This is a genomic window from Nocardioides furvisabuli, from assembly GCF_021083185.1.
Taxonomy (GTDB): Bacteria; Actinomycetota; Actinomycetes; order Propionibacteriales; family Nocardioidaceae; genus Nocardioides; species Nocardioides furvisabuli.
Window position 1 is genome coordinate 55,808 of record NZ_JAIGQB010000009.1, and the last position, 55,967, is coordinate 111,774.

The following is a 55,967-nucleotide window of genomic DNA, read 5'->3' on the forward strand; positions in this document are numbered from 1 at the left end:
ACGGCTCAGCCCTGGAAGGCGTCGCGGAGCCGGCCGAACATCCCCCTGGTCGGGGCCTCGTTCTGACCGTCCGGCGACTCCTCGCCGCGGATGGCGGCGAGCTCGCGCAGGAGCTCCTCCTGGCGCGGGTCGAGCCGCGTCGGGGTGTCGACCTTGATGCTGACCACGAGGTCGCCGCGGCCACCGCGCAGGCTCGGCACGCCGAAGCCGCGGATCACCTGCTCGCTCCCCGACTGGGTGCCGGGGCGGACGTCGAGGTCGTACGTCGTGACCGGCTTCTCCTCGTCGGGGGTCTCCGCCGTCGACGTCAGGTCGGCCTCGAGCAGCGGCAGCGTGAGATGCGTGCCGAGCGCGGCGGCCGTCATCGGGAGCGAGATCGTGGTGTGGAGGTCGTTGCCGTGACGGGTGAAGGTCTTGTGCGGCTCGACGTGGATCTCGACGTAGAGGTCGCCGGCGGGACCGCCGCCGGGGCCGACCTCCCCCTGGCCGGTGAGCTGGACGCGGGTGCCGTGGTCGACGCCGGCGGGGATCTTCACCGTCAGCGTGCGGCGCGAGCGGACCCGACCGTCGCCGGAGCACTCGCGGCACGGGTCGGGGATGACCGAGCCGAAGCCGCGGCACGCCGCGCAGGGACGCAGCGTCCGGATCTCGCCGAGGAAGGAGCGCTGCACGACCGCGACCTCTCCCTGGCCGTGGCAGGTCTCGCAGGCGACGGGCTTCGTGCCGGGCGCAGTGCCCTCGCCGTCGCAGGTCTCGCACGTGAGGGCCGTGTCGACCTTGAGGTCGCGGGTGACGCCGAAGGCGGCCTCGGCGAGCGTGACGTCGAGGCGGATGAGGGCGTCCTGGCCGCGGCGGGCACGCGAGCGAGGGCCGCGCGACTGACCGCCGCCGGGCGCGCCGCCACCGAAGAACGCGTCCATGATGTCGGTGAAGCTGAAGCCCTGGCCGGCACCGCCGAAGCCCTGGCTGAAGGCGTCGCCGCCACGGTCGTAGGCCTGCCGCTTGCCGGGGTCGCTCAGCACCTCGTAGGCGCGCGAGACGTCCTTGAACCGCTCCTGCGTCTCCGGGTCGGGGTTGACGTCGGGGTGCAGCTGGCGGGCCAGCCTGCGGTAGGCCTTCTTGATCTCGTCGGCGCTGGCGTCACGCGAGACGCCGAGGATCTCGTAGGGGTCCTGGGTCACTGGTTTCCTTCATCGAGGATCCGCGAGACGTAGCGCGCGACCGCGCGCACGGCTGCCATGGATCCGGGGTAGTCCATCCGGGTGGGTCCGACCACGCCGAGGGAGCCGAGGTGGAACTCCTGCGGTCCGTAGCCGGTGGCCACGACGCTGGTCGCGGCGAGCTCTGAGTAGGGGCCTTCGTGCCCGATGCGCACGGTGAGGGCGTCGACGCCCGACTCCCCCAGCAGCTTGAGCAGCACAACGTGCTCCTCGAGCGCCTCGAGCAGGGGGCGTACGGCGGTGTCGAAGTCGCCGTAGCGGGCGAGGTTGGCGGTGCCGCTGACCGCGACGCGCTCGTCGCTGCGGTGGTCGGACATCGCCTCCGCCAGCACGCCGACGACGGCGCGCGCGGTGTCGACCTGCTCGGGGCGCACGGCCTCGGGCAGCTCGCCCAGCGCGGCGGCGGCCGCCGCGATCTGCACGCCGGCAGACGCCTGGTTGACCGCGACTCGCAGCTCGGCCAGGTCGGTGTCGACGACCGGTGCGTCGAGCTCGACGAGGCGCTGCTCGACCCGGCCGGTGCTGAGGATCAGGATCACCATCACCCGGGTCGGGGTGAGCGCGACGAGCTCGACGTGGCGCACGGTCGAGCGGGAGAGCGTGGGGTACTGGACGATGGCGACCTGGCGGGTCAGCTGGCTCAGCAGCCGCACCGACTTCTGCACCACGTCGTCGAGGTCGACCGCGCCGTCGAGCAGCGTGGAGATGGCGCGGCGCTCGGCCACGCTCATCGGCTTGAGGGTGGCGAGCCTGTCGACGAAGAGCCGGTAGCCCTTGTCGGTGGGAACCCGGCCCGCGCTCGTGTGGGGCTGGTGGATGTAGCCCTCGTCCTCCAGCGCTGCCATGTCGTTGCGCACCGTGGCCGGCGAGACGCCCAGTCCGTGGCGCTCGACGAGGGCCTTGGAACCCACCGGCTCCTCGGTCGCGACGTAGTCCTCCACGATGGCGCGCAGCACGTCGAGCTTGCGGTCGTCGACCACGTCCGCCCTCCTCGCTGGCACTCGTCAAACCGGAGTGCCAACTCTACTAGCAGCCCGTAGTGTCGCGGACATGCCCGACGACACCCCGCGGTTCGAGGAAGTGGCGCCCCGCGTGTGGGTGGCGCACTACGACTGGATGCACGTCAACATCACGCTCGTCGGCGGCTCGGACGGCCTGGTGATGGTCGACTCCCACGGGTCCGCCGCACAGGCGCGGATCGTGGCCGACGACGTACGCCGCCTCGGCGCCGGCCCGCTCACCGCGCTGGTCAACACCCACGAGCACTGGGACCACCACTTCGGCAACGCGACCATGGTCGAGCAGTTCGGCGAGATGCCGGTCCACGCCACCGAGTGGGCCCGCGACCACGTCGAGGAGTCCGCGCAGCGCACGTTCGAGGACTTCGAGCAGCGCGTCGACGACCCGCGGCGCGAGGAGGTCCTCGCCACCACGCTCCACCTGCCCGACCGCACCTTCTCGTCCGCCGTCCAGCTCGACCTCGGCGACCGGGCCGTCGAGCTGATCCACCCCGGCCGGGGTCACACCGCCGGGGACCTCGTGGTCCGTGTGCCGGACGCCGACGTCATCGTCGGCGGCGACCTGGTCGAGGAGTCCGACCCGCCCTTCATCGGCGACGACTCCTGGCCACTCGAGTGGCCAGGGACCCTCGACCTCGTCGTCGGGCTGATGACCGACGACACCATCGTGGTGCCCGGCCACGGCAAGGTGGTGGACAAGGACTTCGTCCAGGACCAGCGCATCGAGCTCGGGATCATCGCCGAGACGATCCGCGACCTCGCCTCGCGCGGCGTGCCCGAGTCGCAGGCCCTCGACGTCGGCGAGTGGCCGTGGGAGCGTGAGCGGCTCGTGAGCGCCGTGCGTCTGGGCTACGCGCACCTGCCGCGCGGGCAGAAGCGCCTCCCGATGGCGTGAGCCCACCCTCCGGGGGCTGGTCCCGCGGCTCGGGGGCCAGTAGGACTGACGGCATGAGCGACCACAGCGAGACCCCGACCGACCCCACCGCCTCCACCGAGAGCCCCACCGCCGGCAGCGGCACCAGCCCGGCCGACTCCGACCACGAGGGCGCCACGGCGTCCCCCGACGACGCGACCCTGGGCGGAATCTCCGACGACCAGCTGCCCGAGGACCTCCAGCCGGGCGAGGACAACCCTCTCGCCGAGCCGCTGGACCCGGACGCGGAGGAGACCAAGAGCCGCGAGGAGCTGGAGATGGACGCCACGCAGGACGAGGACGAAGCCATCGCCGGCGGCGACGAGGGCGGCGAAGGGTCCCAGGGCGCCGGCATCTCGCAGGGCTGACTCCCCGGCGCTGCCGTCTTCTGCTCTGCACGGCGTGGCCTCCCCCGATGCGGGCCCTAGGTCCATAACGTGGTCCGGTGCCTCTCGATCGCTACGGAACCGACGTCCTGTCCACCGACTGGCGCGCCCCGAAGAACGGCCGCGCCGTCGAGGTCCCGACCGAGCTGGGCATGGTCGTCGAGGAGGTCACCACCGACTGGTGCGGCGAGGTGGTCGCCGTCGACCGCGACATCGACACCCTCACGCTGGAGGACCGGCGCGGCAAGCGGCGTACGTTCCCCCTGGGTCCGGGCTTCCTGCTCGAGGGCAGGCCGGTGATCCTCACCCGGCCCGTCCGCGGCAGCGCCCCCGCCGCCCCGACCCGTACGGCGTCCGGGTCCGTCGCGGTCCACGGCGCCAAGGCCCGGGTCGCACGCGCCAGCCGCATCTTCGTCGAGGGCCGCCACGACGCCGAGCTGGTCGAGAAGGTGTGGGGTGACGACCTGCGCATCGAGGGCGTCGTGGTCGAGTACCTCGGCGGAGTCGACGACCTCGCCGACCACCTGCGCGACTTCGGGCCGGGGCCGCAGCGACGGGTCGGCGTGCTCGTGGACCACCTCGTCCCGGGCTCGAAGGAAGCCCGGATCGCGCAGGGCATCGCGAGGTCGCCCGTCGGCAAGCACGTCCTGGTGGTCGGCCACCCGTTCATCGACGTCTGGCAGGCGGTCAAGCCCGAGCGCCTCGGCATCCCGCGCTGGCCCGCCGTACCCAAGGGCATCGACTGGAAGACCGGCACGTGCCAGCAGCTCGGCTGGCCGCACCGCAACCAGGCCGACATCGCGCGGGCGTGGAAGCACATCCTGGGCCGCGTGACGTCGTACGCCGACCTCGAGCCCGCGCTCCTCGGGCGGGTCGAGGAGCTCATCGACTTCACGACGCAGCCCTGAGGGTCCGAGGTTCCATATCGAAGCTGGAGCCTCACCCCCGATGCTTCGGGGTGGAGGCTCCACTTTCCCCGGGTACCCGGGGAAAGCAACCGATGGGGCGAGCCACCAGGACGACGAGCGCCGATGGGCCTCAGTCGACGAGGTCGCGCACCACGGCGTCGGCGAGGAGCCGGCCACGGGCGGTCAGCACGAGCCGCTCGGTGGCGAGCTCGACGAGGCCGTCCGCCACGAGGCGGGCGACCTGGGCACGCCCGGTGGCCTCGAGCGCGGTGACCGGGAGGCCGTCCACGAGACGGATCTCGAGCAGCACGCGCTCCACCCGCTGGTCGCGGTAGCCGAGCACCTCGCGCGCGAGCGCCGGTGAGACGCCGCGCGCCAGGCGATCGGCGTACGCCGTGGGGTGCTTGACGTTCCACCAGCGGGTGCCGCCGACGTGGGAGTGCGCACCGGGGCCGACGCCCCACCAGTGCCCGCCAGTCCAGTAGAGCATGTTGTGCCGGCAGCGGTGCTGGGGCGACGTGGCCCAGTTGGACACCTCGTACCACGCGAGCCCGGCGGCGCCGAAGCGCTCGTCGGCGAGCTGGTACTTGTCGGCGAGGTCGTCCTCGTCGGGCATCGGCAGCTCGCCGCGCTTGACCTGCCTGGCCAGCGCGGTGCCGTCCTCGACGATGAGCGAGTAGGCCGAGACGTGGTCCGGCTCGCACGCCAGCGCCGCCTCGACGGACGTCTCCCAGTCCGCGAGCGACTCCCCCGGCGTGCCGTAGATGAGGTCGAGGCTGATGTCGTCGAAGCCCGCCTGCCGCGCCCAGTCGACGGCCGCCGGCACCCGCATCGGGTCGTGGGTGCGGTCGAGGGTGCGCAGGACGTGGTCGACGGCCGACTGCATGCCGAAGCTGATGCGGTTGAAGCCCGCGGTCCGCAGCTCCTCGAGGTCCCACGCGGCGACGCTGTCGGGGTTGGCCTCGGTGGTGATCTCCACACCGTCGGCCAGACCGAACTCGGCGGCCGCGCTGGCCACGATCGCGCCGAGGTCGGCGGGCTTCAGCAGCGTCGGCGTGCCGCCGCCGAAGAAGATCGTCTCGATCTCGACGTCGCGGTGGCCCAGCACCTGGCGGGCGAAGCGGATCTCGCGGATGGCCGCCTCCGCGTACGACGACCGGCTGGCGCCGACCTCGTCACCGAGCTCGTGGGCGGTGTAGGTGTTGAAGTCGCAGTAGCCGCAGCGCACGCTGCAGAACGGGACGTGGACGTAGAGGCCGAAGGGCTTGCGGCCGAGCTCGGCCCATGCCTCGTCGGGCAGCAGGCCGTCCTCGGGTGCGACGTCGCCGTCGGGTTGCGCGGGGGGCACGCCGGTATCCAACCACGCCACAGACGCCGAACGGGTGCCAGTGGTCTCCCACCGGCACCCGTTCGCGGACGACGTGTCAGGCGTACATCTCGTCGATGAGTGCCTGGTGGTTGACCTGGACGACGTTGCGCTTGACCTTCATCGAGGGGGTCAGCTCGCCCGACTCGACCGAGAGGTCGTGGTCGAGGAGCTTCCACTTCTTGATGGTCTCCCACCGGTTGAGGTGGCTGTTGAGCTCGTCGACGTAGCCGGCGACCATCGCGTGGACGGCCTCGGACTGGACGATCTCCGTGTAGGACGCACCGCTCATGCCGTTGGCCTCGGCCCAGCCCGTCATCGCGTCGGGGTCGAGGGTCACGAGGGCGACGCAGTAGTTGCGGTCCTCGCCGAACACCATGAACTGGCTGGCGTAGGGGCACACGGCCTTGAACTTCGACTCGATCGCCGGGGGGGCGATGTACTTGCCGCCGGAGGTCTTGAAGAGCTCCTTGATCCGGCCGGTGATGACCAGGTGGCCGTCCTCGTCCAGCGCACCCTTGTCACCGGTGTGCAGCCAGCCGTCGCTGGTGAGCGTCCGCGACGTCTCCTCGGGGAGGTTGTGGTAGCCGTCCATGACGCCGGGGCCCTTGATCATGACCTCGTCGTTGTCGCCGAGCTTCACCTCGCTGCCCGGGAAGACCGGCCCGACCGTGCCGAACTTGTTGCGGTCGGGGTGGTTCACGAACGATCCGGCCGAGGTCTCGGTCAGGCCGTAGCCCTCGAGGATGGTGATGCCGGCCGCCCCGAACCACTCGGCGATGTCGCGGTTGAGCGCAGCGGCACCGGAGATGAAGAAGCGGACGCGTCCGCCGAACCGGTCGCGGACCTTGCTGAAGACGAGCTTGTCGAACAGGCCGTGCTTGACCTTGAGCCCGATCGGCACGGCCTTGCCCTCGCGCTTGAGGCGCTCGACCTCGAGGCCGGTGGCGAAGGCGGCCTTGAAGAGCTTCTCCTTCGCACCGCCCTCGGCGGCCTGCATGGTGACGATGCGGCCGTGGGCCTTCTCGAAGATGCGAGGCGCAGCACCCATGAACGTGGGCTTCACGACGCCCAGGTTGTCGACGATCTTGTCGACCCGGCCGTCGATCGCGGCGGCGAAGCCGCACGCCATCTGCGTCGACATGAGCACCTTGCCGAACGAGTGGGCCATCGGCAGCCAGCGGAACTCCAGGTCGGTCTCGGACAGGATCCCCTGCGCGCGGATGGCCTCTCCCTCGTAGACCCACGACGAGTGGCGCAGGCGCACGCCCTTGGGGCGACCGGTCGTGCCGGAGGTGTAGATGAGGGTCGCGAGCTGGTCGGGAGCGATCGAGGCCGACGTCGTACGCACGATGTCGGGCTGCTCGGCGAGCTTCTGCGCGCCCATCGCGGCCAGGTCGTCGAGCGAGATCACCCAGTCCCCGTCGGCCTTGCCCTCGAAGGTGACGACCTTGCTGACGTGGGGCAGCTCGGCGCGGTGCGCGACGAGCTTGGCGAGCTGCTCGTCGTCCTCGGCGAACACGACGCGGCTCTCGGAGTCGCCGAGGATGTAGACGGTGTCCTCGGCGTTGGTGGTCGGGTAGACCGTCGTGGTGGCACCGGCGGCACACATGATGGCCAGGTCGGCGAGGATCCACTCGTAGCGGGTGCCGGAGGCGATGCCGACACGCTGCTCGGGCTGGACACCCAGCGCGATCAGGCCCGCGGCGAGAGCCTCGACCTTGTCTCCTGCCTGCTTCCAGGTGACCGACTCCCACGCCTCGCCGCGCGGGAACCGGAAGGCCTCCGCGTCGGGGGTCGCGGTGACGCGGTCGAAGAACTGGACGGCCACGTTGGGCGGCATCGTGTCGAGGAAGGTCGTGTCGATCGTGGTCGGCATCTGTTACCTACTCATTCGTCTGTGCGTGACGCGGCAGCGTCACGCAGCGGGGCGTGCTGGGCTGACTTGGCTGTAACCTAGATCACTGTGTTTACCGAGCGGTAGCAAACACCCGCAATTGTCCGGACCTTGGCCACCGATTGCGACCTCCGACCTCTCCGTCAGGTCCCGGGGGTCAGTCCTGGACGGCCTTGGTGACCGCGACGCACCGCGTGATCCACTCCTGCTCGTCGCCGGTGAGCCGGCGGTCGGCCCGTCGGGCGTCCTGCACCGTCCACCCCGCGTTGAGCACCATCCGCACCACCACCCAGTCCCGGGCCCGGTCCTCGTCGAGGCCGCCAGCGTCGACCACTGCGTGGAAGCGACGCCGCAGGCCGTCGCGCACCGAGCCGACGGCGCCCGGCCCGCTCAGCTCCTCCATCCGGTTCCAGAGCATGGGCGCCGGCTCGTAGTGCGGGTCGCCCGCCATCGGCTTGGGGTCGATGGCCACCCACTCGCCCGCCGCGTCTGCCATGACGTTGGCGTAGTGGAGGTCGCCGTGCACGACGACCGGGGCCGGAGCGTCCGCCAGCAGCGCCGGTCCGAGGGCCAGGGCCTGCTCGACGTAGCGCCGCGGGACCGGCGCGTCGCGCCCGAGCCCGTCGAGGTCGCGCAACCACCGCTCGACGTACGACTCCACGCGCGCCAGCTGCGGCAGGGCCGGGATGTGGAGGAGGCCGTAGAGGTCGCCGACCACCTCGCACGCCTCGACGTCCCACGTGTCGGCCAGGTCGGGGCCGGGCAGCCACGCGAGGAGCAGGGCGCGCCGCCGCGGGTCGGCGCGCAGGAGGCGTACGGCGCCCCGTCCGCCCCAGTGCTGCAGCGCCAGTGCCTCATGGCACGACTCGTCGTCGCCGTCGAAGGTGATCTTGAGTGCTCCTGCGATGCCGTCGGTGTCGGTGACCGGCAGCACCAGGGAGCAGTAGCCGTGCAGCGGCGCGGCGCTCGGCGTGAGCCGCCACTGCGCCACGAGCTCCTCGGCCAGGCGCGGCAGCCGGTCCAGCCAGCGCGCCCAGTCCTCCCCCCGCTCCCGCTGGGACAGCAGTCCTGCGGGAACGGGGAGAGGCATGCGGTGAGCCTAGGCAGGTGCCCCGCTACTTCACCCGCTGGATCTCGCCGCTGGCGATCTTGGCGCGGTACTGGGCGAGCTCCTTCCTCAGGACCCGGGCCAGGATGTAGAGGCCGATGACGTTGGGCACCGACATCAAGAAGATGGCGGCGTCGGAGAAGCCCAGCACGGAGTCGAGAGCCGTCACCGCGCCCAGCACGGTGAAGATGCAGAAGACAACCTTGTAGACGTTCTCCGCGACCTGGTTGTCACCGAAGAGGTAGCCGGTCGCCTTCATGCCGTAGTAGGACCACGAGATCATCGTGGAGAACGCGAACAGGATGACCGCGATCGCCAGGACGTTGGGGAACCACGGCACGACCGTCTCGAAGGCCGACGAGGTCAGCGCGACGCCCTCGACGCCCTCCCCGTCCTCCCACACGCCGCTGATGACGATCGTGAGCGCCGTCATCGTGCAGATCACGATGGTGTCGATGAACGGCTCGAGCAGCGCCACGTGGCCCTCGGTCGAGGGCTCGTTGGTCTTGACGGCCGAGTGGGCGATCGAGGCGGACCCGATGCCGGCCTCGTTCGAGAAGGCGGCACGCTGGAACCCGCCGATGAGCACGCCGACGACGCCGCCGGTGATGCCCTCGGGGCTGAAGGCCCCCGAGACGATGTCCCCGAACGCGCCGGGCACCTTCTCGAGGTTGCCCAGGATCACCACGAGGCACGCCAGCAGGTAGAGGGCGGCCATGAACGGCACGACCTTCTCGGTCACCCGGGCGATGGACTTGATGCCGCCGATGATGACGAGACCGACGGCCAGCGCGAACGCGATGCCGATGACCCAGGTCAGGGTGGTGTTGCCCTCGTTGTCGGTCACCGACAGGATCTGCGCGGTCGCCTGGTTGGCCTGGAACATGTTGCCGCCGCCCAGGGAGCCGAAGATGCAGAACACCGCGAACGCGGCCGCGAGGACCTTGCCGAGACCGGCCAGACCGAGACCGGCCAGACCATCTCGCAGGTAGTACATCGGACCGCCCGAGACCGTGCCGTCGGCGTGCTCCTTGCGGTACTTCACACCGAGCGTGCACTCGGCCAGCTTGGTGCTCATGCCGAGGAAGCCCGCCAGGATCATCCAGAAGGTCGCGCCGGGACCGCCCAGCGTGATCGCCACCGCGACACCGGCGATGTTGCCGAGCCCGACGGTTCCCGACACCGCGGTCGCGAGGGCCTGGAAGTGTGACACCTCCCCCGCGTCCTCCGGCTTGGAGTAGCGCCCGCGCACCAGGTTGATCGCATGCGCGAAACCTCGGATGTTGAGGAAGCCGAGGTAGAAGGTGAAGAACACCGCGGCCACGATCAGCCACACGACGATCGGCAGGATGTCGACGCCGCCGATGTTGATCGGGTAGAAGACGATCTCGGTGATCTTGTTGAGGATCCGGTCGAAGAAGGGCTCGTCCTCCATCACGGCACCACCGTCACGGGGATGGTGCTCTCGTGCACGAGGTGGCCGGGGATCGAGCCGAACAGGGCGCGCTTCACGCGACTGTCGCCGGTCCGGCCGACGATGATCGCCGTGGCGTCGAAGTCCCGGGCCAGCTCCACCAGCGTGTCGACCGGGTCACCGTGCCGGACGAGGGGGGTCACCTTGCAGGGGGAGGACGAGGCGGCGGCGACCGCAGGCTCGATGATCTGCGAGGTGGCCGCCTTGATCTCCGCCTTCTTCTGCTCCCCTCGCGACTCGTTCTCGGAGGGGGTGTTGAAGGAGTAGGGCGACCACGGGATGACGTGGACCACCACCAGGTCCACCTTCTGCACCTGGGCCAGGCTGACGGCGTAGTCGACCGCCCTCTTGCTCGGATCACTGCCGTCGATGCCGACGATCACTGTTGTGGCCATTTCGTCGCTCTCTTCCACCGCTCGCGGGTCGGGGACGCTGTGCACGTGACCCGTGCACCGTATCGCCATGTGTGACCTGGCGCACATGGCGTGTGCGAGGCTTGTCCCCATGAGCGAGCGCCAGCAGCCCTGGTCCGACGAGGCCGCCGCGCACGGTCGGGTCCTGGTCCTGAGCGACAACCCCATCTCCCGCGCCATCACCTCGATCGCGACCGCCGTGGGGCGCGAGGTGCACGTCGAGCCTGCCGACGACGGCGGACCCGGACTGCACCCGCAGGCCGGTGACGCCGTGGTCCTCTGCGACCACGACGCCCCCGACGCACCGAGCGTGCTGCGAGCCGCACTGGCCTCACCGGCGGCGTACGTCGCGATGATGGCGAGCCGGCAGCGCGCCGTGTCCCTCCTCGACGAGCTCGTGGAGGAGGGCGTCGACGTGGCTGCCCTGCACGTCCCGGCGGGGCACGACCTCGGCGGCAAGGGCCCGGGTGAGATCGCCCTGTCCGTGGTGGCGGAGATCGTGGCCGAGTCCTACGGCCGTCCCGGCGGACCGATGCGCGACTGAGCGTGGCCGACACGTGGGAGGAGCTGGCCTCCGCGACCCTCGCGCGCCAGTTCCCCGGCCCCGGCCCGACCACCGGCGTCGCGGAGCAGCTGGCCCGGATCGGGCCCGTCCAGTCGCAGACCGCCCGCTCCCCCTATCTCGCGCTCGCCGCCCGGTTCCCGGGCACCAGCCGCGCCGAGGTCACCGAGGCCTACGAGTCCGGTGCCGTGGTGCGTGGGAGCACCATCCGCGGCACCGTGCACACGACCACCCCGCAGGCGTACGCGGTCCTCGGAGCGGCCACCCGGGTCGGACAGCGCACCTCGTGGCAGCGGATGCTGCGGCTCGAGCACGGGACGGTCGAGGGTCTGTGGCAGGCCACCGAGGACTTCGCGTCGACGTGGCGAAGCCCCGACGACCTGCGCGACCACCTGCACCGGTGGCTGGTCGAGCACGAGGGCCGTGACGTCGTCACCGGCGGGCCGGGTGGTCGCTACCTCGCCTTCGGCCACGGCGGCCTCGTACGCCGTCCGCTGAACGGCGACTGGGCGGGCCAGGGCGCGCCGGAGTACCGCACCCTCTCGGGCAGCACGGACGCGTCGGTCGGCGACGTGGTCGAGCTCCACCTGCGCAGCCACGGACCCGCTTCGCGCCACGACCTCGCGTGGTGGTCGGGGATGGGGCTGCGGGTGGTCGACGAGCTCGTCGCCGACCTCGACGCCCGGGTGGGGCTGGGCCGGGTCGAGGGTCCGGACGGACGCACCTACCTCGACGTGCCGGACCCGCCCACGCCGCGCGCACTGGACGGCGTACGCCTGCTGCCGGAGTTCGACGCGCTGATGTGCGCCTACGAGCCGGCGGGACGAGAGCGGTTCGCCGAGCCCGCGCACCTCAGGCGCCTCTGGAGCGCGTCCAACGGCCTCGTGCTGCCACCCCTGCTCGTGGACGGCCGGATCACCGGCTGGTGGCGAGCGTCCGGATCGGCGAGGCATCGTCCCTTGGAGGTGGTGTGGTTCGCCGGGACCCGGCGGCCCCGGACGGCGGAGCTCGACGAGCCGGTGGCCGCGCTCGAGGCGGCACTCGGCATCACCATCACGGACCTCTCGCTCACCCGCGAGACGGTGTGACGGCACCTGGCTGGTCGCGCAGGAACTCCCCGGGCGTCATCCCGGTCACCGTGCGGAAGTCGTGCGTGAAGTGCGCCTGGTCGGTGTAGCCGAGCGTGGCGGCCATGTCGGCCAGGCCGGTCGTCCGCGCCTTCAGCGCCTCGACCGCGTCGTGCAGCCGACGGCGCTGGACCAGCCACTTCGGGCTCAGGCCGAGTCGCTGCTCGACCAGGCGCTGGAGGCTCCGCTCGGTCAGCCCGACCTCGCGTGCCACGTCGGACACCCGCGTCGCGTCCGGGTGGTCGCGCAACCAGGTGACGAGCTCGTTGACCCGCATGCCCTGCTCGTCGACCGGCAGGTGCGTCGCCAACCACTGCTCGGTGACCTCGATCGCGGCGGCGTGTGCGTCGGGATCGTCCGGGTCCGACGCCATCGCCGTCCTCACCCGGCCGACGAGGTCGGCGTGGTCGGGCGCGAGCACTGTGTCGAGGTCGACCCAGCGGTCGGTCACGGTGGCGACCGACCGCCCCAGCAGGAGACGCCCCGCGCCAGGGGTGAGCATGGTGCCGACCGCCCAGCCGTCACCCTCGAGCGTCACGCTCGAGCGTCCCCGCGCGACGCCGTAGAAACGGGCATAGGTGTTGCTGACGACCACGAGGCACACGGGGTGCTGGAGGGTGCTCTGGGTGGACGGCTCGGCCAGCGACCAGACCGGGATCCAGAAACGGTCCACCAGGTCCGTGAGATGGCTGCTCGGGGCGTAGCGGTGGATGGGCGGCGAGGGGCGGCTCACACCCGTGAGATGGGCCCGGTCCACGGGATCGACCCTCCGGGCCCCACGCGTGTTCGGCATGTGTCGGATTATCACAAGAGGCACCGACGCCGTTGCTGCGAACGTGGCCCCATGACCGACACCGCACACCACTTCGTCCAGCGGGCCGACGCCTTCGCCACGATCATCGACCGGGCCCGGCCCGCGTGGGACGCACCCACCCCGTGCGCGGGGTGGACCGTGCGCGACGTCGTCGACCACGTCATCGACACCGAGCGTGAGTTCCTCGAGCGGCACGACCTCGGCCCCGACCCCTCCCCCGACCGGGACGACCCGGCCGCTGCGTGGCGCGGGCATGCCGCCGCCGTCGCAGAAGTCCTCGGCCGCGACGGTGTCGCCGAGCTCGAGTACGACGGCTACTTCGGCCGCACCACGATCGCTGCGACCATGGCTGACTTCTACGGCTGGGACCTGGTCGTCCACGGCTCCGACATCGCCCGCGCCACGGGTCGGGAGTGGTCGGTCAGCGACGAGGAGGCGGCACGCCTCCATGCCACGGCCGACGGCTGGGGTGATGCCCTCTACTCCGAGGGGGTGTGCGCCGAGGCCGTCGAGGTGGCCGACGACGCCTCGGCGTCCGACCGCCTGCTGGCCCGGCTGGGCCGGGACCCGGCCTGGCGCCCCTAGCCCAGGAGCGCGCCGCGGATCTCGGTCGCGACCATCGCCATCGTGGTGCGTGCGCGGACCGGGTCCTCGGTCAGGAAGTAGTGGTCGACGCCCGGCGTGATGTCGTGCACCACGCGCACCCCCGAGGCACGCAACCGATGGGCGTAGGCGTCGCCCTCCGCACGGAGGACGTCGTGCTCGGCGGTGAGCACCACGGCCGGGGGCAGCCCGGTCAGGTCCCGGGCCAGCAGGGGCGAGGCGTACGGCTCGCGCCGCGTCGCGGGGTCGGGGAGGTAGACGCGCCGCACCAGTCGCCGCAGCTCCGGCGAGATCATCCCGGGGTCACCGTCGCGCGGCTCCGCGGACAGGTCGAGGGCGGGGATGCCGAGCACCTGGAGCGTCGGGTCGAACGAGCCCGCGTCGCGTGCCTGCAGGGCCACCGAGGCGGCGAGGCCGCCACCGGAGCTGAAGCCGCCGACGGACACCGGTGTGCCGTCGGCGGCGAGCGCTGCGGCGACGTCGTGGGCCCGGTGCTGGGCCACGGGGTAGGCGACCCGCGGCGCGACCTCGAAGTCGACGTTGGCCACCACCACCCCCGCGACTGCGGCGACGTAGCGGCACCACCAGTCGTCCATCGCGGGATGGCGCATGAGGAAGGCCCCGCCGTGCAGGTGCACGTGGACCGGGAGCGGACCGGGTGCCGGGCGGTAGAGGTGCACCGGCACCTTGCCGTGCCGGGTCTGGATCCGCACCCGCTGCGGTGCGGGCAGGTCGCGGCCGGCGAACCTCAGGTCGTCGCCGTACGACACCGTCCACCGCGCCGTGGCGCGCATCATCTCGACCCTGAGCCGGTCACCGAGTCTCATCACGGCACCTTCGGAGCCGCGGCCCCTGCCGGATGGGTCAGGGGCGCTGGAGCGTGACGACCGCGACCGTGCAGCGGCCCCGGACCTCGCCCGGTCCGACGACGACGTCCGGGGACTCCGTCCGCGTGAGGACGTGGGCCACCTGGTCGCCCGCCAGCGGCAGGACCGAGGACCGGCCCAGCTCGAGCACGGTGACGAACGGCTCCACCGGGTCGTCGACGACCACGTCGAGCACGCGCGCCGGTCCCTCGGGGACCGACGCCACGACCACGGCGTCAGCAGGCACCGCGAACGGCCGGTGCTGCTCGAGCACGTGCGTCGCCCCCTCGACGTCGATGCCGAGGACCGGGCCGTCCACCACCGTCAGCAGGCGGCGTACGCCCGGGCGCGACGGCAGCGGCCCGTCGGCGCCGACGTCGACGAGGCAGACCACCCACGACCCGTCGTCGGCCCCGGCCAGCTCGCGCACGGCCACTACTTCTTGCCGGTCTTCTCCGTCGGCTGCGTGGTGGACAGCGCGGCGATGAAGGCCTCCGGCGGGACCTCGACGGTGCCGATGTTCTTCATCCGCTTCTTGCCGGCCTTCTGCTTCTCGAGCAGCTTGCGCTTGCGGCTGATGTCGCCGCCGTAGCACTTGGCGAGGACGTCCTTGCGGATCGCGCGGATGTTCTCGCGGGCGATCACGCGCGCACCGATGGCGGCCTGGATCGGCACCTCGAACTGCTGGCGCGGGATGAGGTCCTTGAGCTTGCCGGCCATCATCACGCCGTAGCTGTAGGCCGCGTCCTTGTGCACGATCGCCGAGAACGCGTCGACCGGCTCGCCCTGGAGCAGGATGTCGACCTTGACCAGGTCAGCGGCCTGCTCGCCGGAGCGCTCGTAGTCGAGGGAGGCATAGCCCTTGGTCCGCGACTTCAGCTGGTCGAAGAAGTCGAAGACGATCTCGCCCATCGGGAGCGTGTAGCGCATCTCGACGCGGTCCTCGGAGAGGTAGTCCATCCCCTGCAGGTTGCCGCGCTTGGTCTGGCACAGCTCCATGATCGTGCCGATGAAGTCGCTCGGGCTGAGGATGGTCGCCTTCACCACGGGCTCGCGGACCTCGGCGATCTTGCCCTCCGGGTACTCGCTCGGGTTGGTCACCGTGACGTCGGTGCCGTCCTCCATCACCACCTCGTAGACCACGTTGGGCGCGGTGGAGATGAGGTCGAGGTCGAACTCGCGCTCGAGCCGGTCGCGGGTGATCTCCATGTGGAGCAGGCCGAGGAAGCCGATGCGGAAGCCGAAGCCCAGGGCGCCGGAGGTCTCGGGCTCGAAGGTCAGCGCCGCGTCGTTGAGCTGCAGCCGCTCCAGCGCGTCGCGCAGCGTCGGGTAGTCGTCGCCGTCGATCGGGTAGAGGCCGGAGTAGACCATCGGGTTGGGGTGCTTGTAGCCCCCCAGCGCCTCGGTGGCCCCGTGGTGCTGGCTGGTGACGGTGTCGCCGACGCGCGACTGGCGTACGTCCTTCACCCCGGTGATGAGGTAGCCCACCTCGCCGACGCCGAGGTCGGCGGCCTTGACGGGCTCGGGGCTGATCACGCCGACCTCGAGCATCTCGTGCACGGCGCCGGTCGACATCATCTTGATGCGGTCGCGGTGGGTGAGCTTGCCGTCGACCACGCGGACGTAGGTGACCACGCCGCGGTAGGTGTCGTAGACGGAGTCGAAGATCAGCGCCCGCGGCGGCGCGTCGGCGTCGCCGACCGGGTGCGGGGTCTGCTTGACGATCTCGTTGAGCAGACCCGCGACGCCGACGCCGGTCTTGGCACTGACGCGCAGCACGTCCTCGGGCTCGCAGCCGACGAGGCCGGCCAGCTCGGCGGCGTACTTGTCGACCATCGCGCCGGGCAGGTCGATCTTGTTGAGCACCGGGATGATGTGGAGGTCGGCGCCCATGGCGAGGTAGAGGTTGGCCAGCGTCTGGGCCTCGATGCCCTGCGCGGCGTCGACGAGCAGGACTGCGGCCTCGCACGCCTCGAGCGAGCGGGACACCTCATAGGTGAAGTCGACGTGGCCGGGGGTGTCGATCATGTTGAGGACGTAGGTGCCGGGCTCAGCGCCCTCCTCGTTGTCGCCCGGCACGGTCCACGGCATGCGCACGGCCTGCGACTTGATCGTGATGCCGCGCTCGCGCTCGATGTCCATGCGGTCGAGGTACTGCGCCCGCGCCGCCCGCTCGTTTACCACGCCGGTGAGCTGCAGCATGCGGTCGGCCAGCGTGGACTTGCCGTGGTCGATGTGCGCGATGATGCAGAAGTTGCGGATGATCGACGGGTCGGTCGAGCCAGGCTTGGGCGCGTTCTTGAGGCTCACGGACTGCTTTCAGGGGTACGACGGCGGGGTCGGGTCATTCTTCCACGCGCTGCGAGCCTCACCGAACCGGCGCGTTAGCGTGCGCGGGTGACCTCTCGGACCGGATCGGCGCACCTGCCACTGGTGCCCGCCGCCGCGTTCGTGCTCGTGTGGTCCTCGGGCTACGTCTCCGGGCCGGCGGCGGTCGACGCCGCCGCGCCCTTCACGGTGCTGGGCTGGCGCTTCGTGCTCGCGGCGGTCCTGGCCGCAGCCCTGTCCCTGGCGCTGCGCCGGCCGACCCGGATGGACCGCGCCACCCTCGCCCGCGTCGCGGCGGTCGGGCTGGTGATGAACGCCGTGCAGTTCGGCCTGATGTACGTCGCCTTCGACCTCGGCCTCGGCGCCACTCTCGCCTCGCTCTTCCACGCCCTCAGCCCGGTCCTCACCGCGCTGCTCGCCGCCGGGCTGCTCGGGGAGCGCGTGTCGCCGCTGCAGGTCGTCGGCTTCGTCGTCGGGGTGCTCGGCGTGCTGCTGGTGCTCGGCGGTGACCTCAGCCACGCGGGCGGCGTGGCCGCGGTGCTGATCGGCTGCCTGAGCATGCTCACCCTCAGCCTCGGCACCCTCGGCCAGCGGTGGATCGGGGCCCAGCCCGACCTGCTGTGGTCGGCCACCGTCCAGTTCGCGGTGTCCGCTCCTCCGATGCTGGTGCTGGGATGGACGACCGAGGGGGCGTGGCCGGTCACCGACGCCCGCCAGGCCTTGGTGGCGGTGGTCTTCCTGGCCGTCGTCAACTCGATCGTCGGCCTGGTGCTGTTGTCGCTGCTGGTGCTGCGCGGGGGCTCGGGGGCGGCGGCGAGCCTGTTCTTCCTCAGCCCGCCGGTCACCGCCGTGCTCGCCTGGCTGGTCCTCGACGAGACCCTCTCGGCCCTCCAGCTCGTCGGCCTGGTCGTCGCGGTCGTCGGCGTGGCCGTCGCGACCCGCACCCGCCGTACGCCGGACCTCGCGCCCTCGCCCTCCCCGCCGGCGTAGTCCACCGGGAAGTGGTCGTCGGGCCGGTGTAGTCCACCGGGAAACGGTCGTCGGGCCGGCGTAGTCCACCGGGAAACGGTCGTCGGGCGACCCTCCGGGCAACCACATCCCGGTGGACTACCGCGTGGTCGGCACCCAGTAGCGCCGCTTCACCCCGCGTACGTCCTCCAGCTCGCCGCCGGCCGCCTCGATCACCCGGACGGAGCCCACGTTGTCGTCGTCACAGGTGACCAGGGCCGGGTCGATGCCCAGCTCGAGCGCCCACGGCAGGGCCGCGCGCAGCATGGCGGTGGCGTGGCCCTCACGCCGGCGCGTGGGGCGTACGTCGTAGCCGATGTGGCCACCGACGTCGAGCAGGAAGTCGTTGAGCCGGTGGCGGATCGCCAGCCGGCCGAGGTAGTGACCACCGTCCACCCACCACAGCGTCGTGCACGGCACGTGCCACTCCGGACGCGGGCTCTCCTCCAGCGCGTCGGCGCGGACCGCCTCGACGAAGGCGGCGAAGGTCTGCGGGTCGCGCCAGCCCGGAGCGTTGTGGTCGATCCACGCAGCCGTCTGACTGCGCTCCGCGCCCTCGGCGACGAACTCGTCCATGGCCTCCAGGAAGGACGCGCGGACGGAGGTGGTGGGCAGGACGAGCTCGGGCATGGGCGCCATCCTTCCCCGACGCCGGTGCGCGACGCACACGGGTTTCGTCGGTCAGGCGGCCGGGTGGGCGGATATCGGTTCGTCCTCGACAGGTCGGTGGGAGAGGATTCCGCACATGTCCCGCACCGCACCCGTCACGCCCTACCCCGTCCCGCACGACCGGACGGCCCGGCGCCTCGAGTGGCCCTTCCTCCCGCCCCACCTCCGGGCCTACATCGAGCGCAAGTGCGGCTCCCCCGTCGTCACCGCGACCTCCCAGACCAGCGGCTTCACCCCGGGCTTCGCCTCCGTGCTCGTCTGCGAGGACGGCTCGCGCCACTTCGTGAAGGCCGCGTCCGTCAAGGCGCAGCGCATGTTCGCCGACTCCTACCGCGAGGAGGCGCGCAAGCTCGCCGCACTGCCCACCGGCGTCCCGGCGCCGCGCCTGCTCTGGCACCTCGACGACGACTGGGTGGTGCTCGGCATCGAGCACGTCGCCGCACGGACCCCGCACCGCCCCTGGCGCGCGGGCGACCTCGACGCGCTCCTCGACTCCCTCGAGGTCGTCGCCGACGTGCTGACCCCAGCCCCCGCCGGCCTCGCCCTCGACACGGCCGAGGCCGACTTCGCCCCGCTGCTGGACGGCTGGGAGTCGATCCACCGCACCCGCACCGACCTGGACCCGACGCACCTCGCCGAGGCGGAGGCGCTGGCACGCCGCTACGCCGAGGTCGTCGGCGGCGACACGCTCGTCCACACCGACGTCCGCTCCGACAACGTCCTCATCGACGCCGACGGCCGCGCGCTCCTGTGCGACTGGAACTGGCCGGTGCGCGGCGCGGCGTGGTTCGACTCGCTCGCGGCGCTCATCGCTCCGCGCGGCGAGGGCATCGACGTCGACGCGGTGATCGCCGAGCGACGTCTCCTGCGCGACCTCGACGCCGAGACGCTGGACATCAACCTCGCGCTCTACGTCGGCTACTTCCTCTCCCAGTGCGAGCTGCCGGTCCCGCCGACCTCGCCGCACATCCGCGACCACCAGCGCTGGCAGGGCGAGGTGTGCTGGGACTGGCTGGCCGAGCGCCGGGGCTGGGCGTGAGCGCACCCCGCGCGGTCGGCGTACGCCTGCCGTACGCCGCCGTGCCCGCCGCGGTGCGCGCGTGGGTCGAGCACGAGCTGGGCTCCCCCGTCGTCGGCACCGCCGAGCAGGTCGGCGGCATGTCGCCGGGCTGTGCGACGCGGCTGACCTGCGCCGACGGGACCCGCGCCTTCGTCAAGACGGTCGGCTCCGAGCTCAACCCCGACACCCCCGGCCTGTTCCGCCGCGAGGTCGCGGTGCTCGAGCACCTCGGCGAGCACCCGCTGTGGGCGACCCTGCGGGCGGCGTACGACGACGGAGCCTGGGTCGCGCTGCTGATCGAGGACGTCGAGGGACGCCACCCCGACTTCAGCGACGACGCGGAGCTGCGAGCGGTCCTCGACGGGACCGACCGGCTCTCCGAGGTCCTGCAGGAGCGGGAGGTCCCGCAGTCGGTGGACCTGGCGGACATCGGCGAGCGGTTCCGGACCTGGGCGGACACGCTCGCGACCCTCGCCGACGCACCGGACTCGACACCGGTGCCCGACTGGCTGCGCACCGACCCGCACGGCTGGGCGGAGGTCCTGCGCGAGCTGGCGGCACGCCCGATGCGGCACCTCACCCACTGGGACATCCGGATCGACAACATGCTGCGCCGCCCGGGCGGCGAGATCGTCTTCCTCGACTGGGGGATGGCGGCCCGCGGCCCTGCGTGGGCCGACCCGCTGCTCGCCCGGCTCGAGCGGATGGACGCCCCGTGGTTCGACACCTCGCTCGCCACCTCCCCCGCCCTGGCCCGAGCAGGCGACGAAGCCGTCACCGCGTTCCTCGCGGGCATGGGGGCCCACCTGGCCGTACGCTCCGGGGTGGCCGTCGACGTCAACCTCCCGACGCTCAACGATTTCCGGATCCGCGAGTCGCGGCGCATGCTGGAGGCCGTCGCTCGTCGCACCGGCCGCAGGAGCGGCCGCGGCGCACGACGGATTTGGGCGCGCACGAGGCCTGACGGTAGAGTTTCTCCCTGCGTGTCCGGCGCCCGCCCCTGACCGGGGTTGCCAGGCAGCCGACAGCACCAGACTTCCATTCCAGACCAGCTCGAGCATCCGAGGATCCACACGTGGCGAACATCAAGTCCCAGATCAAGCGCAACAAGCAGAACGAGAAGGCGCGCCAGCGCAACCAGGCCGTGAAGTCGCGCCTGAAGACTGCCGTTCGCAAGTTCCGCGAGCTGTCCGAGGCTGGCGACAAGGACGCCGCCGTGGCTGCCAGCCGCGACGCCATGAAGGCCCTCGACAAGGCCGCCTCGAAGGGTGTCATCCACTCCAACCAGGCCGCCAACCGCAAGTCGTCGATCGCCAAGAAGGCCGCCTCGCTCTGAGTCGTCCCTCCACCGCAAGCACCCGCCCCCGTGGCGGGTGTTTCGCATTTCGGGCCGGTCGCGACCCTCAGCGGCTCTCGCGCAGCCCGGCCACGGTGAGGACCAGCCGCTCGAGCGTGTAGGACGCGTCGTGCGCCTGGCCCTTGATGTCGGCGTCGGCGACCGCGACCGCGCGTACGGCCGCAGCGATGCCCTCCGGCGTCCAGGCGCGCGACTGCTCGCGCACGGTCCGCACCTTCCACGGCGGCACGCCGAGGTCGCGGGCGAGGTCGGCGTCGCGCGCCCCACGGGAGGCTCCGAGGTAGCGCGCCAGGCCGCGGGCCGAAGCCGCCATCGCGGACGTCACGAGCACCCCCGGGGTCCCGGTGTCGAGCGCCCACCGCAGCTCCTCGAGCGCCAGCGCACGCTTGCCGGAGAAGGCGGCGTCGGCGACGGTGAAGGACTTGGCCTCCGCGCGACCACCGAAGTATCGCTGGACCTTCTCGACCGTCAGCTGCTCGCCGGGGTAGTCGTTGGTGAGCTGGTCGGCCGCAGCCGCCAACGAGCGCAGGTCGTGGCCGATGGCCTGCACCAGGAAGGTCGCGGCGTCCGAGGCGATCTTCGCGCCGTGCGAGGCGACCTCGGAGGTCACGAAGCCGGGCATCTCGCTGGCCTTGATCTCCTCGGACTTCACCTCGGTCACGGCAGCCAGCTTGCGCAGCTTGGTGAGCACGCCGCTGCCCTTCTGCCCGCCGGAGTGCACCAGCACGAGCGCGACGTCGTCGGCCGGGGCGGCGCAGTAGGACAGGAGGCCGTCGACGGACTCGTCGGGAAGGTCCTCCAGGCCGCGGACGACCACGCAGCGGATCGAGGAGAAGAGCGACGGCGCGGACATCTCGCCCAGCGAGGCGAGGGTGAGCTCGGAGGCCGCCGACTCGGCGAGCTCGGCCTCCGCGTCGTGGGCCCGGACGGCCTCGCGGACCGAGCCGACCGTGCGCGCGGAGAGGTATTCCTCCTTGCCCGTCACGAGGACGACGCGGCCGAGGACCTGAGCGGCGGAGGGAGTGCGAGCCATGGTGGGACCAGCCTAGTCGCGGGTGACGACACCGACCTCGCCCCGTCGCACGACCACCACGACGTCGCCGGCGAGGTCCGTACGCCACACCTCCGCACCCGCCGCCTCCAGGGCGGCGAGGACGTCGGGCGCAGGGTGCCCGTAGTCGTTGTCCTCCCCCACCGACACCAACGCCACCCGCGCCCGGAGCGAGGTCAGCCAGTCGAGGTCCTGGTGCCGGCTGCCGTGGTGGGGGACCTTGAGGACGTCGACCTCCAGGCCCGCCACGTCGCGCGCCAGCGCCGCCTGCGCCGACGGCTCGACGTCGCCGGTCAGCAGGACCAGCAGGCCACCGACCTCGGCCAGGACCACGACGCTGGCGTTGTTGGGGGCGCTCTCGCTGGGGTCCGTGCGGCCGGCCCCCGGGGGCGGCCAGACCGCCTGCAGGGTGACGTCGCCGAACCTGCGCGTGCCGCCGTACGCCGCCACGTCCGGGTCGCGCCCCGCCGCCGTCTCCACCACCTCCACCCCGGCGACCGGATCGAGCAGCCCGGTGCCCTCGACCACCCCGACCTCGCGCCCCTCGATGACCCCCGCCACCCCGTCGACGTGGTCGGCGTGGAAGTGGGTGAGCAGCAGCAGCGGCACCTGCTCGACCTCGAGCCGGTCGAGGCAGGCGTCCATCAGGGCCGGGTCGGGACCCGCGTCGACCACCACGGCGGCGCGCTCCCCCGCCCGCAGCACCAGGCCGTCACCCTGCCCCACGTCGCATGCGGCCAGCACCCACCCCGCGGGCGGCCAGCCCGGCGTCGGGGGCCGCACGAGCATGACCACCACGAGCAGCCCGGTGCACGCCAGCGTCGACGCCGGGTTGCCGAGCAGCCTCGGCGCCACCGGTACGGACACCAGGCACGCGAGGGTCAGGACGAGGAGCGCGACCGGTCCGGTGCCCCAGTCGATCGCGGCGGTCGGGACCGCCGCGCCCCAGCGGGCGACCGTGATGATCCACCCCGCCGACCACGCCGCGGGCGCGCCCACCACCACTCCGAGCGGCGCCCAGACCAGCCCGAGCAGCCCGCCGCCGAGGCCGAGGACGGTGGCCGGGGCGACGGCCGGGGCGGCCAGCAGGTTGGCGCCGACCGCGACAAGGCTGACCTGACCGGACAGCGCTGCGACGACGGGGGTGCACGCCACCTGCGCGGCCAGCGGCACCGAGACGGCCTCCGCCACCCACCGCGGCGTCCAACGGCGCAGGGCGTCGCGCCACACCGGCGCGAGCAGCAGGATCCCGGCCGTGGCGAGCACGGAGAGCGCGAAGCCGGCCGTCACCGCCAGGCGCGGCCAGAGCAGGAGGAGGCCGAGCACCGCCACCCCGAGCCCGCGCGTCCCGCGTGAGCGACCGTTGCTGCCCATCCCGACGAGCGCGACGGTCCCCATCGCGGCCGCACGTACGACGCTGGGCTCGGCGCGCGCGGTCAGCACGAAGCCGGCGATGCCCACCGCGGCCAGCACGTGCAGCCACCGACCGCGCACGCCGAGCCAGCGGCCCAGGATCAGCAGGGCGCCGACCACGAGAGTGAGGTTGGTGCCGCTCACCGCGAGCAGGTGGGTGAGCCCGGTGGTGCGGAAGTCGTCGGCGAGGCCGGGGTCGAGGCCACCGTCGTCGCCCACCACCAGGGCCGGCACCAGCTCGCGCGCGTCGGCGTCCCGGCCGGTGACCGCGGCGCGCACCGAGCGGCGTACCGCTGCTGCGGCGTCCCACCACACGTCGGGACCGGCGACCACGCGGGGCTCCCCCGTCGGGCGCACCAGCGCTGCCTCCTCGCCGTCGCCGGGCACCAGCCGGGCGGTGGTCTCCAGGGTCGTGCCGAGCGGCAGGCGCGGCCAGTCGGCGCCCGCCATCACCACCACCGGCGCGGTCAGCGCCCAAGCCGTGCCCCGGCCCTCGACCCGCGACACCGTGGCCTGCACGACCTGGAGCTCGCCGTAGCGTCCCGCCACGACACGGACGTCGGAGGTGAGCTCGAGGCGGACGTCGACGACCGCCGACTCCTCGGCGAGCGTGGTGAGCGGCGAGGTCGCGACCAGCGTGAGCTGCAGGGTGGCCACTCCTGCGACTGCTGCGAGCGCGGCCACCGGCCCCAGCCAGGCTGCCGCGAGGGTCCCGCGGACCGCGAGGACGAGCGCTCCCACGACCACGCCCACGACGGTTGCCAGCGCCCCCCGTCCCGGCAGGAGCAGCACGAGCAGCGCCCCCACCCACGCGCCGGCACCGAGCGCGACCGCGCGCAGGTCGGGCACGGGTCAGAGGGTGACGAGCGGCGCGAGGTCCTCGAGGGTCGCCTCCCCGATGCCGTCCACCTCGAGCAGCTCCTCGACCGAGGTGAACCCGCCGTTGTCCTCCCGCCACGACACGATCGCCTCGGCCGTCACCGGACCCACCCCCGGCAGCGTGTCGAGCGCGGCGAGGTCGGCGGAGTTGAGGTTGACCAGCGACCCTCCGGCCGGGGCGGGGGACGTCAGGGTGCCGGCCACACCGGGCGCGGGCGCCACGCCGACCAGCACCTGCTCGCCATCGACGAGCGGGCGGGCGAGGTTGAGCCCGGTGAGGTCGACCCCGCGCCGGGCTCCCCCGGCCGCCTCCAGCGCATCGACGACCCGCGACCCCACCGGCAGCACCGCGATGCCCGGCCGGCGGACCTTGCCGGCCACGTCGACCACCACCTCCCCCACCTCCCCCGCCTCCCCCGCCCCGTCCCCGGTCGCCTCGGCACCGGCGGCCGCACCTGCGTCGGCCCCCGCGGCGTCGGGGCTCAGCGACGTCAGCGGCGCCGGCGCAGTGGCGTCGACCCGCACCGGGACCGCCTCGGCCTGGTCCCGCACGGCCCACCAGGCGGCCAGCCCGACCGCCACCGCCGCGACCACGGCCACCACCGCGAGGTGCACCGGACCGAGCTGCAGCCCGCCGATCCGCACCCGCCGCGACGCGTGGCGTCCCGGGACCGCCAGCGTCACGGGCGCCGCGACCGGCGCCGCCACGGGCCCGACGTCGCCGCTGCGGTCGCGCACCCGGGTGTGGGGCCAGGGCTCACCGGACGCGGGCTCCCCCGCGTGCGGCTCCCCACGGACCGCCGCGAGCTCGGCACTGAGCGAGGCGAGCCGCCGCGACACCGCCTCGGCGTGCTCGGCGGACGACTGGTTTCGGCGCATGCCTTCACGCTAGAAAGACCGACGCCCCCGCCGACAGGGGCGCAGGACGATCTGTGGACAGCCGTCAGGAGGTCGGGCGCGGCGAGACGCAGACCGCGACCATGCCGGGACCGACGTGGGCGCCGAGCACCGCGCCGAGCTCGCCGCACATCACCTCGCGCCCCTCGAGGCCGGCGGCCAGCCGCTCGGTGAGCGCCGCGGCCAGCTCCTCGGCACGGTCGGCGTTGGCGAGGTGGGAGACGCAGACGTCGACCTGCGCGTCACCGGCCGCCTCCACCGCGAGGTCCGCGAGCCGGGCGAGGGCGCGCGAGGCGGTACGCACCCGCTCGCGTGGCACGACCCTGCCGCCCGCGATCTCGAGCAGGGGCTTGACCGACAGGGCGCTGCCGAAGATCGCGGCCGCGGCTCCGATCCGGCCGCCGCGGCGCAGGTACTCCAGGGTGTCGACGTAGAACAGCGAGGTCGCGCCGCGACCCCGCGCCCGTGCCGCCTCGGCCGCCGCCTCACCGCTGCCGCCGGTGTCGCGCACGTCGGCGGCGCTGAGCGCGGCGTAGCCGGTCGCGATGCCGACCTGCCCGGAGTCCACCACGTGCACGGGCACGTCGACCTCGAGGGCGGCGAGCTGGGCGGACTCGAAGGTGCCGCTCATCTCGCGCGAGAGGTGCACCGAGACGATCTCGTCCGCGCCGCCGGCCGCGAGGTCACGGTAGAGCTCGGCGAGGAGGGCGGGCGAGGGCCTGGAGGTGCTGACCGGCACGAAGTCGCGCAGCGCCTCCGCGACCACGTCCGGCGTCGCGCCGTCGGGTCCCTCGTCGAGCACCCGGGCACCGATCACGACCTGCAGCGGCACCACCCGGATGTCGCGCTCGAGCGCGACCTCTGCGGGCAGGCTCGCGGTCGAGTCGGTGACGATGACGGTGCCGGACACACCCCGAAGGCTAGTGGCTGGCACCACCCGGCAGCGCGACCCGTCCGCCTTGCCGCGGCTTGGCGGCCTCCGCTTGGATGTCCAGATGCCCGACAGGCTCGACAGCTTCGCCGATGCGCTCCGGCTGGCCATCGACGCACGCGGGCTGAGCCTCGAGCGGATCACCGACCACCTCGCCGGGCGCGGGGTCAGCGTCAGCGCCGCCTCCCTCAGCTACTGGCGGTCCGGGCGCAGCGTTCCAGGCCGCAAGTCCTCGCTGGCGGCCCTCCCGCACCTCGAGGCGGTGCTGGGGCTGTGCCCGGGCGCCCTGACCCGGACCCTGCCCGACACCCGCGAGCGCGTCCCGCGCCACGCCGTACGCGGTCTCGAGACGCTGTGGCCCGAGCAGCCGCACGCTGCGGTGCTCGGGCGCCTGGACACCAGCTGGGACACCCACCTGGCGCGGGTGTCGGTCCACGACGTGCTCCGCATCGGCCCGGACCGCCGCCAGGTCAGCCTGACGGTGCGCCAGGCGATGCGTGCCCGTGTCGACGGCCCCGACCGCCGGGTGGTGATGCACGCGCAGGACGACACCGACGTGGCGCTCCCCCGGATCCGACCGGTGCGCGGTTGCTCGCTCGGCGCCGTCGAGCACGACCGCAGCGGCGGCGTCGTCGGCGCGGAGCTGCTCTTCTTCCGCCCGCTGCGACGCGGCGAGACGGTGATCGTGACGTACGACGTCGTGTCCGCCTCGCCCGGCCCGCAGGAGTGCGAGTACACCCGGCGCCTGCGCCTGCCGATGCGCGAGTACCTCCTCGAGGTCGAGTTCGACCCCCGCGCGCTGCCCGCCGGCGTGGTGTCGTTCGCGGACGGTCTCGAGCAGCCGATCGCGCTCGACGACGACCACCGCGCGCACCTGGTGCACTCCGACACGGCGCCGGGCACGACCGGCATCCGCTGGACCTGGCCTGCTTCCTGACCCGTGCCGGGCGGGGCCGGCCCGGGCCTGAGTTAAGTGTTAAGGAACGGTCAAGCCTTGTCGCGGGGCCGCCCGCCCGGTCAGGGTCTGCTCGTCCATCTTTCTCGGGAAGGAACCCCTTGATGAACCCTGTCCACCCCCGCCTGGCCGCCGGCCTCGCGGTCACCCTGGCCGGCGCCACCCTCGCGCTGACGCCCACCACCTCCCAGGCCGTCACCCACGCAGCCGGGGAGAAGCCGCGGGAGGCTCCCGCGGCGTCCGTCGCCGACGACGGCCCGGCCCCGGTCATCGGCACGTCGGCCGACGACCGCTACATCGTCGTGCTCGACAAGGAGGCCCCGGGCAAGAGCCTGCGCGCCGCCAAGGCCGAGGCCCGCGCGGACGGCGCGACCGTCACCCACAGCTACAGCACGGTGCTCGACGGCTTCGCCGCCAAGCTCAACAGCAAGGCCCTGGCCGCGCTGCGCAACAACCCCCACGTCGCCTACATCGAGGCCGATCGTCCGGTGCAGCTCGCCGCGACCCAGTCGCCGGCGACCTGGGGCCTGGACCGGATCGACCAGCGCGACCTGCCGCTGAACAACTCCTACACCTACGACGCCACCGGCGCGGGGGTGACGGCGTACGTCATCGACACCGGCATCCTGACCACCCACACCCAGTTCGGCGGCCGCGCGGTCTCCGGCTACACCGCGATCAACGACGGCCGCGGCACCACCGACTGCAACGGCCACGGCACGCACGTCGCCGGCACCGTCGGCGGCTCGACCTACGGCGTGGCCAAGGGCGTACGCCTCGTGGCCGTCCGCGTCCTCGACTGCGCCGGCAGCGGCTCCAACTCTGGTGTCATCGCCGGCGTCGACTGGGTGACGCAGAACCACACCGCCGGCTCGCCCGCGGTCGCCAACATGAGCCTCGGCGGCGGCATCTCGAGCGCGCTCGACACCGCGGTGAACAACTCGATCGCCGACGGCGTGACCTACGCGCTGGCCGCGGGCAACGACTCCGGCGCCAACGCCTGCAACGGCTCGCCCTCCCGCGTGGCGGCCGGCCTCACGATCGGCTCCACCACCAACACCGACGCGCGCTCGAGCTTCAGCAACATCGGCTCCTGCCTCGACATGTTCGCCCCGGGCTCCAACATCACCTCGGCGTGGCACACCGGCACCTCGGCGACCAACACCATCAGCGGCACGTCGATGGCCACGCCGCACGTCGCGGGCGCGGCCGCGCTCTACCTCCAGGGCAACCCGTCGGCCTCGCCGGCCACCGTCGGCAACGCGCTGATCTCGGCCTCGACGCCCAACAAGGTCACCAACGCGGGCACCGGCTCACCGAACCGCCTCCTCCACATCGGCACCGGCGGCACCACGCCGACCCCGGACCCGACGCCGACCACGTGCAGCGCCATGCCGGAGACCGAGCCCGGCTCGCTCACCTCCGGTGGTGTGTCCTACCACCCCGGCACGAACGACTACTACAACTCCGGCGCCGGCACCCACGTCGGCTGCGTGTCGGGCCCGGCGGGCACCGACTTCGACCTCTACCTCGAGAAGTGGAACGGCTCCACGTGGGTGGTGGTCGCGCAGGGCGTGACCAGCACCTCGGAGGAGAAGATCACCTACACCGGCACCGCGGGCTACTACTCGTGGCGTGTGCAGTCCTACTCCGGCTCGGGCAGCTACACGTTCGGTCTCGACCGTCCGTGACGCTCCCCCGCTGAACGACGAACGGCCCCGCGGCTCACGCCGCGGGGCCGTTCGTGCGTCCGGTCTCAGACGACGATGTTCACGAGCTTCGGCGCCCGGACGATGACCTTGCGCACGGTCGCCCCCTCCAGCGCCCGCTGCACGTTCGCGTCGGCCAGTGCCGCCGCCTCGAGGTCGGCCTCGGAGACGTCCGGGGCGACCTCCAGTCGTGCGCGGACCTTGCCCCTGACCTGCACGACCGCGGTGACGGCGTCCTCGACCAGCAGCGCCTCGTCGACCTCGGGCCACCCGACACGTACGACGGTGGGCTCGTGGCCCAGCCGCTCCCACATCTCCTCGGCCGTGTAGGGCGCGACCAGCGACAGCAGGATCGCCACCGCCTCGGTCGCCTCGCGCACGGCCGGGTCCGCCGGTCCGCAGCCGGAGTCGATGGCCTTGCGGGTGGCGTTGACCAGCTCCATCACCTTAGCGACCATCACGTTGAAGCGGTAGGCCTCGACCAGCGTGGCCGCGTCGTGCACGGTCCGCGCCGTGGTGCGCCGCAGCGCCAGGTCGCCGGTGGTGACGTCGGCACCGGGGTCCGAGGTGACGTCGCCGGACAGCCGCCAGGCGCGCTGCAGGAAGCGCAGCGACCCGTCGGGCGACATGTTGGCCCAGTCGATGTCGTCCTCGGGCGGACCGGCGAACACCAGCGTGAGGCGTACGGCGTCGACGCCGAAGACGGTCAGCTGCTCGCCCAGGTTCACGCCGTTGCCCAGCGACTTGCTCATCTTCTTGCCCTGGTTGATCACGAAGCCCTGGTTGAGCTGGGCCGACCACGGCTCGCGGAAACCGACCAGGCCCATGTCGTTGAGGACCTTGGTGAAGAACCGACCGTAGAGCAGGTGCAGCACGGCGTGCTCGACGCCGCCGACGTAGAGGTTGACGGGCATCCAGGCGTTGACCTTGTCGGGGTCGAACGGCCGCTCGTCCTCGTGGGGCGAGCAGTAGCGGAACATGTACCACGACGAGTCGACGAAGGTGTCCATCGTGTCGGTGTCGCGGGTGGCCGGGCCACCGCACGTCGGGCAGGCGACGTCGACCCAGTCGGTGGCCCCGCCCAGCGGGGACGTGCCCTTGGGCTTCAGGTCGGCGCCCTTGAGCATCGGCAGCGTGACGGGAAGCTGGTCCTCCGGGACCGGGACCTCGCCGTCGACCGGGCAGTGGACGATCGGGATGGGTGGGCCCCAGTAGCGCTGGCGGCTGATCAGCCAGTCGCGCAGGCGGAAGTTAACCGCCCCGGACCCGCGTCCGTCGGCCTCGAGCTCGTCGATGATGGTGCGGATGCCCGACGCCTTGTCGTGCAAGCCGTCCAGCTCGCCCGAGTTGACGTAGGCACCGTCGCCCGAGGTCGCGACCCCGGTCTCCTCCGGGTTGTCCTCCCCGGTGTCGATGACCCGTCGGACCGGCAGGCCCATGGCCCTCGCGAAGTCGAGGTCGCGCTGGTCGTGCGCCGGCACGGCCATGATCGCCCCGGTGCCGTAGTCGGCCAGGACGTAGTCGCTGGCCCACACCGGCACCTCCTCACCCGAGACGGGGTTGGTGGCGGTGATGCCCAGGTCGACGCCGGTCTTCGGGCGGTCGGTGGCCAGCCGGTCGATGTCGGAGGCCTTGCGCACCTCGACCAGGTAGTCCTCCAGCGCCTGCGCGCGGTCGGGGTGCACGATCTCCGCCGCCAGCGCGGCATCGGCCGCGACCACCATGAACGTCGCGCCGTACAGGGTGTCCGGTCGGGTGGTGTAGACGTCGATGTCGTGCCCGGTGGACAGGGTGAACGTGACGTGGGCGCCCTCGGAGCGACCGATCCAGTTGCGCTGCGCGGTGACCACCCGGTCGGGCCAGGTGCCCTCCAGCTCGTCGAGGCCGTTTAGCAGCTCCTGGGCGTAGTCGGTGATCTTGAAGTACCACTGGGTGAGCTCCTTCTTGGTCACCTCCGCCCCGCACCGCTCGCAGGCGCCCGCGACGACCTGCTCGTTGGCCAGCACCGTCTGGTCCTGCGGGCACCAGTTCACGGCGCTGTTCTTGCGGTAGGCCAGGCCACGCTTGAAGAACTCCAGGAACAGCCACTGCGTCCAGCGGTAGTAGTCCGGGTCGGAGGTGTTGAAGGTGCGCGACCAGTCGAAGGAGACGGCGTACTTCTTGCACGACTCGATCGACTTCGCGATGTTGGCGCGCGTGTAGGTGTCGGGGTGCTCGTCGTTGCGGATCGCCGCGTTCTCCGCGGGCAGCCCGAAGGAGTCGAAGCCCATCGGGTTCAGCACCTCGTAGCCACGCTGCCACCAGTAGCGCGCCACCACGTCGTGCAGTGCGAACACCTCGGCGTGACCCATGTGCAGGTCGCCGCTGGGATAGGGGAACATCGTCAGCGCGTAGCGCTTCTCGCGCGGGCTGTCGTCGTCGGCCCGGAAGGGGTCCAGCTCCTCCCACACCCGCTGCCACTTCGTCTCGGTGGCTGCGATGTCGTACGTCGCGCGCTCGGCCGTCTCCTGCGGAGCGGCGGTGTCTCCCGTGTCCTGGCTGGTCATGGCGTGTCCTCTTGTGGCGTGCTGCGGGGTGCTGGCATGAAAAAACCCCTCACATGGAGGGGTGGCCGCGTGTCCGTCCTGGTGGGACGTGATCAGCGCGGCCGAGGAAGAAGGAGGTACTGGTGCACACCGGGATCATACTCGCTCCCACCGCTGCCGACCTGGGCAGGTGGAGTCGCGGCCGCCCGGGTCGGACCCTGAGGTCCGGGCCCGAGCGGCGTTCGCGTGGCAGGACGAGGTCCTGCGGCGGCTCAGCCGACGGTGCTCACTTCACGGTGCTCACTTCACGAAGGACGGCGTCAGCGGCGGGTTCCACCACTCGCCGTTGTAGGCCTTGACCGCACCGATCACGTGCAGGACGCCTGCGACCACCAGCGGCACCAGGAAGACCGGGAGCAGGACCACGAAGCCGATGCCGAGGGTCAGGACCCCGAGGACGACGTAGACGACCGTGGCGACCACGAGCCAGATGAACATCGAGATCTGGATGTTGATCGAGTTGGCGGCGTGCGCCCGCACGAACGGTCCGCGGTCCTTATGGATCACGTAGACGGCGATCGAGGCGATGAAGCCCAGGAAGCCGGCCGAGCCGATCATCGCGACGACGGCGCCGGCGTGGCTGATCGCGCCCCACGTGCGCTCGTCCTGCGGCGACATCGTGGCCGGCGGCGTGCGGTAGGCCTGCTCTTGCCGCGGCTGCTGACCGTAGCCGGCCGGCTGGCCCGGGCCCTGCGGGTCGTGGGGCTGTTGGGGGTACTGCGGGTACTGGTCTGACATCTCACTCACTCCTCGGGGCGGGGCTGCCCTGCCTCTGGGTCAAGCCAAGCACGTCCGACACCCGGTTTCACCCCCTCCCGGGGTCGAGTCAGGGTGTGATCGGGGTGGGGTGCGGGGGCTCCTCGGGCGGACCGCGCGCTCGCTCGTCGGGGTAGTCCACCGGGAAATGGCGGGTAGTCCACCGGGAAACGGCTGTTTTGCCCGCCCCCGGACGACCACATCCCGGTGGACTACCCCGACGATGACCGCCCAACAACTGTTTGACAGTCCATCGTCGCTCGGGCACACTCACTCCCCAAGAACTCTTGGAGGGGTACGCCGTGGTGGACGAGACCGAGCCCGAGACCGACGGACAGGCGGTGGCCCGCCTGCGCGCGACCGCGCACCCGGTGCGACTGCGCATCATGTCGCTGCTGACCGCGCAGGCGATGAGCGCCGCGGAGGTCGCCCGCGCGCTCGAGCTGACGCACGCCAACGCGTCGTACCACCTGCGGGTGCTCCACGACATCGGCGAGCTGGTGGTCGAGAGCGAGGAGAAGATCCGCGGCGGGACGGCCAAGCGCTACCGCTACGACGCGTCCCGCGAGCTCGCCGACCGCACCAGCGGCATCGACGACCGGATCGCCTACGCGCGCGCCAACGCCGTCGAGGTCGAGCGCCGCCTGCGCGACGCGGCGAAGGGCGCCGCATCCTCCAGCGACCTGGAGGCCTGGGTACCCGTGGAGGTCTGGCACCGCGCCCTCGACCTGCTCCACGAGGCCTCGCACCTGCTGCACGCCGAGGCCCGACCCGCCAGTACGCCCGACACCGTCCACGTCAGCGCCACCACCAACGCGTTCACCATGACCGGCGGGCTCGACGGCGAGGCCGTGCGCTGGATCCCGGCGAGGGAGGAGCGATGACCTGGACGGCCGCGCTCGCACCCCTGCGCAACCGGGACTTCGCGTGGTACTTCGCCTCCCGCTTCGTGAACACGCTCGGCAACATGATGGCGAGCATCGCGCTCGCGTTCGCGGTGCTGGACATCACCGACTCCCCCGCCGCGCTCGGCCAGGTGCTGGCCGCCCACACGATCCCGATGATCGCGCTGCTGCTCTACGGGGGCGTCATCGCCGACCGGTTCCCGCGCACGCTGGTGCTGCAGTTCTCCAACCTCGCCTCCGCGGTCAGCCAGGGCGCCATCGCCCTGCTGGTGCTGGCGGGAGAGGCCGAGATCTGGATGCTCGTGGTGCTCTCGATCGTCCACGGCATCGTCTCGGGCATCGGGTTCCCCGCGATGGCCAGCGTCCTGCCCCAGCTCGTGGAGCGCTCGGCGCTGCAGCCGGCCAACGCCCTCGTCTCGCTGACCCGCAACGGCATGATGGTGCTCGGACCGACGATCGGCGCGCTCCTGGTCGTCACGGTCGGGTCGGGCTGGGCCCTCGCCGTCGACGCGACCACCTGGCTGCTCGCCGCGCTGCTGCTCGTCCCCGTGCGCCTGCCCGCCCGGCAGCCCCGGGCGGAGGCGCCCGACACGTTGCGCGAGCTGCGGGAGGGCTGGTCCTTCTTCTGGGCGACCCCGTGGCTGTGGATCGTCGTCATCGGCTTCGGCGTGCTCAACGCCATCCACGCCGGCGCCTGGTTCACGCTCGGACCGGCGGTCGCCGACGACACCATCGGCCGCCAGGCCTGGGGCATCGTGCTGTCCGCGGAGGCCGCGGGCCTGCTCCTCACCACGGTCGTCCTGCTGCGCGTACGCCTGGAGCGACCGCTGCTGCTCGGCATGCTCGGCGTGGCGATGATGGCGCCGCCGATGCTCCTGCTCGGCGTCTCCCCCACCCTCGTCGGGCTCGTCACCACCGCCTTCCTGGCCGGCGCCGGGACCGAGGTCTTCGGCATGGGGTGGAACCTGGCGATGCAGGAGAACATCGAGGACGGCATGCTGTCGCGCGCCTACTCCTACGACGCGCTCGGCTCGTTCGTCGCCATGCCGGTCGGCCAGCTCGCCTACGGACCGCTCGCCCTGGCCTTCGGCTTCCGGCCGGTGCTGGTCGCCTCCGCGCTGGCGTACGTCGCGGTCGTCGCGCTGGTGCTGTGCTCCCGCTCGGTGCGCACGCTGCCCCGGGCGCCGGTGACCCCGGAGGCTGCGGTGACGACCACCACGTCCTAGGGTCTCGCCATGGGAGTCATGGAGATGTTCCGCCTCGACGGCAAGGTCGTCATCGTCACCGGCGCCTCGAGCGGGCTGGGGGTCGCGTTCGCCCACTGCTTCGCCGAGGCCGGCGCCGACGTGGTGCTCGGTGCACGCCGCGTCGAGAAGCTGGAGCGGGTGGCCGAGTCCGTCCGCTCGACCGGTCGACGCGTGCACACGGTCGCCACCGACGTGGCCGACCCCGAGCAGTGCCAGCGGCTGGTGGACGAGGCGATGGCGAAGTTCGGGCGGATCGACGTGCTCGTCAACAACGCCGGCGTCGGCACCGCCGTCCCGGCGACCCGCGAGACGCCGGAGCAATTCCGCTCGGTCATCGACGTCAACCTCAACGGGTGCTACTGGATGGCCCAGGCGTGCGGCCGGGTGATGGAGCCCGGGTCGAGCATCATCAACATCTCCTCCATCCTCGGCATCACCACCGGCGGCCTGCCGCAGGCGGCGTACTCCGCCTCGAAGGCCGGCCTCGGCGGGCTCACCCGCGACCTCGCCCAGCAGTGGACGGGCCGCAAGGGCATCCGGGTCAACGCCCTCGCGCCGGGCTTCTTCACCTCCGAGATGACCGAGACCTACCCCGACGGCTACCTCGACCTCGCCCTCCAGCGGGTCCCTGCCGGCCGCAAGGGCGACCCGCACGAGCTCGCCGCCACCGCCGTGTGGCTGGCGTCCGACGCCGCGGGCTACGTCACCGGCCAGATGATCCCGGTCGACGGCGGCCTGACGATCGCCTGATGTCCCACGGGGACTACAAGGCGTTCTTCGCCGCTGCCTGCGCGGGCGACGTCGACCTCGTCGAGCACCACCTGACGGCCGGCGTCGACGTCGACTTCGTGCACCCCGAGCTGCAGTCCACGGCGCTGGTCGCGGCGATCGAGGAGGGCCGCACCGACGTGGCGCTCCTCCTGCTCGACCGTGGCGCCTCGACGACCCTGCGCTCGCCGCTGGAGGGGACGACGCCGCTCGAGGCAGCTCGCGCCGCCGGGCTCGACCGGGTCGTGGACCGGCTGGCCTAGAGCCAGGGCTCCCCGCGGACCACGCCGTCCGTGCGCCGTCCTGCGGCTGCGTCGTCCAGCCACCGCTCCTGCTCGCCCTCGGCGAAGCGCCCGCTGCTCGACCGTCCGTTGAAGTGCCGCACCACCGACCGGTCGCCGTCGCGGACGACGTACACCCCTCCGCTGAGGACGAGCGCGAACGCGTCGTCGAGGCTGGCGACCTGCTCGGCGACGGACGGCTCCCCGATCGTCGGCTGCCGCTCCAGCACCTCGACGGGGTCACCGACGCCGACCACTGCGACGCCGTGGTGGTCGAGCGGGTGCCAACACGTCACCACAGTGACGGGTTGCGTCCCGTCCGGTCCGTCGAGCCGCACCGACCTGACGACGTCGATCCCGACACCGTCGTCGGCCCAGACGACGTCGACGTCCCGCGCGGTGCCGAGCCCCGCGTCGACGACGGACTCGACCCACGCCTGCGCGCGCTCGACGGCCGACGCCGCACCGGCCGAGGGTTGCAGGACCGAGGCAGCCAGGCTCCGCCGATCGGGCCAGGCGAGGACCGCGACACCATCGAGGGCGAGGTGGGACAGGTCACCGGACGCGGTCCTGAGGGTGAGCGTCGCCACCGGCTCGTCGTCCTGCTCCCAGGACATCGACCAGGCGCTTCGTCCGACCGGCTCGCCGGCCGGTAGGAGCGTGACCCGCACATCCGCGGCGTCGAGGAAGACGCGCCGCGGCCAGTGCGTGCTCGGCTCCAGGCCCAGTGCGAGCAGGAGGTCGGCCACCCGCTCGGGGTCCGGCGGCGCCAGGGCGACGTGCTCGACGACCGGGCCGTCGGCGGGCCCGGGAGCCATCGGCGACGTCCACTGGATCAGGAACGGCAGCGAGCCGTCGTACGGCCCCGGACCGACGTCGCACATCCGCCAGGTGACCACCTCGCCGGCAGGTGTCGTGCGCGACCCGTCGCGGACCGGACCGGGCTCGAACCCCGCACCGAGGAGCGCCGCGTGGGCCACGTCGACGTCGTCGACCGCCACCGCCCACGAGATCGGTCCGCGGGCCGCACGCACGCGGTCCTGCCATGGGTTGGACTCGTCGGAGCCAGCAGCGATCAGCTCGACGTACGCCGCCTGCGGACCGCGCACGAGCACGTTCACCGTGCCGACGGGGTGCACTCCCCCGTGCTCGGCCGCGAGGCCCGCGGCACGCCAGCGGGCGGCGGCCCCGTCCAGGTCGTCGACGGCGACGACGAGGTGGTCGAACCGGGCGCCCACCGGGGAGCTCAGCCGGCGGCGAGGATCTCGGTGACGGCGGAGACCAGCATCGCGATGTCGGCGTCGCTCGCCACGAGGGGCGGGGCGAAGCGGACCGTCGAGCCGTGGGTGTCCTTGGCCAGGATGCCGCGGGCCATGAGCGCCTCGGACATCTGGCGACCGGTCATCAGCGCCGGGTCGATGTCGATCCCGGCCCAGGCGCCGCGCACGCGCACGTCGACGAGGCCGCGACACACGAGCGGGCGGAAGCCGGCCTCGATCTGGGTGCCGATCTCGGCGGCGCGGGCCTGGAAGGTGCCCTCCTCGAGCATCGCGACGACCTCGGTGCCGATGGCCGCGGCGAGCGGGTTGCCGCCGAAGGTGGAGCCGTGCGAGCCGGGGGTGATGACGTCCATGACCTCGTGGTCGGCCGCGATCGCGGAGACGGGGTAGATGCCGCCGCCGAGCGCCTTGCCCATGATGTAGATGTCGGGCACGACGTCCTCGTGGTCGCACGCGAACGTCCGGCCCGAGCGCGCGAGGCCGGACTGGATCTCGTCGGCCACCATCAGCACGTTGCGCTCGGTGCAGAGCGCCCGGAGGTCGCGCAGGAAGCCCTCGGGAGGCATCACGACGCCGCCCTCGCCCTGGATGGGCTCGAAGAGCACCGCGACGGTGGTGTCATCGATCGCCGCGGCGACCGAGGCGATGTCGCCGTAGGCCGCGCGGCGGAAGCCGGAGGTGAAGGGCGCGTAGCCGGAGGTGGCGACCTCGTCGTCGGAGAAGCTGACGATCGTGGTGGTGCGGCCGTGGAAGTTGCCCTCCATGGTGACGATCGAGGCCTGGCCGGCGGGGACGCCCTTGACCTCGTAGCCCCACTTGCGGCTGACCTTGATCGCGGTCTCGACGGCCTCGGCGCCGGAGTTCATCGGAAGGATCATGTCCTTGCCGGTCAGGCGCGCCAGCGACTCGGCGAAGGTGCTCAGCCGGTCGTTGAAGAACGCGCGGCTGGTCAGCGTGAGGCGGCCCAGCTGCTCGCGCGCGACCGCGACCAGGCGCTCGTTGGAGTGACCGAAGTTCAGCGCGCTGTAGCCCGCCAGGCAGTCGAGGAAACGACGTCCGTCGACGTCGACGACCCATGCGCCCTCGCCCTGCGCGAGCACCACCGGAAGGGGGTGGTAGTTGTGCGCGGCGTAGCGCTCGGTAGTCGCGATGTGAGCCTCCGTGAGCTCGGAGACGGTGCTGGTGGAGAGGTCGGTCGCGGTCATGTGCCCATGGTGCCACTGCCCTCTTCCGAACGCCGACTCGGCGAGGACCGGAATGCGCGAAGAGGCCGGACCCTGCGGTCCGGCCTCTTCGTGTCGGTGGAGCTGAGGGGACTCGAACCCCTGACCCTCTGCATGCCATGCAGATGCGCTACCAGCTGCGCCACAGCCCCAACATCGTCCTCCCGTGGAGCCGGGAGGACAACGACGAGAACACTAGCCGACGGCCTCGCCGAGGTGAAATCGGGGTCCCAGGTCAGGTGACCAGCCGCCACAGGAGCCAGATCCCGAGCACCGTCACGACCAGTCCGGCGACGATCGGGACCACCATCAGGGCCACGGCGCCGACCACGTACGCCGGGGTCGGGGGCTCGCGCAGCGGCTCGCGCTCGACCTCGCGGAGCAGCAGCCGGAGGTTCTTGCGGTTGGCGCGGTGGGCGATGTCGATGAGGTCACCGACGCCCGGCACCAGACCGAGCAACGCGTCCAGGACGAGGTTGAACCCCATCCGGGCGAGCACCACCATCGGCACGCGGGCGCGCACCGCGTCGCGCACGATGATGCTGGACAGCGCGCTGCCGAGAGCGTCGCCGATGCCGGGCACCAGCCCGATGACAGCGTCGAGGCCGACGCCGATCTGCGTGCCGGGCACGGTCACCGCGTCGTCCATGACGCGTGCGAGCCGCCGGCTCGAGGTCACGTCGACCTCGCGGGCGCGCTCGCTCACGGGGTGACCACGCGGTTCCAGGCCGTCAGCCGCCAGCGCTCGACCCCGCCGGTCCAGGTCGACGCCGAGTGCTCGAGGACGACCCAGCCGCAGTTGGCCAGCACCCCGAGGCTCTCACCCGGGTCGCCCTGCCAGCCCAGGAAGGCCGGCACGGCGACACGCAGGGCCGCTCCGTGGGAGACGACCAGCGCGGTCTCCCCCTCGTCCAGCGCGTCGGCGTACGCCCCGAGGGCCGGCAGGAAGCGCCGCAGCACGTCGTCGCGGGTCTCGCGGCCGGGAATGGCGTCGAGGTCGCCGGCCAGCAGCGCGGCGTACTCCTCGGGGTGGGCGGCGGCGTACTGCTCCGCGGTCAGACCCTGCCGGTTCGGACCGACGTCGAACTCGCGCAGCCGTGGGTCGAGCACCGGCTCGAGCCCGCACTCGGCGGCCACGGCGGTCGCCGTCCCGGCCGCTCGGGCCAGGTCGGAGGACCACACTGCGACGGGCCGCAGCGAGGCGAGGACGGGGGCGACGGCCTTGGCCTGGGCGGCGCCGACCTCGTCGAGCGGGACGTCCGCGTGGCCCTGGGCCCGTCCGGAGTCGTTCCACTCCGTGCGACCGTGGCGCAGGAGGACCAGGCGCCTCACGTCAGGGTCAGCGGGATCACCGGGCAGTCGCTCCACAGGCGCTCGAGGGCGTAGAACATCCGCTCCTCCTCGTGCTGGACGTGCACGACGATCTCGCCGTAGTCGAGCAGGACCCAGCGGCCCTCCTTGTGGCCCTCGCGGCGGATCGGCTTGGTGCCCGCCTCGCGGAGCTTCTCCTCGACCTCGTCGACGATGGCGCCGACGGCGCGCTCGTTGCCGGCGCTGGCGATGACGAACGCGTCGGTGATGGCGAGCTGCTCGCTCACGTCGAAGGCCAGCACCTGGTCGGCCTTCTTGTCGTGCGCGGCCTGGGCGGCGATGGCGACGAGCTCGAGGGCGTGGTCGGTGGCTGTCATGCGGAGTCCTTGCTGTGGGTGGTGCGGGAGGTGGGGGCGTAGAGGTCGTGCTTGGAGATGTACTGCACGACGCCGTCGGGCACGAGGTACCACACGGGCTCGCCGCGGCGGGTGCGCTCGCGGCAGTCGGTCGAGGAGATGGCCAGCGCGGGGATCTCGACGATCGTGACCTTGTCGGAGGGGATCTTGTCGAGCGTCTCCCGCTCCATGTCGTAGCCGGGGCGGGTGCACCCGACGAAGTTGGCGAGCTCGAACAGCTCCTCGGCGTCGCGCCAGGTGAAGATGTCGGCCAGGGCATCCGCGCCGGTGATGAAGAACAGCTCCGCGTCGGGCAGCTCGGCCTTGAGGTCGCGCAACGTGTCGATGGTGTACGTCGGGCCGTCCCGGTCGATGTCCACGCGTGAGACGTTGAAGCGCGGGTTGGCAGCCGTCGCCACCACCGTCATGAGGTAGCGGTGCTCGGCCTCGGTGACGTCGCGGTCGCTCTTCTGCCACGGGTCGCCGGTGGGCACGAAGAGGACCTCGTCGAGGTCGAACCACGCCTGGACCTCGGAGGCCGCGACCAGGTGGCCGTGGTGGATGGGGTCGAAGGTGCCGCCCATCACGCCGACGCGTCGGCGGGTCGCCGGGACCGTCACGGAGGTCGCCGACCTCAGCTGTGCTCTCGCCCGCCGCCGAAGGACACCACGGCCAGGAGGAGCACCATCAGCAGGACCAGCGTGACGGCGCCGATGACGTAGGGGCTGACGACGGGGTCGCCGTGCTCGGCCTCGGAGGCGAGGACAGTCAGGGAGTTCAGCATGGCGTGATCCTATCGTCCGCGCCGCGGCGGCTCAGCGCACGTGCCCGTCCCCGACCACGACGTACTTGCTGGACGTCATCTCCGCCAGTCCCATCGGCCCGCGCGCGTGCAGCTTCTGGGTGGAGATGCCGATCTCCGCACCGAAGCCGAACTCGCCGCCGTCGGTGAAGCGGGTCGAGGCGTTGACCACGACCGCGGCGGAGTCGACGGCCGCGACGAAGCGACGGATCGTGGCCTGGTCGCGGGCCAGGATGGCCTCGGTGTGCCCCGACGAGAAACGGCGGATGTGCTCGATCGCACCCTCCACGTCGCTCACCACGGCCGCGGAGATCTCGAGGCCGAGGAACTCGGCCGCATGGTCGTCGTCGGTCACCGGCACGACGTCGTCGTACTCGGCGAAGGCGGCGTCGCCGTGCACGAGCACCCCGGCAGCCTGGAGCGCCTCGACCACGATCGGCAGGAACTCGTCCGCGACGTCCTCGTGCACGAGCAGGGACTCCGCGGCGTTGCACACGCTGGTGCGCTGGGTCTTGGCGTTGAGCACGATCGCGAGCGCCTGCTCGAGGTCGGCGGACGCGTCGACGTAGACGTGGCAGTTGCCGACGCCGGTCTCGATCACCGGCACCGTCGACTCCTCCACGACGCTGCGGATCAGGCCGGCGCCCCCGCGCGGGACGAGCACGTCCACGAGCCCGCGCGCACGCATCAGCGCCTTGACGCTGTCGTGCGTCTCCCCCGGCACCAGCTGTACGACGTCCTCAGGCAGGCCGCTGGCAGCCAGCGCGTCACGCATCGCTGCGACGATCGCAGCGTTGCTCGACCGGGCGCTCGACGAGCCGCGCAGCAGCACTGCGTTGCCGGCCTTGAGGCAGATGCCGGCGGCGTCGGCGGTGACGTTGGGTCGGGCCTCGTAGATCATCCCGACGACTCCGAACGGCACCCGCACCTGCCGCAGCTCGAGGCCGTTGGCCAGCGTGCTGCCGCGCAGCACCTCACCGACGGGGTCGGGCAGGCCGGCGACGTCGCGCAAGCCCTGGGCCATCGCGGCGAGGCGCTCGTCGTCGAGGCGCAGCCGGTCCACGATGTTGGCAGGGGTCCCAGCGGCCTCGGCACGCGCCACGTCCTCGGCGTTGGCCGCGAGCACCTGTGGCCCCGCGTCGTGCAGCGCGTCGGCCATCGCATGCAGCGCGGCGTCCTTCACCGCGCGGGTGGCGGTGGCGAGCTCGTGGCTGGCGGCCCGTGCGCGTGCGGCGACCTCACGCACGTCCTCCTCGCTGCTCATGACCGAGAGCGTAGGCCGGTCCGCGGCCGGTCGGAGGGGCGTCTCGCATCACGGGGCACCCGCCCGTGGACGACGGACGCCCCCGACCAGGAGGTCCTGTTCGGCTTTACAAGTGGGTACACGGGGCAAATCGGTACATCCCCGGAGCTCTTGCTCCGCCCCAGAACGCGCCTCGGCTTCGGCCGGGGCGCGTTCTTCGCTGCCGCGAGCATGTCGCCTCGTCAGCAGCACCCAGCGGATGTGTTGAGCGTTCGGCGGTTTGTTCGACTGGGCATGTGTGGTCGCCGCGGCGTAGGGCGCGCCCCGACCGCTCTTGGAACCGGCGGCGGCGTTGGCGCGTCAATTCCGGTATGTCCTCGCGTTCGCTGCCTGCTGCCGGCTGCCTGATGTTCCTGCTGGCTCTCACCGCCTGCGACGGGTCCACCCCGGAGGAGGACGCGCCGTCAGGAACCAGTCGACAGCCCAGCGCGTCCTCAGCCCCCAAAAACGACACCGGAGTCGTCTTCTCTCGGGCTGGCCTGACGGTGCGGCTGCCGGATGGATGTCGGCCGAAGAACGTCGTGCCCGCCCAATGCCAAGGGCTCCAAGCGCTCCGGGTCGCAGAGGTCGGTCCGTCGCTAGACCTGATGCGACCCGGCGTCCGCCAGGGACGTACAGGGACGTGGGTCGGTCTCCGGCTCGTTGACGAGTCCTACGTGTTCGCCGAAGCGAGCAACGCCGAAGTCATCTACGAGCTGTTCGCGTCTGCCTCCGCGACGACGCAGTAGACGCTGCGCGGCACCAGCAGCTCAGGCGCGCGGCAGGTACGGGTTGGGGTTCACCCGACCTCCGGGTCGAGCCCGCCTCGGCTCGACGATGACCCGCGGAGCGGATCGTCGAGCGTGGAGTTCCGCGGCCTGCTCCCGCCACGTGGTCCAGGTACGCAGCTCGTCGTAGGCCGGGTCGGTGGTCGCACGCTCGAGGGCACGCTTCGCGACATCTTCGACGGCCGTCGGGGAACCGGCCTCCGCCAAGTTCCGGCACACCATCAGCGCGAGGTGCGGGTCGTGTTCCTCGAGCCTGAGCGACGTGGCCTTGTCTAGGAAGGTCGCCGGGCTTGTCTCCTGTCCCTCGGCCCACGTGGCGACGAGCCAGGTCATGTGGGCGGCGATCGCCGGGCGTCCCTGCGACCAGGCGTTGACGCGCTTGCGCGGGTCGCTGCCGAAGAGCATGTTCTTGACCCGCTTCCGGGTAAGCGTGGGGTCTTCGCCGTGGGTGAGGAGGTTCGCGACCGCCTTGTAGAGGGTGTCGCGGGCGCAGCCGTTGCCCTCCCAGCAGTCCGGGCACCGCAGCTTCCCTGCGCACGGCGCGCTGGCCTTCAGGTCGGGCAGGAGCGCCCGCCACCAGAAGAAGACCCGCTTGCCCGGCAGCACCAGCGTCGTGGCGGGCGGATCCGCACGAGCCGTCCCGCCCATCAGGAGCTCGGCGAGCGCCCCGAGCAGCGTCCCGGGCTGACCGGGCTCGGTCGCGCCTGTCATGAGCGCCGTCATCGGGGCGAGCAGCGCGTGCGCGTTCTCGGCCGCGGCGAGCCGGGCTTCGACGCGTAGGTGCTCGCAACGCAGCTGGACGCAGGCTCCGGCGAGCTCGAGCCACGCGGCCACTTCGGCGTCGTCGCCTCGGTGGGTCAGCGGGGCGGCATGGCGGGCGAGGTGTGCGGCCGGTACGGAGGGGGCTGCGTTGCGGCTGCTGATGTGCAGGGCGAGCCGCGGTGTGCGGGTGGTGCCGCGGTCGTGGTCCGCGAGCAGAGCCTCGATGCCGTCGTACGACATCGACGCTGCGGCGTGAACCAGCAGCTGGATGAGCGCGTCGGCGGTGGCCCGGGCGTCGGCCTTGGCGTCGTGCGCCGCGCGGTTGGCCACGCCGGTGGCCGCGCACAGCGCGGCCAGGCTCACGCTCGTGCTGGTGCCGGCGACGGGGTGGCGCAGCAGCCGCGGGAGCGTGGAGGTGTCCACGATCGGCAGGTCGGGGAGGTCGTCGAACCCCACGGCGTTGCCGCCCGCCTGGTCGAGCCGTTCCAGTTCGCCGCGCAGGACTCCGATGTCGGCGCCGGTGTGGCCGACCAGCACGGCGTCCTCGACGTCGAGGGCGCGCAGCACCGCGGGTGCGTAGTGGGGAAACCGGCGCTTGCGGGCGACGTAGGCGTCGGTGAAGCCGTGAACGGCCGCGGTGGCCTCGTCGATCGGTACGCAGGGATTCATCTCGATGTACAGCTCGCCGTTGTTGGTCCGCTTGCCCCGCACGACCGGGGTGAGGCCGAGGGAGATCAGGCGGGGCAGGCCGCCGTCGGGGTCGGTGCAGTACTCGGTGTCGAGCACGAGGAAGGTGCGCTCGGTGAGCCGCTCGAACAGCTCGAACTGGGCCGCCGTGAGCGTTGTCATCGCGCACCGGCGGGGTCTGTGCTGGATGGGAGACGGTCGCCGGCAAGCACCTCGACGAGGTGGGCGTTGAACAGCGAGGCGTACCGAGCCGGTAGGTCGCCGGTCTTGGGCTTGGGCGGCTGGGGGTCCGCCAGCGTCCGGGGCTGCGGCGCCCACCCTCCGGCGGCCTCGTTGTCGTCGTGGATGAGCTTCGCGACGTCCTCGAGGTCGGTGAACGCACCCTGCTGACGAGCCACGGCCAGGTCGAGGAGGAAGTTCAGCCGCGCGAGGTTGCGGTACATCTGCTTGCGGTTGGTCAGGAACGGCTCGAGCAGGTGGCGGATGCGGTTCTCCACCGCGGCGTTCGATGCGGGCAGGTGCGGTTGGGCGGTGAGCAACGGCATCGCCTTCGCGACGCGCGGCTCGTACAGGCGGCGGCGGTCGGTCATGCCGGCCACCGGGACGCCGAGGCGGGCTGCGTGGTGCTCGAGGTCGTCCCACCATCGTGCCCAGTCCGCGGGCGTGAGCGCGGCCAGGTCGTCGCGGTGGAGGAGGTCGAGGTGCTTGGCGAGCGGCTCGACCAGCGTCTTGCGGCCTTGGACGATCGTGGTGGCGGCCTTCGTGTCCAGCAGCGCCTCGCGCAGGTTGCGGCGCATGTGGAACATGCTCGGCACGAAGCCGACGACGCCAGGGCCGAAGTGGAGGTCGACGGCGTTGCCGATGGCGCTGGCATGGTCGGCGACGACGAAGTCGGGGCGCACGCCCACCTCGTCGAACATCAGACGCCAAGCGGTGTGGTTCGGGCGCGGGTAGGCGCGCATGAGGCGCAGCCGGTACTCGCGCTGCGGGAAGCTCATCGGGTCCATCGGGTCGTGCCAGCGGACCTCGACCAGGACCAGCACCGACCAGTAGCGGCGGACGCGCTTCCCGGCGGAGTTCTTCGCCCACACCACGACCGGCTGCTCGTCCAGCAGCCAGGTAAGCGGTTGGGCGAGGCCGGCGGTCGGGTTCGCCTCGAGCAGTTGGTCGTTGCGCGTGCGGAGCTTGCGGTCGCGTTCCTGCATCCGGGCGTTGACGCTGCGCCAGATGAGCGGGGCGTACTGCTCGACCAGGTCGGCGGCCAGGTGCCACGCTCCGGCGGCCTCGCGGCGGATGTAGGAGGAGCCGGTGCCAGTCGCTCCGGGTCCGAGTGGGATGGCGGCGAGCTCTTCGCCGTGGTCCTCGAGCAGGTGTCGACGCGCACGGTCGCGGTAGCGGCGCATCATCATCGACGTCGCCGCCTAGCTGGCGCCCATCGAGAGCTCGTTGAGGGCGCGGGCGAACAGCGGCCCGGTCCACGGGGTGTGCCGGGCGCCGGTGGCAGCGCCGCTGTGGGGCCCGAGGAGTTCGTGGCAGGTGGTGCACTCGTCGTGCCCGACTTCGACGACCTCGCGGGTCAGGGGCGGGCTGAACCCGTGCGTGAGTTCCGGCTGCCCGTGCGGCACGCACCGGTACCGCTGCCGTCGGCGCGGGCCCTTGCCGTTCGTGCCGTTTCGGGTGATGTGAGCGCCGGGGTGCTCAGGGCACGCCGGCGGGATGTGGATCGAGGTGAGCGCGGTGTTCGCCGCGCGCAGCAGGACCTGGAACTGGTGCTGCTCGCCGTTGGGACGGACGCAGCGGTACCGCTGCCGGCCTTGTTCGTACGCGTGCCGCGCGACTGCAGCTTCCCGTCCGCGTGCCTCGGCTCGGGGCAGTGCACCGCTGGCCGCCGAGGACTCTCCGCGGCGGGCCGGTCGGCTGGTCGCAGGAAGAAGTGCGGCGCGGCATCGGCCGGGCGGCACTCCCAGCGCTGCTGCGCGCCTGCTGCGGTGTGGCGGACGCCGCGTCGGCGGAGCCTGCTGCCGGGGTGGGTCGCGCAGGCCTCGGACGAGGCGGAGCCGTCGTCCTCAGGCCCGCCTGCGGTCGCTTCCACGACCTACCTCCGTGCAACGAGAAGCGCCGGCCTTCCCTGGCCGACCAGATGGTCGAGCCTACGGGAAAGCCGGCGCTTGTGCCCCCAAAACCACTTGTAAAGCCGAACAGGACCAGGAGGTCGGGGGCGTCCGTGGGGCGAGGGACTCAGCCCTTGCGCTCCTTGACCTTGTCGGTCGCTGCGGGCAGGACCGTGTGGAGGTCACCCACGACGCCGAAGTCGACGAGCTCGAAGATCGGGGCCTCGGGGTCCTTGTTGACCGCGACGATGGTCTTCGACGTCTGCATGCCGGCACGGTGCTGGATCGCACCCGAGATGCCGTTGGCGACGTAGAGCTGCGGCGAGACCGTCTTGCCGGTCTGCCCGACCTGGAACGCGTGGGGCATCCAGCCGGAGTCGACGGCCGCACGCGACGCGCCCACGGCCGCACCGAGGGAATCGGCGAAGCCCTCGACGGACTCGAAGTTGCCGCCGGTGCCACGACCGCCGGAGACCACGATCGCGGCCTCGGTCAGCTCGGGGCGACCGGTCGCCTGGCGCGGCTGCGTGGCCACGATCTGCGCCGTCTTCGCCGCGTCCGACACCGTCGCGGTGAACGCCTCGACGGCGCCCGCGCCCGCGGCCTCCTCGGGGGCGGCCGAGTTGGGCTTCACCGTGATGATCGGCGTGCCCTGCGTGACCTTGGCCTGCACGGTGTAGTTGCCGGCGAACACGCTCTGCGTGGTCACGCCACCCTCGGCGACGTCGACGGCGTCGGTGATCAGGCCCGAGCCCAGCTTGATCGCCAGGCGACCGGCGACCTCCTTGTTCTCGAACGTCGACGGCAGCAGGATCGCGGCCAATCCCCCGGCTGCGCTGCTCTTCTCCGCCAGCTGCTGCAGCGCCTCGGCCTTCGGCGCGACGAGATAGCCCTTGATCTGGGCGTCGTCGACGACGTAGACCTTCTCGGCGCCGTACTTCTTGACCTTCTCGGCCACGGCGTCGCCCTGGTCGGGCGAGCCGAAGAACACCGCGGACGGCTCGCCGAGGCGGCGCGCGATCGTGAGGAGCTCGTAGGTGGGCTTCTTGACCTCGCCGTCGGCGTGGTCGATGACTACCAGGACTTCAGACATGGTGGCTCTCCTGTCCTGCTCAGATGAACTTCTTGGACGCGAGGAAGCCGACCAGCGCGTCAGCGCCCGAGCCGTCCTCGTCGGTGACGATCTCGCCGGCGGTGCGCGGCGGGCGCTCGGTGGTGTCCTCGACCTGCGACCAGGCCACCGAGAGGCCGACCTGGCCGGCGTCGACGCCGAGGTCGGACAGCGAGAAGGTGTCCAGCGGCTTCTTCTTCGCGGCCATGATGCCCTTGAAGGAGGGGTAGCGCGCCTCGCCCGACTGGTCGGTGACCGACAGCACGATCGGCAGCGTCGCGCCGATGACCTCGGTCGAGCCCTCGTTGTCACGCTTGATGCGGACCTGGTCGCCCTGCGACTCGATCACCGAGGCGAGCGTGACCTGCGGCATGCCCAGACGCTCGGCCAGCATCGCCGGCACCACGGAGCCGGAGGCGTCCGTGGAGGCCATGCCGCAGACCACGAGGTCCGCGCCGACCTTCTCGATCGCCTTGGCCAGCACCAGCGAGGTGGCGATGTAGTCGGAGCCCGCGATCGCGTCGTCGACGACGTGGACGCCCTTGTCGGCACCCATCTGCAGCGCCTTGCGCACCGCGTCGACGGCCTTCTCGGGGCCGACGGTCAACGCGGTGATCTCGATGTCCTCACCCTCGCGCTTCTCGCGGAACTGCAGGGCCTGCTCGACGGCGTACTCGTCGAGCTCGGACAGCAGCCCGTCGACGCCGACGCGGTCGACGGTGTAGTCGTCCTCGAACTTGCGGTCGGCCGTGGCGTCCGGCACGTACTTCACACAGACAACAATGTTCATGGTGGTGTGGCCTCGCGGCCCCTCCTGTGCACTCGGATGTGCTGGTGAGGTTACTTGCCGCCACGTCGCCGGGGAATGGCGATCCGGGTGGGGTCGCTCACAGTGACACTGTCACGGTCGTGTGCGGTGTCCCGGATCACCTGCGCGGGACGCGGAACCGCCCGACCACCCGCGTACGCCGGTGCTGGCTGTCCCCGACGTAGGTCACCTCCACGCGGTAGCCGCCGGCGCGCAGGCGCCCGAGGCGTGCCACCGCGGCACCGCCGGCGTCGAGCCGCACCCCCACCCGCGCGACGCGGCCCACGCCGGCCCGGCGGAGGCCGACCCGCACCCGGCCGGCGGGACGGGTGCCGTAGTCCCCGTCGACACGGAGACGCACCGACGTCGCGACGCGCGTGCGCCTGCCTGCCACCTGCACCTGCAGGTGCGAGCGCGCCGGCGCGACGACCCATTCCTCGGTCGACGAGGAGCTGCCGGACTGCGCGGCCGGGAGCTGGGGGACGTAGGTCGCGGCCACCGCGTGGGTGCCCACCAGCAGCCGCGGCAGCACGATCGTGGCGGCTCCGCCGGCGCCGAGGTTGGCCTTGATGCGGAGGTCGTCGACGGCGAAGACGACGTCACCCTGCGGCTGCCCCCCGTCACTCACGACCCGCGCGGACGCGGTCACCGACTGCCCGTACGCCGACTCGGTGGCGCTGAGCACGAGGGCCGTGCTGGACGGCGCCCCGGACGCCGCCACAGGACCCGCCGGGACGACTGCCAGGGCCAGCACGGCCGCCGACGCCGTGGCGAGCGACCGGGACATGGGCGACATCGTGGAACCCTGCGTCGAGGTCAGGGCTTCACGACGCGGTCGAGGATGCGACCCACGACCAGCCAGGCGATCGCACCGAGACCCCAGTTGAAGAGCGCGTTCTTGACCTCGGCACCCTCCCCGCCGAACTGCTTGATGCCCTCCTTGCGCGAGAAGACGTCGAGGTCGACGACCGTGGCGGCCTGCAGGACCGCGTCGACGAGCGCGTTGGAGGTGTTGGCGTCCAGCGCGACCAGCAGCGCGCCGACGGCGAGCACCAGGGCGCACAGCACGCAGGCCAGCCACAGGACGTGGGCCAGCGCAGCCCGGATCTTCGTTGCCACAGTGCATGTCTCCTTGTCGGGGCCGGGGTCGGCCCGTGGTGAGCGGGGGTGGGACCAGGTCAGCGGCCGACGAACGTGGCCTTGCCCGGTCCGTTCTCAACGAACGAGGTGATGCCACGGGTACGGTCCTCGGTGGCGAAGACCCCGGCGAACTGCTGCCGCTCGATCTCCAGGCCGGTGTCGAGGTCGACCTCGCTCCCCCGGTCGATGCACTCCTTCGCGGCGCGGATCGCCAGCGCGGCCGCCCCGCTGAACTGCGCGGCCCAGGCGACCGACTCCTCCAGCACCTTGTCGGCGGGGACGACGCGGTCCACCATGCCGATGCGCAGGGCCTCGTCGGCCCTGACGAAGCGTCCGGTGAAGATGATGTCCTTGGCCTTCGCCGTTCCGACCAGTCGAGCGAGCCGCTGGGTGCCGCCCGCGCCGGGGATGATGCCCAGCAGGACCTCGGGCTGGCCGAAGACGGCGTCCTCGGCGGCGAAGCGCAGGTCGGCCGAGAGCGCGAGCTCGCAGCCCCCGCCGAGGGCGTAGCCGTTCACCGCGGCGACGACGGGCTTCGGGATCCGGGCGATCGCGGTGGTGGCGGTGCTGACGGACGTCGAGACCTTGACCATGTCGGCGTACGACATGTCCGCCATCTCCTTGACGTCGTTGCCGGCGGCGAAGACCCGCTCGCCGCCCCACAGCACCACGGCGCGTACGTCGTCGCGCTCGGTGAGCTCGGCGGCCGCCTCGCGGAGGTCGGCCTGCACCTGCACGCTGATCGCGTTCATCTTGGGCCGGTCCAGCCGCAGGACCGCGACCTGGTCGGTCACGTCGATCGAGACGAACTCCATGGTTGCTCCCCTTCATCTGTGCGCCGGTGCGCCGGCGCCCGCGTGCACCACTGCGTGGGCGCATTCTGCCGTGCCCGCCGGCAAGCACCACAATGGCTCGCGTGACACCGCCCCCCGACCAAGCATCAGTCTGGAACCACGACGGCGAGACGCGAGAGGTCTGGCCGGGTCGCAACTACCCCCTCGGGGCGACCTGGTCCCACGACGCGACCAACTTCGCGGTCTACTCACCCAACGCCGAGCGGCTCTGGGTGTGCCTCTTCGACGACGACGACGTCGAGACGCGCCACCTGCTCACCGAGCACTCCCTCGGCGTGTGGCACGGGGCGGTGCCCGGCGTCGCGCCCGGAACCCGCTACGGCTACCGCGCCCACGGCCCGTGGGACCCCGACGCCGGCCTGCGGTTCAACGCCGCCAAGCTGCTGCTCGACCCCTACGCCAAGGCGGTCTCGGGTGACCTGGTGGTCGACGAGGCGATCTTCGGCTACGTGCCGGGTGAGCCCGACACCATCAGCGACCTCGACTCCGCGGCGTACGTGCCGCGCAGCGTGGTCGTCTACGACGACTTCCAGTGGGGCGCCGACACCTCGCCGCGTCGGCGCTGGCGCGACACGGTCATCTACGAGATGCACGTCAAGGGCATGACCGCGCTGCACGACCGGGTGCCCGAGGAGCTGCGCGGGACCTACGCCGGGCTCGCCACGCCGGCGGTCACCGACTACCTCCGCGACCTCGGCGTCACGGCCGTCGAGCTGCTGCCGGTGCACCAGTTCTTCTCCGAGCCGGCGCTGGCCGAACGCGGCCTGGTGAACTACTGGGGCTACAACTCCCTCGGCTTCTTCGCCCCGCACAACGCCTACTCTCACGCCGGCGACCGCGGCCAGCAGGTCACCGAGTTCAAGCAGATGGTGAGGGCCTTCCACGAGGCGGGCCTCGAGGTCATCCTCGACGTGGTCTACAACCACACTGCCGAGGCGGGTCCGCTCGGGCCGACGCTGAGCTTCCGCGGGCTCGACGACCTCGGCTACTACCAACGCGTCGTCGCCCCGCAGCCCGAGCCGGGCGAGGACCCGATGCCCGACACCTACTGGGACGTGACCGGCTGCGGCAACACCGTCGACGCCACCCACACCCAGAGCCTGCGGATGATCCTCGACTCGCTGCGCTACTGGGTCAACGAGATGCACGTCGACGGCTTCCGCTTCGACCTGATGAGCGCGCTGACCCGCACCAACCAGGTCGTCGACCTCGGCAGCCACCTGATCACCGCGATCGGCCAGGACCCGGTCCTGCGCCACGTGAAGCTGATCGCCGAGCCGTGGGACGCCTCGATGGACGGCTATCGCGTCGGCCGCTTCCCCCCGCCGTGGATCGAGTGGAACGACCAGTTCCGCGACACCGTGCGGGACTTCTGGCGCGGCCACTCCGCCGGCGTACGCACCGTGGCGACGCGCCTGGCTGGCTCGAGCGACCTGTACGCCGACGACGGCCGCTCGCCCTACGCGTCGGTGAACTTCGTGACCGCGCACGACGGGTTCACGTTGCGCGACCTGGTGTCGTACAACGACAAGCACAACGAGGCCAACGGCGAGGACAACCGCGACGGCACCGACAACAACCGGTCGTGGAACTGCGGGGCCGAGGGCGAGACGGACGACGCGGAGGTCATCGCCATGCGACGCCGCCAGGCGGCCAACCTGATGGCCACCCTCTGCTTCTCCAGCGGCGTGCCGATGCTGACCGCCGGCGACGAGCGCGGACGCACGCAGGGCGGCAACAACAACGCCTACGGCCAGGACAACGAGACGTCGTGGGTCGACTGGCGTCCCGACGACGCGTGGCTCGACCTCTACGAGATCACCAAGACCGCGCTGCGACTGCGCCGTGAACACCCTGTCCTGCGCCAGCGGCACTGGTTCGAGGGCCGGCCCACCATCCGCGGCGGCATCAAGGACCTCGTCTGGGTCCACCCCAGCGGCCGCGAGATGGCGACCGACGACTGGAACGACGACTCGGTCCGCACGGTCGGGATGTTCCTCAACGGCGCGCCGCTGCGCTACCCCGGTCCACGCGGCGAGCAGATCCGCGACAAGTCCTTCATGATCTGGCTCAACGCCGGGGCCGACGACGTGGAGCTCGTCCTCCCGGACAACCAGTGGGTCCACCACGGCGAGGTGGTGCTCTCGACCAACGCCGACGTCGCCGTGGGCACGCCGGTCGTCGCAGGCACCTCGATGCTGCTGCAGGCCCGCTCGGTGCTGGTGATGCGCCAGACCTGACGGGCCTCCGCATATTGGTCCCACGGTCCTGGCCTGCGACGATGAGGCCATGGCCAGCAGCGTCCCCGCACGTCGGCAGGAGAAGGGTCGAGGTCACCTCCTCGACATGAACGCCCCTCGTCGCGTCGTGGCGGACCCCGAGAAGGACGCGCGCGACCTCGCGCGCGTGCAGAAGTGGGTGATGTCGACGCTGGCCGTCACGACGATCCTCCACCTGGTGGTCGGCCTGGTGGTGGCCGCGGTCATGCTCGACGACGCACCGGACAGCTCGAAGATCGGGCTCAACGTCATCGCCGGGATCTTCGGTGCGATCGCCGTCGCGACAGGGCTCGCGATCCACGGTCGCCGCATCCTCTCGCCCTGGCTGTTGCTCGGCCTGGTGCCGACCGCGACCGGCCTCGTGCTGACCTTCGGCTGAGGCGCCGGCCGCGGAGACGCCCGGCGTCGACGGCCGCCGCACGTGCGGGTACGGCGACACCCGGGTCGAGCGAGGTGAGGTCGGCGGCGAGCTGCGGCACGGGGCTGCGCGTGGGCGCGCCGCCGCGGGCTAGGAGCTGACCCGCTCCGTCAGCGTCCGCAGGGTCACCTGCAGGTCGGAGAACTCCTGCACGCTCAGGGCGAGCGCTTCCTTCATGTCGCAGTGGATGCGCTCGGCGTGGCTCCGGAGGCGCTCGCCCTTCGCGGTGAGCGACACGACCACGAAGCGCTCGTCCTCGTTGTCGCGGTGCCGTGCGACGAACCCCGCGACCTCCATCCGCCGCAGGAGAGGGGTGAGCGTCCCGTGGTCGAGCCGCAACGCCTCCGCGATGTCACGGACCGCCCGCTCGTCGCGCTCCCAGAGCACGATGAGCACGAGGTACTGCGGGTACGTCAGGCCCAGCTGGGTGAGCGCGGGACGGTAGGCGGCCGTGACCGCCCGGGAGGCGGCGTAGAGGTCGAAGCACAGCTGGTCCGACAACGAAGGGGTGTCGATCTCGGTCACCGGGACATCATGCACCCCGGAGGCGCTACCTTGTGCACAAGATCATTGGACGCAAGATGTTGAGGACCCCTGGGAAGGGAGTGCCGATCGTGGTGGAGATCCTGGAGCAGAGGCTCATGGAGGCAGGTCGGGGCGACCACGAGGCCGCCGCGGCCGTGTACGACGACGTCGCCGAGGTCGTCTACGGCCTGGTGCTGCACATGACGGGCGACCCCGAGCGGGCGGAGGCCCTGGCGTGCGACGCGCTCCTCGCCGTCCTCCGGACCGCGTCGCTCTTCGACCCGGCCCAGGGGTCGGCCCGCAGCTGGATCGTGGGCGTGGCCCACCAGCACGCCGTCCGGAGCCGGAGGTCGACCCGGCCGCAGGAGTCCGGCACGCCGATGCTCGTCCCCGGCCTCGCCGCGCTGTCGGGACCCGACGCTCGGGCGGTGGGGCTCTCCTGGTTCGGCGCACGCACCTACGGCGACGTCGCGCAGGACACCGGCGAGTCGCACGACCGGGTCCTGGCCCGGCTGCGGGGCGCACTGCTCGACCTGGGGAGCGACCGCACCGCGCCGGAGCCGTGGCGCTCGACCTGAGCGCCACGGCACGCCAGCATCAGACCGGCTCGGCCACCAGACCGAGCTCGGCCACCGAGGCCAGTGCCTCGTTGCGCGGGACGACGCGCACCGTGTAGCCGAAGGGACCGGACCGGTCCAGCGACACGGCGGCATCGAAGCGGTGGCGGTTGCCGTCGTAGGACTCCCCCACCAGCATCGGGGTCACGGACGTCGCGGTGAGCTCGTCGTCGGAGCCGATCCTGCCGTGCACGACCTGCACCTCGACGTCGTCGGCCGACAGCGAGCCGAGCGCCACCCAGGCGCGTACGGCGAGGGTCGCGCCGACCTCGGCCTGGTCGCCCACGCCCTCGGAGTCGACGTGCTCGACGCGCACGCCGTGCCACGCCTCCCGGACGGTCTGCTTCCACGCCGACAGCTCGTGGGCGCCGGCGTAGTCGGAGTTGAGCGAGCGCGCGGTGTGCGCCGCGGGCGCGTAGAGCTCACGGACGTAGTCGCGCACCTGGCGGGTCGCGAGCACCTTCGGGCCGAGCGACTTCAGCGTGTGGCGCACCATCTCGAGCCAGCGCGGCGGGACGCCCTCGTGGTTGGTCTCGTAGAAGCGCGGGACGACGTCGGTCTCGAGGAGGTCGTAGAGCGCGTGCGCCTCGAGGTCGTCGCGACGATCGGCGTCGTCGATGCCGTCGGCGGACGGGATCGCCCAGCCGTTGTTGCCGTCGTACCACTCGTCCCACCAGCCGTCGAGGATCGAGAGGTTGAGCCCACCGTTGAGCGCAGCCTTCATGCCCGAGGTGCCGCAGGCCTCGTAGGGGCGCAGCGGGTTGTTGAGCCACACGTCGCAGCCGGGGTAGAGCGGCTGCGCCATCGCGATGTCGTAGTTGGGCAGGAAGGCGATGCGGTGGCGGATCTCCGGGTCGTCGGCGAAGCGCACCATCTCCTGGATGAGCCGCTTGCCGGTCTCGTCGGCCGGGTGCGCCTTGCCGGCGATGACCAGCTGGATCGGGCGCTCGGGGTCGAGGAGCAGCTTCTTCAGCCGAGCCGGGTCGCGCAGCATCAGCGTGAGCCGCTTGTACGTCGGCACGCGGCGCGCGAAGCCGATGGTCAGCACGTCGGGGTCGAGGGCAGTGTCGATCCACGTCGTCTCGGCAGGGGCGAACCCACGCTTGGCCGCCGAACGGCGCATCCGGTCGCGGGCGTCCTCGATGAAGCGGGTGCGCAGTGCGCGCTTGAGGTCCCAGATCTCGCGGTCACCGAGCTGGTCGACCAGCGGCCACAGGGCGTCGGTGTCGTCACCGTCGACGTCGGCGCCGCGGCTGGCGGCGAGCTCGATGACCTCGCGGGCGATCCACGTCGGGCCGTGCACGCCGTTGGTGATCGACGTGATCGGCACCTCGGCCTCGTCGAAGGCGGGCCAGAGGCCGTTGAACATCCCGCGGGACACGTGGCCGTGCAGCATCGAGACGCCGTTGGCGCGCTGGGCGAGGCGGAAGCCCATCACCGCCATGTTGAAGACGCCGGCGTCGCCGCCGTCGTAGTCCTCCGCGCCGAGGGCGAGCACGCGGTCGACCGGGACGCCCGGCGTGGGCGAGCTGCCGCCGAAGTACTGCGAGACCAGCTCGCGGGGGAACCGGTCGATCCCCGCGGGCACCGGCGTGTGGGTCGTGAAGACCGTGCCGGCGCGCGACACCTCGAGCGCCGTGTCGAAGTCGAGGTGCGGCCCGTCGTCGCCGACGGTGAGCTCGCGGATCCGCTCGACCCCGAGGAAGCCGGCGTGGCCCTCGTTGGCGTGGAAGACCTCGGGGGCCGGGGCGCCGGTGATGCGCGACCACACGCGCAGTGCCCGGACGCCGCCGACACCGAGCAGCAGCTCCTGGCGCAGGCGGTGCTCGGAGTTGCCGCCGTAGAGGCGGTCCGTGACGTCGCGGTAGTGGGCGCTGTTGTCCTCGATGTCGGTGTCGAGGAGCAGGAGCGGCACGCGGCCGACCTGCGCCACCAGGATCCGGGCGACGAGGTCCGGGCCGTCGGGCAGCGCGATCGAGACCGTCGCGCGCGTGCCGTCGGCCTCCCGCAGCTGGGTCAGCGGCAGCTCGTCGGGGTCGAGGACGGGGTAGCTCTCCTGCTGCCAGCCGTCGCGGTCCAGCGCCTGCTTGAAGTAGCCG

56 protein-coding genes and 1 tRNA gene (2 of these 57 running past the window's edge) are annotated in these 55,967 nt (G+C 72.1%); 19 read left to right on the forward strand and 38 right to left on the reverse strand.

Going from position 1 to position 55,967, the window contains the following annotated elements; all coding sequences use genetic code 11:
* The 3 genes in view from K4G59_RS16210 to hrcA are tightly spaced (at most 3 nt apart) and all read right to left on the reverse strand, a layout consistent with a single transcriptional unit that may run on beyond the window.
* On the reverse strand, positions 1-2 hold a 2-nt sliver of the coding sequence (locus K4G59_RS16210) for a 16S rRNA (uracil(1498)-N(3))-methyltransferase (RefSeq protein ID WP_231252104.1). Its footprint begins 739 nt before the window's first position; just 2 of its 741 coding nucleotides fall inside the window; its start codon straddles the left edge of the window (only 2 of its three bases are visible, at positions 1-2); its stop codon lies beyond the left edge, outside the window.
* Positions 3-5: 3 nt separating this feature from the next.
* On the reverse strand, positions 6-1,181 hold the full coding sequence (dnaJ, locus tag K4G59_RS16215) for a molecular chaperone DnaJ (RefSeq protein WP_231252105.1): 1,176 nt from the start codon (positions 1,179-1,181) through the stop codon (positions 6-8).
* Positions 1,178-2,200: a heat-inducible transcriptional repressor HrcA gene (gene hrcA / locus K4G59_RS16220; RefSeq protein ID WP_231252106.1), complete on the reverse strand. Its 1,023-nt coding sequence runs from the start codon at positions 2,198-2,200 to the stop codon at positions 1,178-1,180. The genes dnaJ and hrcA overlap by 4 nt, the downstream gene beginning before the upstream one ends.
* Before the next feature lie 70 nt (positions 2,201-2,270).
* Here hrcA and K4G59_RS16225 point away from each other — a divergent pair, with 70 nt between their 5' ends.
* From K4G59_RS16225 to K4G59_RS16235, 3 genes are all read left to right on the forward strand, one after another.
* Positions 2,271-3,134 carry an MBL fold metallo-hydrolase gene (locus K4G59_RS16225; protein ID WP_231252107.1) on the forward strand — a complete coding sequence of 288 codons (864 nt, stop codon included), beginning with the start codon at positions 2,271-2,273 and terminating at the stop codon, positions 3,132-3,134.
* Between the two features lie 53 nt (positions 3,135-3,187).
* Complete coding sequence (locus K4G59_RS16230; RefSeq protein ID WP_231252108.1) at positions 3,188-3,520, forward strand: hypothetical protein; 333 nt, start codon at positions 3,188-3,190, stop codon at positions 3,518-3,520.
* 77 nt (positions 3,521-3,597) lie between these two features.
* Positions 3,598-4,446 (forward strand): DUF3097 domain-containing protein, encoded by an 849-nt coding sequence (locus K4G59_RS16235; RefSeq protein ID WP_231252109.1) that lies wholly within the window; start codon positions 3,598-3,600, stop codon positions 4,444-4,446.
* Between the two features lie 130 nt (positions 4,447-4,576).
* Here K4G59_RS16235 and hemW read toward each other — a convergent pair whose 3' ends face one another.
* The 5 genes from hemW to K4G59_RS16260 all read right to left on the reverse strand — a co-directional run bounded on the left by hemW (position 4,577) and on the right by K4G59_RS16260 (position 10,686).
* Positions 4,577-5,794 (reverse strand): radical SAM family heme chaperone HemW, encoded by a 1,218-nt coding sequence (gene hemW / locus K4G59_RS16240; RefSeq protein WP_231252110.1) that lies wholly within the window; start codon positions 5,792-5,794, stop codon positions 4,577-4,579.
* 76 nt (positions 5,795-5,870) lie between these two features.
* Positions 5,871-7,691 (reverse strand): AMP-dependent synthetase/ligase, encoded by a 1,821-nt coding sequence (locus tag K4G59_RS16245; protein WP_231252111.1) that lies wholly within the window; start codon positions 7,689-7,691, stop codon positions 5,871-5,873.
* 175 nt (positions 7,692-7,866) lie between these two features.
* Positions 7,867-8,799 carry an aminoglycoside phosphotransferase family protein gene (locus K4G59_RS16250; protein WP_231252112.1) on the reverse strand — a complete coding sequence of 311 codons (933 nt, stop codon included), beginning with the start codon at positions 8,797-8,799 and terminating at the stop codon, positions 7,867-7,869.
* Positions 8,800-8,824: 25 nt separating this feature from the next.
* Positions 8,825-10,252: an alanine/glycine:cation symporter family protein gene (locus tag K4G59_RS16255; protein WP_231252209.1), complete on the reverse strand. Its 1,428-nt coding sequence runs from the start codon at positions 10,250-10,252 to the stop codon at positions 8,825-8,827.
* Complete coding sequence (locus K4G59_RS16260) at positions 10,252-10,686, reverse strand: universal stress protein (RefSeq protein ID WP_231252113.1); 435 nt, start codon at positions 10,684-10,686, stop codon at positions 10,252-10,254. Before K4G59_RS16260 ends, K4G59_RS16255 begins: the two co-directional genes overlap by 1 nt.
* 109 nt (positions 10,687-10,795) lie before the next feature.
* Here K4G59_RS16260 and K4G59_RS16265 point away from each other — a divergent pair, with 109 nt between their 5' ends.
* Positions 10,796-11,248 carry an XdhC family protein gene (locus K4G59_RS16265; RefSeq protein ID WP_231252114.1) on the forward strand — a complete coding sequence of 151 codons (453 nt, stop codon included), beginning with the start codon at positions 10,796-10,798 and terminating at the stop codon, positions 11,246-11,248.
* 2 nt (positions 11,249-11,250) lie between these two features.
* Positions 11,251-12,354 (forward strand): DNA glycosylase AlkZ-like family protein, encoded by a 1,104-nt coding sequence (locus tag K4G59_RS16270; RefSeq protein WP_231252115.1) that lies wholly within the window; start codon positions 11,251-11,253, stop codon positions 12,352-12,354.
* On the opposite strand, the gene K4G59_RS20580 is transcribed toward K4G59_RS16270, so the two are convergent.
* Complete coding sequence (locus K4G59_RS20580) at positions 12,335-13,150, reverse strand: helix-turn-helix domain-containing protein (protein WP_231252116.1); 816 nt, start codon at positions 13,148-13,150, stop codon at positions 12,335-12,337. The genes K4G59_RS16270 and K4G59_RS20580 overlap by 20 nt on opposite strands.
* A gap of 87 nt (positions 13,151-13,237) precedes the next feature.
* On the opposite strand from K4G59_RS20580, the gene K4G59_RS16280 reads away from it, so the two are divergent.
* On the forward strand, positions 13,238-13,792 hold the full coding sequence (locus K4G59_RS16280) for a TIGR03086 family metal-binding protein (RefSeq protein WP_231252117.1): 555 nt from the start codon (positions 13,238-13,240) through the stop codon (positions 13,790-13,792).
* Here the strand turns inward: K4G59_RS16280 and K4G59_RS16285 are convergent.
* Genes K4G59_RS16285 through lepA form a run of 3 tightly spaced genes read right to left on the reverse strand, consistent with a single transcriptional unit; the run spans position 13,789 to position 16,986 of the window.
* Entirely contained in the window at positions 13,789-14,637 is an 849-nt protein-coding gene (locus K4G59_RS16285) for an alpha/beta hydrolase fold domain-containing protein (protein WP_231252118.1), read from the reverse strand. The genes K4G59_RS16280 and K4G59_RS16285 overlap by 4 nt on opposite strands.
* 37 nt (positions 14,638-14,674) lie before the next feature.
* Entirely contained in the window at positions 14,675-15,106 is a 432-nt protein-coding gene (locus K4G59_RS16290) for a HutD family protein (RefSeq protein WP_231252119.1), read from the reverse strand.
* Positions 15,107-15,111: 5 nt separating this feature from the next.
* Positions 15,112-16,986: a translation elongation factor 4 gene (lepA, locus tag K4G59_RS16295; protein WP_231252120.1), complete on the reverse strand. Its 1,875-nt coding sequence runs from the start codon at positions 16,984-16,986 to the stop codon at positions 15,112-15,114.
* Positions 16,987-17,073: 87 nt separating this feature from the next.
* Here lepA and K4G59_RS16300 point away from each other — a divergent pair, with 87 nt between their 5' ends.
* Positions 17,074-17,994, forward strand: coding sequence for an EamA family transporter (locus K4G59_RS16300; RefSeq protein ID WP_231252121.1), 921 nt, complete (start codon positions 17,074-17,076; stop codon positions 17,992-17,994).
* Between the two features lie 117 nt (positions 17,995-18,111).
* On the opposite strand, the gene K4G59_RS16305 is transcribed toward K4G59_RS16300, so the two are convergent.
* The gene (locus tag K4G59_RS16305) at positions 18,112-18,642 is read right to left on the reverse strand and encodes a GNAT family N-acetyltransferase (protein ID WP_231252122.1); all 531 of its coding nucleotides are present in this window, start codon (positions 18,640-18,642) and stop codon (positions 18,112-18,114) included.
* Between the two features lie 115 nt (positions 18,643-18,757).
* Between K4G59_RS16305 and K4G59_RS16310 the strand changes: the two genes are divergently transcribed.
* The 3 genes from K4G59_RS16310 to rpsT all read left to right on the forward strand — a co-directional run bounded on the left by K4G59_RS16310 (position 18,758) and on the right by rpsT (position 21,077).
* The gene (locus K4G59_RS16310; protein WP_231252123.1) at positions 18,758-19,720 is read left to right on the forward strand and encodes a phosphotransferase; all 963 of its coding nucleotides are present in this window, start codon (positions 18,758-18,760) and stop codon (positions 19,718-19,720) included.
* Positions 19,717-20,745: an aminoglycoside phosphotransferase family protein gene (locus K4G59_RS16315; RefSeq protein ID WP_231252124.1), complete on the forward strand. Its 1,029-nt coding sequence runs from the start codon at positions 19,717-19,719 to the stop codon at positions 20,743-20,745. Before K4G59_RS16310 ends, K4G59_RS16315 begins: the two co-directional genes overlap by 4 nt.
* A gap of 71 nt (positions 20,746-20,816) precedes the next feature.
* On the forward strand, positions 20,817-21,077 hold the full coding sequence (gene rpsT / locus K4G59_RS16320; protein WP_207084690.1) for a 30S ribosomal protein S20: 261 nt from the start codon (positions 20,817-20,819) through the stop codon (positions 21,075-21,077).
* A gap of 67 nt (positions 21,078-21,144) precedes the next feature.
* On the opposite strand, the gene holA is transcribed toward rpsT, so the two are convergent.
* The 4 genes from holA to K4G59_RS16340 all read right to left on the reverse strand — a co-directional run bounded on the left by holA (position 21,145) and on the right by K4G59_RS16340 (position 26,248).
* The gene (gene holA, locus K4G59_RS16325) at positions 21,145-22,131 is read right to left on the reverse strand and encodes a DNA polymerase III subunit delta (protein ID WP_231252125.1); all 987 of its coding nucleotides are present in this window, start codon (positions 22,129-22,131) and stop codon (positions 21,145-21,147) included.
* 12 nt (positions 22,132-22,143) lie between these two features.
* The gene (locus K4G59_RS16330; protein WP_231252126.1) at positions 22,144-24,411 is read right to left on the reverse strand and encodes a ComEC/Rec2 family competence protein; all 2,268 of its coding nucleotides are present in this window, start codon (positions 24,409-24,411) and stop codon (positions 22,144-22,146) included.
* Between the two features lie 3 nt (positions 24,412-24,414).
* Positions 24,415-25,320 carry a ComEA family DNA-binding protein gene (locus K4G59_RS16335; RefSeq protein WP_231252127.1) on the reverse strand — a complete coding sequence of 302 codons (906 nt, stop codon included), beginning with the start codon at positions 25,318-25,320 and terminating at the stop codon, positions 24,415-24,417.
* Between the two features lie 64 nt (positions 25,321-25,384).
* Positions 25,385-26,248, reverse strand: a complete 864-nt coding sequence (locus tag K4G59_RS16340; RefSeq protein WP_231252128.1) for a DegV family protein — start codon at positions 26,246-26,248, stop codon at positions 25,385-25,387.
* A gap of 85 nt (positions 26,249-26,333) precedes the next feature.
* Here K4G59_RS16340 and K4G59_RS16345 point away from each other — a divergent pair, with 85 nt between their 5' ends.
* Positions 26,334-27,206: an XRE family transcriptional regulator gene (locus K4G59_RS16345; protein WP_231252129.1), complete on the forward strand. Its 873-nt coding sequence runs from the start codon at positions 26,334-26,336 to the stop codon at positions 27,204-27,206.
* 122 nt (positions 27,207-27,328) lie between these two features.
* Positions 27,329-28,915 (forward strand): S8 family peptidase, encoded by a 1,587-nt coding sequence (locus K4G59_RS16350; RefSeq protein WP_231252130.1) that lies wholly within the window; start codon positions 27,329-27,331, stop codon positions 28,913-28,915.
* A 65-nt stretch (positions 28,916-28,980) separates the two neighbouring features.
* On the opposite strand, the gene leuS is transcribed toward K4G59_RS16350, so the two are convergent.
* Together leuS and K4G59_RS16360 are read right to left on the reverse strand one after the other, a co-directional pair.
* The gene (gene leuS, locus K4G59_RS16355) at positions 28,981-31,479 is read right to left on the reverse strand and encodes a leucine--tRNA ligase (RefSeq protein WP_231252131.1); all 2,499 of its coding nucleotides are present in this window, start codon (positions 31,477-31,479) and stop codon (positions 28,981-28,983) included.
* Positions 31,480-31,758: 279 nt separating this feature from the next.
* Entirely contained in the window at positions 31,759-32,256 is a 498-nt protein-coding gene (locus K4G59_RS16360) for a DUF4870 domain-containing protein (protein WP_231252132.1), read from the reverse strand.
* A gap of 320 nt (positions 32,257-32,576) precedes the next feature.
* Here K4G59_RS16360 and K4G59_RS16365 point away from each other — a divergent pair, with 320 nt between their 5' ends.
* The 4 genes from K4G59_RS16365 to K4G59_RS16380 are packed head-to-tail and all read left to right on the forward strand — an operon-like array spanning position 32,577 to position 35,457.
* A complete protein-coding gene (locus tag K4G59_RS16365) occupies positions 32,577-33,158 on the forward strand; it encodes an ArsR/SmtB family transcription factor (protein WP_231252133.1) in 582 nt (193 codons plus the stop codon).
* Positions 33,155-34,405, forward strand: a complete 1,251-nt coding sequence (locus K4G59_RS16370) for an MFS transporter (protein ID WP_231252134.1) — start codon at positions 33,155-33,157, stop codon at positions 34,403-34,405. Before K4G59_RS16365 ends, K4G59_RS16370 begins: the two co-directional genes overlap by 4 nt.
* A gap of 9 nt (positions 34,406-34,414) precedes the next feature.
* Positions 34,415-35,176, forward strand: coding sequence for an SDR family NAD(P)-dependent oxidoreductase (locus K4G59_RS16375; protein ID WP_231252135.1), 762 nt, complete (start codon positions 34,415-34,417; stop codon positions 35,174-35,176).
* Complete coding sequence (locus K4G59_RS16380) at positions 35,176-35,457, forward strand: ankyrin repeat domain-containing protein (protein WP_231252136.1); 282 nt, start codon at positions 35,176-35,178, stop codon at positions 35,455-35,457. The genes K4G59_RS16375 and K4G59_RS16380 overlap by 1 nt, the downstream gene beginning before the upstream one ends.
* Here the strand turns inward: K4G59_RS16380 and K4G59_RS16385 are convergent.
* The 17 genes from K4G59_RS16385 to K4G59_RS16465 all read right to left on the reverse strand — a co-directional run bounded on the left by K4G59_RS16385 (position 35,454) and on the right by K4G59_RS16465 (position 49,990).
* Positions 35,454-36,713 carry a VOC family protein gene (locus K4G59_RS16385; RefSeq protein WP_231252137.1) on the reverse strand — a complete coding sequence of 420 codons (1,260 nt, stop codon included), beginning with the start codon at positions 36,711-36,713 and terminating at the stop codon, positions 35,454-35,456. The genes K4G59_RS16380 and K4G59_RS16385 overlap by 4 nt on opposite strands.
* A gap of 8 nt (positions 36,714-36,721) precedes the next feature.
* Positions 36,722-37,960 carry an ornithine--oxo-acid transaminase gene (gene rocD, locus K4G59_RS16390; protein WP_231252138.1) on the reverse strand — a complete coding sequence of 413 codons (1,239 nt, stop codon included), beginning with the start codon at positions 37,958-37,960 and terminating at the stop codon, positions 36,722-36,724.
* Positions 37,961-38,057: 97 nt separating this feature from the next.
* A tRNA-Ala gene (locus K4G59_RS16395) sits at positions 38,058-38,130 on the reverse strand.
* Between the two features lie 83 nt (positions 38,131-38,213).
* Entirely contained in the window at positions 38,214-38,684 is a 471-nt protein-coding gene (locus K4G59_RS16400) for a DUF4112 domain-containing protein (RefSeq protein ID WP_231252139.1), read from the reverse strand.
* Positions 38,681-39,310, reverse strand: coding sequence for a histidine phosphatase family protein (locus K4G59_RS16405; RefSeq protein WP_231252140.1), 630 nt, complete (start codon positions 39,308-39,310; stop codon positions 38,681-38,683). Before K4G59_RS16405 ends, K4G59_RS16400 begins: the two co-directional genes overlap by 4 nt.
* The gene (gene rsfS, locus K4G59_RS16410; protein ID WP_231252141.1) at positions 39,307-39,666 is read right to left on the reverse strand and encodes a ribosome silencing factor; all 360 of its coding nucleotides are present in this window, start codon (positions 39,664-39,666) and stop codon (positions 39,307-39,309) included. Before rsfS ends, K4G59_RS16405 begins: the two co-directional genes overlap by 4 nt.
* The gene (gene nadD, locus K4G59_RS16415; protein WP_308189417.1) at positions 39,663-40,304 is read right to left on the reverse strand and encodes a nicotinate-nucleotide adenylyltransferase; all 642 of its coding nucleotides are present in this window, start codon (positions 40,302-40,304) and stop codon (positions 39,663-39,665) included. The genes rsfS and nadD overlap by 4 nt, the downstream gene beginning before the upstream one ends.
* 14 nt (positions 40,305-40,318) lie before the next feature.
* A complete protein-coding gene (locus tag K4G59_RS16420; RefSeq protein ID WP_231252142.1) occupies positions 40,319-40,468 on the reverse strand; it encodes a hypothetical protein in 150 nt (49 codons plus the stop codon).
* 31 nt (positions 40,469-40,499) lie between these two features.
* Positions 40,500-41,750, reverse strand: coding sequence for a glutamate-5-semialdehyde dehydrogenase (locus K4G59_RS16425; RefSeq protein ID WP_231252143.1), 1,251 nt, complete (start codon positions 41,748-41,750; stop codon positions 40,500-40,502).
* A gap of 788 nt (positions 41,751-42,538) precedes the next feature.
* Entirely contained in the window at positions 42,539-44,167 is a 1,629-nt protein-coding gene (locus K4G59_RS16430) for a 3'-5' exonuclease (protein WP_231252144.1), read from the reverse strand.
* Positions 44,164-45,414, reverse strand: coding sequence for a hypothetical protein (locus tag K4G59_RS16435; protein ID WP_231252145.1), 1,251 nt, complete (start codon positions 45,412-45,414; stop codon positions 44,164-44,166). The genes K4G59_RS16430 and K4G59_RS16435 overlap by 4 nt, the downstream gene beginning before the upstream one ends.
* Positions 45,415-45,426: 12 nt before the next feature.
* Positions 45,427-45,630: a hypothetical protein gene (locus tag K4G59_RS16440; protein ID WP_231252146.1), complete on the reverse strand. Its 204-nt coding sequence runs from the start codon at positions 45,628-45,630 to the stop codon at positions 45,427-45,429.
* A 613-nt stretch (positions 45,631-46,243) separates the two neighbouring features.
* On the reverse strand, positions 46,244-47,209 hold the full coding sequence (locus K4G59_RS16445; protein ID WP_231252147.1) for an electron transfer flavoprotein subunit alpha/FixB family protein: 966 nt from the start codon (positions 47,207-47,209) through the stop codon (positions 46,244-46,246).
* A gap of 19 nt (positions 47,210-47,228) precedes the next feature.
* Positions 47,229-47,999, reverse strand: coding sequence for an electron transfer flavoprotein subunit beta/FixA family protein (locus K4G59_RS16450; protein ID WP_231252148.1), 771 nt, complete (start codon positions 47,997-47,999; stop codon positions 47,229-47,231).
* 154 nt (positions 48,000-48,153) lie between these two features.
* Positions 48,154-48,822, reverse strand: a complete 669-nt coding sequence (locus tag K4G59_RS16455; RefSeq protein ID WP_231252149.1) for an Ig-like domain-containing protein — start codon at positions 48,820-48,822, stop codon at positions 48,154-48,156.
* 29 nt (positions 48,823-48,851) lie between these two features.
* Complete coding sequence (locus tag K4G59_RS16460; RefSeq protein ID WP_231252150.1) at positions 48,852-49,154, reverse strand: hypothetical protein; 303 nt, start codon at positions 49,152-49,154, stop codon at positions 48,852-48,854.
* 59 nt (positions 49,155-49,213) lie between these two features.
* Entirely contained in the window at positions 49,214-49,990 is a 777-nt protein-coding gene (locus K4G59_RS16465) for an enoyl-CoA hydratase/isomerase family protein (protein WP_231252151.1), read from the reverse strand.
* A 101-nt stretch (positions 49,991-50,091) separates the two neighbouring features.
* Here K4G59_RS16465 and glgX point away from each other — a divergent pair, with 101 nt between their 5' ends.
* The gene (glgX, locus tag K4G59_RS16470) at positions 50,092-52,269 is read left to right on the forward strand and encodes a glycogen debranching protein GlgX (RefSeq protein WP_231252152.1); all 2,178 of its coding nucleotides are present in this window, start codon (positions 50,092-50,094) and stop codon (positions 52,267-52,269) included.
* Positions 52,270-52,318: 49 nt separating this feature from the next.
* Positions 52,319-52,687, forward strand: coding sequence for a hypothetical protein (locus tag K4G59_RS16475; RefSeq protein ID WP_231252153.1), 369 nt, complete (start codon positions 52,319-52,321; stop codon positions 52,685-52,687).
* A 129-nt stretch (positions 52,688-52,816) separates the two neighbouring features.
* On the opposite strand, the gene K4G59_RS16480 is transcribed toward K4G59_RS16475, so the two are convergent.
* Complete coding sequence (locus tag K4G59_RS16480; RefSeq protein ID WP_231252154.1) at positions 52,817-53,251, reverse strand: MarR family winged helix-turn-helix transcriptional regulator; 435 nt, start codon at positions 53,249-53,251, stop codon at positions 52,817-52,819.
* Positions 53,252-53,340: 89 nt separating this feature from the next.
* Here K4G59_RS16480 and K4G59_RS16485 point away from each other — a divergent pair, with 89 nt between their 5' ends.
* Positions 53,341-53,829, forward strand: coding sequence for a sigma factor (locus tag K4G59_RS16485; RefSeq protein ID WP_231252155.1), 489 nt, complete (start codon positions 53,341-53,343; stop codon positions 53,827-53,829).
* Between the two features lie 19 nt (positions 53,830-53,848).
* Here K4G59_RS16485 and glgP read toward each other — a convergent pair whose 3' ends face one another.
* A protein-coding gene (gene glgP / locus K4G59_RS16490; RefSeq protein ID WP_231252156.1) for an alpha-glucan family phosphorylase crosses the window boundary here: on the reverse strand, positions 53,849-55,967 show its 3' portion. Its footprint extends 464 nt past the window's final position; 2,119 of the gene's 2,583 nt are visible here — the last part of the coding sequence; its start codon lies beyond the right edge, outside the window — the gene reads right to left on this strand; the stop codon is at positions 53,849-53,851.

What these genes read in the sequence shown, in the direction of transcription:
- K4G59_RS16225 (WP_231252107.1), top strand. Translation starts at nt 2,271, where the DNA reads ATGCCCGACGACACCCCGCGGTTCGAGGAAGTGGCGCCCCGCGTGTGG.
- K4G59_RS16230 (WP_231252108.1), top strand. Translation starts at nt 3,188, where the DNA reads ATGAGCGACCACAGCGAGACCCCGACCGACCCCACCGCCTCCACCGAG.
- K4G59_RS16245 (WP_231252111.1), bottom strand. Translation starts at nt 7,691, where the DNA reads ATGCCGACCACGATCGACACGACCTTCCTCGACACGATGCCGCCCAAC.
- K4G59_RS16250 (WP_231252112.1), bottom strand. Translation starts at nt 8,799, where the DNA reads ATGCCTCTCCCCGTTCCCGCAGGACTGCTGTCCCAGCGGGAGCGGGGG.
- K4G59_RS16255 (WP_231252209.1), bottom strand. Translation starts at nt 10,252, where the DNA reads ATGGAGGACGAGCCCTTCTTCGACCGGATCCTCAACAAGATCACCGAG.
- K4G59_RS16260 (WP_231252113.1), bottom strand. Translation starts at nt 10,686, where the DNA reads ATGGCCACAACAGTGATCGTCGGCATCGACGGCAGTGATCCGAGCAAG.
- K4G59_RS16265 (WP_231252114.1), top strand. Translation starts at nt 10,796, where the DNA reads ATGAGCGAGCGCCAGCAGCCCTGGTCCGACGAGGCCGCCGCGCACGGT.
- K4G59_RS16280 (WP_231252117.1), top strand. Translation starts at nt 13,238, where the DNA reads ATGACCGACACCGCACACCACTTCGTCCAGCGGGCCGACGCCTTCGCC.
- K4G59_RS16285 (WP_231252118.1), bottom strand. Translation starts at nt 14,637, where the DNA reads ATGAGACTCGGTGACCGGCTCAGGGTCGAGATGATGCGCGCCACGGCG.
- K4G59_RS16305 (WP_231252122.1), bottom strand. Translation starts at nt 18,642, where the DNA reads ATGCCCGAGCTCGTCCTGCCCACCACCTCCGTCCGCGCGTCCTTCCTG.
- K4G59_RS16310 (WP_231252123.1), top strand. Translation starts at nt 18,758, where the DNA reads ATGTCCCGCACCGCACCCGTCACGCCCTACCCCGTCCCGCACGACCGG.
- holA (WP_231252125.1), bottom strand. Translation starts at nt 22,131, where the DNA reads ATGGCTCGCACTCCCTCCGCCGCTCAGGTCCTCGGCCGCGTCGTCCTC.
- K4G59_RS16335 (WP_231252127.1), bottom strand. Translation starts at nt 25,320, where the DNA reads ATGCGCCGAAACCAGTCGTCCGCCGAGCACGCCGAGGCGGTGTCGCGG.
- K4G59_RS16345 (WP_231252129.1), top strand. Translation starts at nt 26,334, where the DNA reads ATGCCCGACAGGCTCGACAGCTTCGCCGATGCGCTCCGGCTGGCCATC.
- K4G59_RS16350 (WP_231252130.1), top strand. Translation starts at nt 27,329, where the DNA reads ATGAACCCTGTCCACCCCCGCCTGGCCGCCGGCCTCGCGGTCACCCTG.
- leuS (WP_231252131.1), bottom strand. Translation starts at nt 31,479, where the DNA reads ATGACCAGCCAGGACACGGGAGACACCGCCGCTCCGCAGGAGACGGCC.
- K4G59_RS16360 (WP_231252132.1), bottom strand. Translation starts at nt 32,256, where the DNA reads ATGTCAGACCAGTACCCGCAGTACCCCCAACAGCCCCACGACCCGCAG.
- K4G59_RS16370 (WP_231252134.1), top strand. Translation starts at nt 33,155, where the DNA reads ATGACCTGGACGGCCGCGCTCGCACCCCTGCGCAACCGGGACTTCGCG.
- K4G59_RS16375 (WP_231252135.1), top strand. Translation starts at nt 34,415, where the DNA reads ATGGGAGTCATGGAGATGTTCCGCCTCGACGGCAAGGTCGTCATCGTC.
- K4G59_RS16380 (WP_231252136.1), top strand. Translation starts at nt 35,176, where the DNA reads ATGTCCCACGGGGACTACAAGGCGTTCTTCGCCGCTGCCTGCGCGGGC.
- rocD (WP_231252138.1), bottom strand. Translation starts at nt 37,960, where the DNA reads ATGACCGCGACCGACCTCTCCACCAGCACCGTCTCCGAGCTCACGGAG.
- rsfS (WP_231252141.1), bottom strand. Translation starts at nt 39,666, where the DNA reads ATGACAGCCACCGACCACGCCCTCGAGCTCGTCGCCATCGCCGCCCAG.
- K4G59_RS16420 (WP_231252142.1), bottom strand. Translation starts at nt 40,468, where the DNA reads ATGCTGAACTCCCTGACTGTCCTCGCCTCCGAGGCCGAGCACGGCGAC.
- K4G59_RS16425 (WP_231252143.1), bottom strand. Translation starts at nt 41,750, where the DNA reads ATGAGCAGCGAGGAGGACGTGCGTGAGGTCGCCGCACGCGCACGGGCC.
- K4G59_RS16430 (WP_231252144.1), bottom strand. Translation starts at nt 44,167, where the DNA reads ATGACAACGCTCACGGCGGCCCAGTTCGAGCTGTTCGAGCGGCTCACC.
- K4G59_RS16435 (WP_231252145.1), bottom strand. Translation starts at nt 45,414, where the DNA reads ATGATGATGCGCCGCTACCGCGACCGTGCGCGTCGACACCTGCTCGAG.
- K4G59_RS16445 (WP_231252147.1), bottom strand. Translation starts at nt 47,209, where the DNA reads ATGTCTGAAGTCCTGGTAGTCATCGACCACGCCGACGGCGAGGTCAAG.
- K4G59_RS16455 (WP_231252149.1), bottom strand. Translation starts at nt 48,822, where the DNA reads ATGTCCCGGTCGCTCGCCACGGCGTCGGCGGCCGTGCTGGCCCTGGCA.
- K4G59_RS16465 (WP_231252151.1), bottom strand. Translation starts at nt 49,990, where the DNA reads ATGGAGTTCGTCTCGATCGACGTGACCGACCAGGTCGCGGTCCTGCGG.
- K4G59_RS16475 (WP_231252153.1), top strand. Translation starts at nt 52,319, where the DNA reads ATGGCCAGCAGCGTCCCCGCACGTCGGCAGGAGAAGGGTCGAGGTCAC.